The organism is Vreelandella nanhaiensis, assembly GCF_003990185.1.
Lineage (GTDB): Bacteria > Pseudomonadota > Gammaproteobacteria > Pseudomonadales > Halomonadaceae > Vreelandella > Vreelandella nanhaiensis.
Map to the genome: position 1 here is coordinate 1 of NZ_RZHF01000010.1, position 56,383 is coordinate 56,383.

At 54.3% G+C, this 56,383-nt stretch carries 60 protein-coding genes and 3 pseudogenes (1 of these 63 cut by a window edge); 18 read left to right on the forward strand and 45 right to left on the reverse strand.

The window, feature by feature from the left end; translation table 11 throughout:
• From ELY38_RS19170 to ELY38_RS19645, 4 genes and pseudogenes are all read right to left on the reverse strand, one after another.
• A partial coding sequence (locus ELY38_RS19170) for a hypothetical protein (RefSeq protein ID WP_222845124.1) occupies window positions 1-364 on the reverse strand: 364 nt, incomplete at its 3' end.
• A 372-nt stretch (window positions 365-736) separates the two neighbouring features.
• On the reverse strand, window positions 737-976 hold the full coding sequence (locus ELY38_RS08340; RefSeq protein ID WP_127061329.1) for a hypothetical protein: 240 nt from the start codon (window positions 974-976) through the stop codon (window positions 737-739).
• 77 nt (window positions 977-1,053) lie between these two features.
• Window positions 1,054-1,299, reverse strand: a complete 246-nt coding sequence (locus ELY38_RS08345) for a hypothetical protein (RefSeq protein WP_113270605.1) — start codon at window positions 1,297-1,299, stop codon at window positions 1,054-1,056.
• Window positions 1,300-2,202: 903 nt separating this feature from the next.
• A pseudogene (locus ELY38_RS19645) lies at window positions 2,203-2,346 on the reverse strand (IS3 family transposase); the annotation flags it as partial.
• Between the two features lie 229 nt (window positions 2,347-2,575).
• Here ELY38_RS19645 and ELY38_RS08350 point away from each other — a divergent pair.
• The gene (locus ELY38_RS08350) at window positions 2,576-2,929 is read left to right on the forward strand and encodes a hypothetical protein (RefSeq protein ID WP_127061331.1); all 354 of its coding nucleotides are present in this window, start codon (window positions 2,576-2,578) and stop codon (window positions 2,927-2,929) included.
• A 145-nt stretch (window positions 2,930-3,074) separates the two neighbouring features.
• Here ELY38_RS08350 and ELY38_RS08355 read toward each other — a convergent pair whose 3' ends face one another.
• From ELY38_RS08355 to ELY38_RS08395, 10 genes and pseudogenes are all read right to left on the reverse strand, one after another.
• Entirely contained in the window at window positions 3,075-3,566 is a 492-nt protein-coding gene (locus ELY38_RS08355) for a hypothetical protein (RefSeq protein WP_127061333.1), read from the reverse strand.
• Complete coding sequence (locus ELY38_RS08360; protein ID WP_127061335.1) at window positions 3,563-3,967, reverse strand: hypothetical protein; 405 nt, start codon at window positions 3,965-3,967, stop codon at window positions 3,563-3,565. The genes ELY38_RS08355 and ELY38_RS08360 overlap by 4 nt, the downstream gene beginning before the upstream one ends.
• Window positions 3,954-4,235, reverse strand: a complete 282-nt coding sequence (locus ELY38_RS08365) for a hypothetical protein (RefSeq protein ID WP_127061337.1) — start codon at window positions 4,233-4,235, stop codon at window positions 3,954-3,956. The genes ELY38_RS08360 and ELY38_RS08365 overlap by 14 nt, the downstream gene beginning before the upstream one ends.
• Window positions 4,236-4,244: 9 nt before the next feature.
• Entirely contained in the window at window positions 4,245-4,625 is a 381-nt protein-coding gene (locus ELY38_RS08370; RefSeq protein WP_113270609.1) for a hypothetical protein, read from the reverse strand.
• Between the two features lie 4 nt (window positions 4,626-4,629).
• Window positions 4,630-5,070, reverse strand: coding sequence for a hypothetical protein (locus ELY38_RS08375; protein ID WP_113270610.1), 441 nt, complete (start codon window positions 5,068-5,070; stop codon window positions 4,630-4,632).
• 60 nt (window positions 5,071-5,130) lie between these two features.
• A complete protein-coding gene (locus ELY38_RS19035; RefSeq protein ID WP_185858944.1) occupies window positions 5,131-5,268 on the reverse strand; it encodes a hypothetical protein in 138 nt (45 codons plus the stop codon).
• Between the two features lie 80 nt (window positions 5,269-5,348).
• Window positions 5,349-5,618, reverse strand: coding sequence for a hypothetical protein (locus ELY38_RS08380; protein WP_127061340.1), 270 nt, complete (start codon window positions 5,616-5,618; stop codon window positions 5,349-5,351).
• Complete coding sequence (locus ELY38_RS19040; protein ID WP_185858945.1) at window positions 5,615-5,764, reverse strand: hypothetical protein; 150 nt, start codon at window positions 5,762-5,764, stop codon at window positions 5,615-5,617. The genes ELY38_RS08380 and ELY38_RS19040 overlap by 4 nt, the downstream gene beginning before the upstream one ends.
• A complete protein-coding gene (locus tag ELY38_RS08385) occupies window positions 5,745-6,182 on the reverse strand; it encodes an ATP-dependent DNA helicase (RefSeq protein WP_176304209.1) in 438 nt (145 codons plus the stop codon). Before ELY38_RS08385 ends, ELY38_RS19040 begins: the two co-directional genes overlap by 20 nt.
• Window positions 6,166-7,929: pseudogene (locus ELY38_RS08395) on the reverse strand (AAA family ATPase). The gene ELY38_RS08385 and the pseudogene ELY38_RS08395 overlap by 17 nt, the downstream one beginning before the upstream one ends.
• Window positions 7,930-8,387: 458 nt before the next feature.
• On the opposite strand from ELY38_RS08395, the gene ELY38_RS08400 reads away from it, so the two are divergent.
• Together ELY38_RS08400 and ELY38_RS08405 are read left to right on the forward strand one after the other, a co-directional pair.
• Window positions 8,388-10,742, forward strand: a complete 2,355-nt coding sequence (locus ELY38_RS08400; RefSeq protein WP_127061345.1) for a DNA topoisomerase — start codon at window positions 8,388-8,390, stop codon at window positions 10,740-10,742.
• 195 nt (window positions 10,743-10,937) lie between these two features.
• Window positions 10,938-11,474, forward strand: coding sequence for a hypothetical protein (locus ELY38_RS08405; protein ID WP_035561874.1), 537 nt, complete (start codon window positions 10,938-10,940; stop codon window positions 11,472-11,474).
• A 1,215-nt stretch (window positions 11,475-12,689) separates the two neighbouring features.
• Here ELY38_RS08405 and ELY38_RS08410 read toward each other — a convergent pair.
• Entirely contained in the window at window positions 12,690-13,307 is a 618-nt protein-coding gene (locus ELY38_RS08410) for a helix-turn-helix domain-containing protein (protein WP_127061347.1), read from the reverse strand.
• A 142-nt stretch (window positions 13,308-13,449) separates the two neighbouring features.
• Here ELY38_RS08410 and ELY38_RS08415 point away from each other — a divergent pair, with 142 nt between their 5' ends.
• A complete protein-coding gene (locus tag ELY38_RS08415) occupies window positions 13,450-13,782 on the forward strand; it encodes a DUF2274 domain-containing protein (protein ID WP_113270617.1) in 333 nt (110 codons plus the stop codon).
• 5 nt (window positions 13,783-13,787) lie between these two features.
• On the opposite strand, the gene ELY38_RS08420 is transcribed toward ELY38_RS08415, so the two are convergent.
• Window positions 13,788-14,330 (reverse strand): hypothetical protein, encoded by a 543-nt coding sequence (locus tag ELY38_RS08420; protein ID WP_035561865.1) that lies wholly within the window; start codon window positions 14,328-14,330, stop codon window positions 13,788-13,790.
• Here ELY38_RS08420 and ELY38_RS08425 point away from each other — a divergent pair.
• The 9 genes from ELY38_RS08425 (at window position 14,329) to ELY38_RS08465 (ending at window position 24,489) form a co-directional block, all read left to right on the forward strand.
• The gene (locus ELY38_RS08425) at window positions 14,329-14,904 is read left to right on the forward strand and encodes a helix-turn-helix domain-containing protein (RefSeq protein ID WP_035561861.1); all 576 of its coding nucleotides are present in this window, start codon (window positions 14,329-14,331) and stop codon (window positions 14,902-14,904) included. The genes ELY38_RS08420 and ELY38_RS08425 overlap by 2 nt on opposite strands.
• Window positions 14,882-15,583, forward strand: coding sequence for a hypothetical protein (locus tag ELY38_RS08430; protein ID WP_127061349.1), 702 nt, complete (start codon window positions 14,882-14,884; stop codon window positions 15,581-15,583). The genes ELY38_RS08425 and ELY38_RS08430 overlap by 23 nt, the downstream gene beginning before the upstream one ends.
• A 134-nt stretch (window positions 15,584-15,717) precedes the next feature.
• Entirely contained in the window at window positions 15,718-16,587 is an 870-nt protein-coding gene (locus tag ELY38_RS08435) for a TraU family protein (RefSeq protein ID WP_246009098.1), read from the forward strand.
• The gene (locus tag ELY38_RS08440; RefSeq protein WP_113270621.1) at window positions 16,572-17,549 is read left to right on the forward strand and encodes a type-F conjugative transfer system pilin assembly protein TrbC; all 978 of its coding nucleotides are present in this window, start codon (window positions 16,572-16,574) and stop codon (window positions 17,547-17,549) included. The genes ELY38_RS08435 and ELY38_RS08440 overlap by 16 nt, the downstream gene beginning before the upstream one ends.
• A gap of 1 nt (window position 17,550) precedes the next feature.
• Window positions 17,551-18,918: a hypothetical protein gene (locus ELY38_RS08445; protein ID WP_127061352.1), complete on the forward strand. Its 1,368-nt coding sequence runs from the start codon at window positions 17,551-17,553 to the stop codon at window positions 18,916-18,918.
• 135 nt (window positions 18,919-19,053) lie between these two features.
• The gene (locus ELY38_RS08450; RefSeq protein WP_185858946.1) at window positions 19,054-21,141 is read left to right on the forward strand and encodes a conjugal transfer protein TraN; all 2,088 of its coding nucleotides are present in this window, start codon (window positions 19,054-19,056) and stop codon (window positions 21,139-21,141) included.
• A 577-nt stretch (window positions 21,142-21,718) separates the two neighbouring features.
• Entirely contained in the window at window positions 21,719-22,132 is a 414-nt protein-coding gene (locus ELY38_RS08455) for a hypothetical protein (protein ID WP_035561844.1), read from the forward strand.
• On the forward strand, window positions 22,129-23,799 hold the full coding sequence (locus ELY38_RS08460) for a type IV secretory system conjugative DNA transfer family protein (protein ID WP_101146467.1): 1,671 nt from the start codon (window positions 22,129-22,131) through the stop codon (window positions 23,797-23,799). Before ELY38_RS08455 ends, ELY38_RS08460 begins: the two co-directional genes overlap by 4 nt.
• A 345-nt stretch (window positions 23,800-24,144) precedes the next feature.
• Window positions 24,145-24,489: a hypothetical protein gene (locus ELY38_RS08465; RefSeq protein ID WP_113270628.1), complete on the forward strand. Its 345-nt coding sequence runs from the start codon at window positions 24,145-24,147 to the stop codon at window positions 24,487-24,489.
• 29 nt (window positions 24,490-24,518) lie between these two features.
• On the opposite strand, the gene ELY38_RS08470 is transcribed toward ELY38_RS08465, so the two are convergent.
• From ELY38_RS08470 to ELY38_RS08540, 14 genes and pseudogenes are all read right to left on the reverse strand, one after another.
• A complete protein-coding gene (locus ELY38_RS08470) occupies window positions 24,519-27,623 on the reverse strand; it encodes a conjugal transfer protein TraG N-terminal domain-containing protein (protein ID WP_127061355.1) in 3,105 nt (1,034 codons plus the stop codon).
• Window positions 27,623-29,182, reverse strand: coding sequence for a conjugal transfer protein TraH (locus ELY38_RS08475; RefSeq protein ID WP_127061357.1), 1,560 nt, complete (start codon window positions 29,180-29,182; stop codon window positions 27,623-27,625). Before ELY38_RS08475 ends, ELY38_RS08470 begins: the two co-directional genes overlap by 1 nt.
• On the reverse strand, window positions 29,182-30,201 hold the full coding sequence (gene traF / locus ELY38_RS08480; protein WP_127061359.1) for a conjugal transfer protein TraF: 1,020 nt from the start codon (window positions 30,199-30,201) through the stop codon (window positions 29,182-29,184). The genes ELY38_RS08475 and traF overlap by 1 nt, the downstream gene beginning before the upstream one ends.
• Window positions 30,198-30,653, reverse strand: a complete 456-nt coding sequence (locus ELY38_RS08485; protein ID WP_127061361.1) for a metal-dependent hydrolase — start codon at window positions 30,651-30,653, stop codon at window positions 30,198-30,200. Before ELY38_RS08485 ends, traF begins: the two co-directional genes overlap by 4 nt.
• Window positions 30,654-30,724: 71 nt before the next feature.
• Window positions 30,725-31,378 carry an ERF family protein gene (locus tag ELY38_RS08490; protein WP_185858947.1) on the reverse strand — a complete coding sequence of 218 codons (654 nt, stop codon included), beginning with the start codon at window positions 31,376-31,378 and terminating at the stop codon, window positions 30,725-30,727.
• 550 nt (window positions 31,379-31,928) lie between these two features.
• Window positions 31,929-33,020, reverse strand: a complete 1,092-nt coding sequence (locus ELY38_RS08495) for a DUF7146 domain-containing protein (RefSeq protein ID WP_185858948.1) — start codon at window positions 33,018-33,020, stop codon at window positions 31,929-31,931.
• 209 nt (window positions 33,021-33,229) lie between these two features.
• On the reverse strand, window positions 33,230-34,630 hold the full coding sequence (locus ELY38_RS08500) for a DNA cytosine methyltransferase (RefSeq protein ID WP_127061366.1): 1,401 nt from the start codon (window positions 34,628-34,630) through the stop codon (window positions 33,230-33,232).
• Between the two features lie 322 nt (window positions 34,631-34,952).
• Complete coding sequence (locus ELY38_RS08505) at window positions 34,953-37,199, reverse strand: hypothetical protein (RefSeq protein WP_127061367.1); 2,247 nt, start codon at window positions 37,197-37,199, stop codon at window positions 34,953-34,955.
• Between the two features lie 157 nt (window positions 37,200-37,356).
• Entirely contained in the window at window positions 37,357-37,668 is a 312-nt protein-coding gene (locus tag ELY38_RS19350) for a hypothetical protein (RefSeq protein ID WP_246009099.1), read from the reverse strand.
• Between the two features lie 245 nt (window positions 37,669-37,913).
• Entirely contained in the window at window positions 37,914-38,216 is a 303-nt protein-coding gene (locus ELY38_RS08520; RefSeq protein WP_127061369.1) for a hypothetical protein, read from the reverse strand.
• Window positions 38,216-38,629 (reverse strand): MerR family transcriptional regulator, encoded by a 414-nt coding sequence (locus ELY38_RS08525; RefSeq protein WP_127061370.1) that lies wholly within the window; start codon window positions 38,627-38,629, stop codon window positions 38,216-38,218. The genes ELY38_RS08520 and ELY38_RS08525 overlap by 1 nt, the downstream gene beginning before the upstream one ends.
• 150 nt (window positions 38,630-38,779) lie before the next feature.
• The gene (locus tag ELY38_RS08530; RefSeq protein WP_127061372.1) at window positions 38,780-40,045 is read right to left on the reverse strand and encodes a CYP152 family fatty-acid peroxygenase CypC; all 1,266 of its coding nucleotides are present in this window, start codon (window positions 40,043-40,045) and stop codon (window positions 38,780-38,782) included.
• A 145-nt stretch (window positions 40,046-40,190) separates the two neighbouring features.
• Complete coding sequence (locus ELY38_RS08535) at window positions 40,191-40,451, reverse strand: hypothetical protein (protein WP_127061374.1); 261 nt, start codon at window positions 40,449-40,451, stop codon at window positions 40,191-40,193.
• 360 nt (window positions 40,452-40,811) lie between these two features.
• Window positions 40,812-41,030: pseudogene (locus ELY38_RS08540) on the reverse strand (cation transporter); the annotation flags it as partial.
• 684 nt (window positions 41,031-41,714) lie between these two features.
• Between ELY38_RS08540 and ELY38_RS19180 the strand changes: the two are divergent.
• The 4 genes from ELY38_RS19180 (at window position 41,715) to ELY38_RS08550 (ending at window position 43,366) form a co-directional block, all read left to right on the forward strand.
• The gene (locus ELY38_RS19180; RefSeq protein ID WP_222845132.1) at window positions 41,715-41,972 is read left to right on the forward strand and encodes a hypothetical protein; all 258 of its coding nucleotides are present in this window, start codon (window positions 41,715-41,717) and stop codon (window positions 41,970-41,972) included.
• Between the two features lie 97 nt (window positions 41,973-42,069).
• Window positions 42,070-42,186 (forward strand): sterol desaturase family protein, encoded by a 117-nt coding sequence (locus tag ELY38_RS19650; RefSeq protein ID WP_422822321.1) that lies wholly within the window; start codon window positions 42,070-42,072, stop codon window positions 42,184-42,186.
• Window positions 42,187-42,375: 189 nt separating this feature from the next.
• Entirely contained in the window at window positions 42,376-42,582 is a 207-nt protein-coding gene (locus tag ELY38_RS19360; protein WP_246009100.1) for a hypothetical protein, read from the forward strand.
• 70 nt (window positions 42,583-42,652) lie between these two features.
• Window positions 42,653-43,366: a ZIP family metal transporter gene (locus ELY38_RS08550; protein WP_127061376.1), complete on the forward strand. Its 714-nt coding sequence runs from the start codon at window positions 42,653-42,655 to the stop codon at window positions 43,364-43,366.
• A gap of 700 nt (window positions 43,367-44,066) precedes the next feature.
• On the opposite strand, the gene ELY38_RS08555 is transcribed toward ELY38_RS08550, so the two are convergent.
• From ELY38_RS08555 to ELY38_RS08590, 8 genes are all read right to left on the reverse strand, one after another.
• Window positions 44,067-44,381, reverse strand: coding sequence for a helix-turn-helix domain-containing protein (locus tag ELY38_RS08555; protein WP_281274326.1), 315 nt, complete (start codon window positions 44,379-44,381; stop codon window positions 44,067-44,069).
• A gap of 17 nt (window positions 44,382-44,398) precedes the next feature.
• Window positions 44,399-45,289, reverse strand: coding sequence for a c-type cytochrome biogenesis protein CcmI (gene ccmI / locus ELY38_RS08560; RefSeq protein WP_127061379.1), 891 nt, complete (start codon window positions 45,287-45,289; stop codon window positions 44,399-44,401).
• Window positions 45,286-45,774: a cytochrome c-type biogenesis protein gene (locus ELY38_RS08565; protein ID WP_127061381.1), complete on the reverse strand. Its 489-nt coding sequence runs from the start codon at window positions 45,772-45,774 to the stop codon at window positions 45,286-45,288. The genes ccmI and ELY38_RS08565 overlap by 4 nt, the downstream gene beginning before the upstream one ends.
• Window positions 45,765-46,289 carry a DsbE family thiol:disulfide interchange protein gene (locus ELY38_RS08570; protein ID WP_127061383.1) on the reverse strand — a complete coding sequence of 175 codons (525 nt, stop codon included), beginning with the start codon at window positions 46,287-46,289 and terminating at the stop codon, window positions 45,765-45,767. Before ELY38_RS08570 ends, ELY38_RS08565 begins: the two co-directional genes overlap by 10 nt.
• On the reverse strand, window positions 46,286-48,283 hold the full coding sequence (locus ELY38_RS08575) for a heme lyase CcmF/NrfE family subunit (protein ID WP_127061414.1): 1,998 nt from the start codon (window positions 48,281-48,283) through the stop codon (window positions 46,286-46,288). The genes ELY38_RS08570 and ELY38_RS08575 overlap by 4 nt, the downstream gene beginning before the upstream one ends.
• Window positions 48,284-48,391: 108 nt before the next feature.
• A complete protein-coding gene (locus ELY38_RS08580) occupies window positions 48,392-49,030 on the reverse strand; it encodes a peroxiredoxin (protein WP_127061385.1) in 639 nt (212 codons plus the stop codon).
• 99 nt (window positions 49,031-49,129) lie between these two features.
• Window positions 49,130-49,642 carry a signal peptidase II gene (gene lspA, locus ELY38_RS08585; RefSeq protein ID WP_127061387.1) on the reverse strand — a complete coding sequence of 171 codons (513 nt, stop codon included), beginning with the start codon at window positions 49,640-49,642 and terminating at the stop codon, window positions 49,130-49,132.
• A 3-nt stretch (window positions 49,643-49,645) separates the two neighbouring features.
• Window positions 49,646-50,542 carry a cation efflux transmembrane domain-containing protein gene (locus ELY38_RS08590; RefSeq protein WP_127061389.1) on the reverse strand — a complete coding sequence of 299 codons (897 nt, stop codon included), beginning with the start codon at window positions 50,540-50,542 and terminating at the stop codon, window positions 49,646-49,648.
• Between the two features lie 97 nt (window positions 50,543-50,639).
• Between ELY38_RS08590 and cadR the strand changes: the two genes are divergently transcribed.
• On the forward strand, window positions 50,640-51,044 hold the full coding sequence (cadR, locus tag ELY38_RS08595) for a Cd(II)/Pb(II)-responsive transcriptional regulator (RefSeq protein ID WP_127061391.1): 405 nt from the start codon (window positions 50,640-50,642) through the stop codon (window positions 51,042-51,044).
• Window positions 51,045-51,268: 224 nt separating this feature from the next.
• Here cadR and ELY38_RS08600 read toward each other — a convergent pair whose 3' ends face one another.
• The 7 genes from ELY38_RS08600 to dsbG form a co-directional block, all read right to left on the reverse strand.
• Window positions 51,269-52,222 (reverse strand): bile acid:sodium symporter family protein, encoded by a 954-nt coding sequence (locus ELY38_RS08600; protein ID WP_127061392.1) that lies wholly within the window; start codon window positions 52,220-52,222, stop codon window positions 51,269-51,271.
• The gene (locus ELY38_RS19655; RefSeq protein WP_127061394.1) at window positions 52,219-52,593 is read right to left on the reverse strand and encodes an ArsR/SmtB family transcription factor; all 375 of its coding nucleotides are present in this window, start codon (window positions 52,591-52,593) and stop codon (window positions 52,219-52,221) included. Before ELY38_RS19655 ends, ELY38_RS08600 begins: the two co-directional genes overlap by 4 nt.
• A 71-nt stretch (window positions 52,594-52,664) precedes the next feature.
• The gene (locus ELY38_RS08610; protein WP_246009101.1) at window positions 52,665-53,159 is read right to left on the reverse strand and encodes a TlpA family protein disulfide reductase; all 495 of its coding nucleotides are present in this window, start codon (window positions 53,157-53,159) and stop codon (window positions 52,665-52,667) included.
• 137 nt (window positions 53,160-53,296) lie between these two features.
• Complete coding sequence (locus ELY38_RS08615; RefSeq protein WP_127061397.1) at window positions 53,297-54,001, reverse strand: SCO family protein; 705 nt, start codon at window positions 53,999-54,001, stop codon at window positions 53,297-53,299.
• 42 nt (window positions 54,002-54,043) lie between these two features.
• Entirely contained in the window at window positions 54,044-54,634 is a 591-nt protein-coding gene (locus ELY38_RS08620; RefSeq protein ID WP_127061398.1) for a protein-disulfide reductase DsbD domain-containing protein, read from the reverse strand.
• Between the two features lie 16 nt (window positions 54,635-54,650).
• Window positions 54,651-55,907 (reverse strand): protein-disulfide reductase DsbD family protein, encoded by a 1,257-nt coding sequence (locus ELY38_RS08625; RefSeq protein WP_222845128.1) that lies wholly within the window; start codon window positions 55,905-55,907, stop codon window positions 54,651-54,653.
• Window positions 55,841-56,383, reverse strand: the 3' portion of a protein-coding gene (dsbG, locus tag ELY38_RS08630) for a thiol:disulfide interchange protein DsbG (protein WP_246009102.1). 279 nt of this gene lie beyond the right edge of the window; 543 of the gene's 822 nt are visible here — the last part of the coding sequence; the start codon falls outside the window, past its right edge; its stop codon occupies window positions 55,841-55,843. The genes ELY38_RS08625 and dsbG overlap by 67 nt, the downstream gene beginning before the upstream one ends.

Below are 56,383 nucleotides of genomic sequence, written 5' to 3' on the forward strand. Positions count from 1 at the left end.
ACTTTTGAAACCCTCTGAAAATGGGGGGATTACCACTCCAATCTTGTCGGTCGGTACCGCGGTATGCACTTATGTCTAGCGTTTGAAGATAAGTATCATCTAGGTCTATTCTGATCTTTGTTTTATCCATTGAGTATAACGTTTTACTAGATACACCCTCACGTTGACGGACTAAATCTAAATCACCCTTACCCGTTATTAAACTTCCCTCTGGCAGTCCATGATTCTTCCAACTTGGGCTCGTGGTTAACCAGACTACAGGAGCAAGGTCATTACCTAGCTCCATTCGATATACACCATAAGATAAACCAGAATGAAAAATGTCACAGGCCTGAAGCACTGACGTGTAGTGGTATAATTTCAAAAGGCTTTCCTTTCTATATTTTTATATTTGCTCAAGCAAACTTCAACATAGTGCCTGTGATAAAAATTTATAAACTTTCAGACTGAATGGCTTTTCTGCAATATGTTGCGTTGCATCGGTTCGTAAAATCATTTGGCATGTACTAGCGGTTATGGTGTTGGAGTAAAATTATTATCACAATTGCAGCCAGCAGCCCAGGAAAAATGTTCATGGCATTCTCCAAACCACGTTGAGGCCCACAGAAATGCCGATGATGGCGCCTAAGATTGATAACACGATCAACACACCTAAAGCGGGAGCATCTTTGCAACGAAGTAGACATTTTATGAGCTATTTCCTCTTTTCCTCTTTTCCTCTTTTCCTCTTTTCCTCTTATTCGACATTAGTCTGCCTAGCGGCGTGGTTTTCATTAAGACTTTGCTGCACGTCGTCGGCCATCCCGTCGAAGAGGCCTGGCTGGGCATCCACATTTGGGCCGGGGTTGTTGCCATTTGCCTGCCTAGCGGCGTGGTTTTCGTCAAGACGGCGTTGCATGTCTTCGGCCATGCCGTCGAAAAGGCCTGGCTGTGGCTCTTTTGTCCCAAGGTCATCTGCGAGCGTGGTAGATGACATTATTCCTGCAAGAACCAACACTGCCACTCTTGTTATCAACATAATCAATATATTTCCTTGGCTTGGTGTTGCTCTTACTACTTCACCCTGGGAATCTTCACTCCCTCCAGAGTGTAGTGCTCTCCTAGCTCTATAGCGCGGCGCACCGATTCCAACACCGGCTTACGCACTGCGCGGTAGCGGGTAGAATCAGGCGAGGCGAACCAGCCCTTCACCGTCTCCACGCTATACCCAGTCAAGGTGGCCACATGACTCTGGTTCAAGCCATGCCGCTCCATCAGCTGTCGGAGAGCTTCATTCGTCGGTTTCTCTGAAGTGCTCATTAATATCTCTCTATATATCGCCACTGTGCCTACCAGCAACGCTCTTTCATGTATGGCGCCTTAAAGCGCATTCAGGTGAAGACTACGCCTCAAAGCCCCAGCAGCGCCTAGCGCGACACTTGGCACTCTTCTGTGTATGCGCTTCTGCAAGACCAGGGGAGTGTAGTGCGCCACACAGCGTGGACTCTCATAAGTCAAGGTCGATTTCCACTAGCAAATCGACTGCTTGGTGAATATCTATGGCAGACCAAGGCTCCAACTCAGCAACGAACTCATTGTCGCGAATCAGACGCTGGATCTCAGGGTCCTATTTGATCGTCTCGATCTGCACGGTTGATGCCATGAGGTTCACCATTTGGCATCTATTTTAATAGGTGCTGCAAATAGTTTAATGTGCAATGCACACATCTGCAATGCTTGGAAATATTTAGGCATTAAAACCCATCCACGATAAACACTTGGCTTTTAAGCTTCCGCAGTTCGGTAAGTCAGCTCAATAGTAACTAATAAAAAGTGTGCGCCTTAATTATAAAGTGTGCACTGTACTCTATTACAAAGGCCATCAGTATCACGACTTTAAGGCATTCCATGAACCTAGCGATCAACCTCGACACCGCTATGCTGGTTACATTCGAGCCTGCTCCTACCTCTCTGCCCGAGTGCGTTCGCTAGGACGTCCTCAATAGCCAGTCTGGGGTATGAGCCGCTAGGGTGAACGGCTCTCATGCGGCACAAGCGCCATATCGGATATTGTCTCGTATGCTTTTGAATAAACGCGTGCCCCCCGTGGGACTCTATGGAGAAGTCCTGAGCGTCATGCCGACGGTAGCCTTTTATATTATATTCTCGCTCTTCTGATACACGATTGGATTCAGCCTTCTTACAACGGTTCTAAGCTTGGAGCTAATCATCTTCTTGCCGCTGATCTACCGGCTTATCGTAACGCTTGATCAAATAGTACAAGCTGTGGCCTGACACTTCTAAATGCTCATCGACCTCGGCAAAACGATGGCCGCACTCTACCACTTGATTGACGGCTTCGATTTTAAATTCTTCAGTTCAACGAGGATGGCTCATGGTTCCTCCTAGATGACTTAGGTATAAGGCCTGGAGGTCTCTACGAAACCTGGGTGATTCATTTGTAGTAGCCTCACTTATGCGTTGTTTTGTCTATGCATAGCGTCATACCGCATGGGCGCGGCGAAGAGAATAGTATTAAAGTTTCCTGATATTCAGCCGTAATAAATTAGTTCTGACATACAGTAACGGTCTTTGAATGCATAAAATCGGACTTATAGCCCTATTCAGCTTGTTAGTATCAGCGAACACTTATGCAGACTCACCAACATTGGGCGAGTTCTTTGATGGGGCACAAGAATGCTCTAATGAAGTTGTCATAACTTCACAGCCTTTGCGTGAGCAAAATGGTGGAATGATCACCCTAAAATCTGTTCCTTTCGATGAAATCGATATCAGTCAGTATGATATCGCTACTTCACAGCATTCTATTATTCAACTAATCCCAGTTGCTGAGTCAACATATCTTGATGGTTCGTCTGCAGGGTCAGCATGGCGCAACTGTATGGCTGGTAAAGGTCTGCCAGTTCCTACCGGTACTCAAACAAACTAGCTCCGACTTGAGGCCTGCGCCGGTGCGGGTAAGACTTACTCGCTGGTCGAGGCACCCTTGAAGGCTTACATGTCTCGCTAGGTAGCCTATTTTCGAACCCGCAAATGAATATGCATTGGTCACTCTTTGCAACAGCGCGGTGACATCAGTCCTCGTCACACTGAGCCTGAAGTAAGTCAGCTATTTCCCGCTCGACAGACGCGACTGCTGGTTGCAATGTTTCGTCTACTTCGTCACGACCCAGGCGGGCGATCTCTTTCCACCGCACCAGTGAGTCGCGGGAGACAAGATAGGTACGCCCACAATCCCCCTCTGAGGCTTCCTTCTGAAGCGACTCCAACAGCTCCAAGTCACGCATCGAAAAGACCTGAATGGCCGGTACAAGCAGCCCTGCCTCTTCTGCTTGTCGACCGAGTGAAGCCTTGTCCCAGTCACGTTCGGCCGCTTCGTAGGAAGAATGTGTGGTGGTCTGGTAACCACACCGCTGGCACACCAGCCAGTGCGCATGAAACCAGTCGGTGTTTCTTTTCAGATAGTCTCGGCTGTCCTGACAGGCACAGACTGGGCATGAGGCTCGCTCGGTCATAGTGCTATCTGGCATATCAATGTGAATTGGGGGCGGGGCGATGGCATTCATGCATGGCCACCCGAAAGCTGGCTCAGCGTCTGTGCACGAGCATTGGCTGATTCCCGCACAAGGTTGGGAGAAAAGCCGGCACCACAGTGAACTTCATTGATCATCACAAGTTGTAAGTAGCAGCGATGAATCAAGTATTGGCCAAAGCCTAGATCCGAGATGTCCCGATGCGCATAGGCACCGGAAGCCTCCATCGCATTAATGTCGTCAATGGTTACGATGCCCTTATTGAGACTATCTAGTGTCGCTTCGCGATAAGGGGCCTGCAGGCAATACTGTTCGGCAAGCTCGCCCAGGTTGAAGTCAACAAGTGCTCGATATAGCCCGCTGCACTGGTAATGGGTCGCCCCACCGCTAGAGAGTGCTACCAGCTCGCCCTTGCAATGACTAGGTTTCGCCATCGCTTTGTCTCCTGTGATTGTGTTCGCTCCCCTTGGCAATACCGGCATGAGTCAGCTTGTGGGCGCTGAGCATGCAGGCATAGGCTGAGTGCATCGCATCGGCAATGATGCGATCGGCCAATTCAAGAGGGGTGGTATCAGTGATGCCAACACGCCGCAGATCCTGCTCAATAACGGCACGATGACGCTGGTAATCATGAAGTTCACTCACAAGCGCGTTGCCTGCGAGCAAATCCTGCTTGTTCGTTTCATGGAGTGCAGAGCCCATGTCTACCCCCTACGTTGCAGCACAGCTGGCTGTCTGGCGCCGAAGAAGCTCGGCCAGCCGATCTAAGGCTGTGATGGAGATCGTCCGCTCTCCCGCTGCACAGCGCGCCTCATGTCGGCGCAGCAGCGAAAGATCCCTTGGCGAGAAATCGTGTTCACAACAAAACTCTGCCTGTGTCATTTCTCTGTCCTTGAGCAGTTGCTCCAGGGCATCACGAAGTACGACAATATCGGCATACGCGAACCCTCCCTTTCCCAGCTCACTGTCATTATTCGCTTCACTCATACTGGGCACACCCAGCTCCGGTTCGAGGTTGCATGTACCGGCCTCGGTGTGTAGCGCACCTGCTACAACCAAGTTCTGCCCAATTTCGGGCGGTTCCTCGTGCAACCTGTCACCAGAGGAGGTAGGGCGCGGGGTGACACCCTCGGCGATTGCTTGCTGGCGCAGTTTGGATAGAGATGTGATAGCGAGCACCGCGGCCAGCTGGAAGATCAGCAGCGCCACCGCTTGCATCCCGATCAAGGCCTGCTGGCGCCAGGTCGAGCACTCGGCAGGGGGGCGCCGCCACGAGAGTTGCCAATTGGTTGTCGACCTCGGCGAGACGAGCCTGTGCTACCTGTATGGGTTCGAGCCAGCCCGCCCGGGCCTCACTATTTGCCCAGAAAGTATCGATGCTCTCCTCAAGACGCGAGGCCTCTAGGGCCAGCCGCTCGAGCTGCAGCTCCCGGCCAGCGTCGACGTGAGATGCCGACAGCCATTCCTCTACCAGAGGCTCACAAACCATATAGATGGGGCCGGTAAGCGTAAGCACGCTGGCGACCATGGCCAGCATTCGCCGCGCCAGCTGGCGCTGATACCAGAGCCACAATGCAACGACTTCTAGGAGAACAGCCTAGGCCCAGCCCATTGGACCTACAAACTCCGTCCAAAACTGAATCGCATGCACCTGCAGCAGCGCGATCGCGCCGGCAAGCACCAGCAAAGGTGGCACCATCTCAATGAAGCGTGTTGTCGGTGACTGATTGCCCATTACGTTGACTCTCCACAAAGCTCACACACTGCCGACTCTCCCTAGCCCCCTCACCAAGAGGGCAGGGGTAAACAGCTTTTCTAGTCCGTCTCCGGTTCGGATTCACCGCCTGCCGAGGTGACCACGGCCATCGGCGTTCCCAACTGCGGCGCAGAGGGAGGCGGCTGGTCAGGCTCCGCCGCAGCCATTCGTATACCGATCGTCAGCGCCAGCAGCGCCGACCAAGCGACCATCCAGTGAGTTAGAAAGCGACGATCTTTGAGATTGCCCCGTCCGAGAATGAGCAACACAGCGAGGAAGACGGCATACGCGAGAGCGCCGACCCAGAGAATGGCGATGAAGCCGCTCATGCCACACCTCCGGTCAAAGTCGCCTCTGCGTTCCCGGGTTGGGAGTTGCGGTTTAGCCAGCCTTGAATGCAGGCGGTATTTGGCTCGCCGCGATCCTGGGGAACACGTCTCTTCTGTTGTGCGACTTCAAGCGCTCGTTTGGCCATAGCTCTCTCCTTTATGGGTTGGTGATACTGTTAGGGCTGGCTGGCGCAACCAAATCGGTAGTGAGGTGAGCCGGCGCTGGCCGGTGACATGGTTGACGGCTCGCTTGATAGCAGAAGGGTGGCCAACCAGTACGACACGGCGCTTTCCACGAGTGAGGCTTGTATAAAGCCACTGTCGCTCAAGCATGTGCCAGTGCGATCGCACTAGAGGAATGACCACGGCCGGGAATTCGGACCCTTGCGCCTTGTGGCCGGTCATTGCATAGGCCAGTTGCAGCTTGCCGAGCGCGTCACTGGTGAACAGCACTTCTCTATCCTCAAACCGCGCCAGCACGGTTTTGTCTTCAGCGTCTGCCGACACTACATAGCCGAGATCACCATTAAAGACATCACGGTTGTAGTCATTCTCGGTCTGCACGATCTTGTCTCCTGGCGCCCATTGGCGCCCATTGGCGCCCATGGATCGTCACCGAGCCCCGATCGCCCGGGACGTGATAGCTTCGAAACGCTTCATTGAGAGCACGGGTTCCGACCGGACCACCGTGCATGGGTGTCAACACCTGCACCTCATAAAGAGGATCGAAGCCACGCGCCAGCATGTCTTCAGTGGCCACCCGCAATGCCACACGACACATCAGCTCGGGGTCACCGCCTTCCGGCACTTCGACAATCTCAAAGTCGCTATCTGGCACCGATTGAGGAGTATTGCCCTGGTTGACGGCGTGCGCCTGGACAGTAATTTGCGAGCCTGGCCCCTGTCGCCGGATCTGTTGAAGACGTGCCACTGGGATAGCACCCGAAGCGATCACATCGCGAAGAATGTTTCCCGGCCCAACCGAGGCCAATTGATCCTGATCACCGATGATGAACAGTCGTCAGTGGTCAGGCAGCGCCACCACCAGAGCCAGAAACAACGGCACATCGACCATCGATGCTTCATCAATGATCACTACATCCGCTTCGATCGGGTTGCTAGCATTAAACTCAAAGCCGCTGGCGCCAGCGCCCAGGAGACGATGAATAGTAGACGCCGGCCTCCCGGTTGCCTCCGACATTCGCCGAGAGGCACGGCCAGTTGGCGCACACAGCGCCAGCTCAAGGCCAGCATCATCCAGTGTCTGCGCCAGCACCTCAGTCACCGTGGTTTTCCCCACCCCCGGCCCACCCGTAAGCACAGCCACCCCATACGCAAGGCAGGTCTCCAATGCTTGGCGCTGCTCATCACTGAGCACCCGGCCATCCGACAGCTCGCCATCAACACGCACTTGGTTGCAGCCATTCCAATGCACCGCACGCGTTAGCAACGCGGTGGCGATGGTTCTCTCGGCTTCCACCAGCGAAGGCAGGCCAACTAGCCCGCCCTCAACACTTATAAGTTTTTCATGCGCCAGCAGCAGTTCAACAACCGAGGCCATGCGTGCCACGTCGACCCCGAGGAGCTGCGCGCCTTCCGAGGCCAATTCATCCGAGGTTGCCAGGGTATGCCCCGAGGCTGATCGTGCATCAACGACATGGCGAAGCCCCGCAATGAGTCGATCGCGGTGGGTCAACTCGCAGCCAAGAGATTGAGCCATAGTATCGGCTATACGAAACCCTATACCTCGAGTCTTCAATAAGGTGCGGTAGGGGTTGGCGGATACTTTCGCAATGGTCTCCTGGCCCAACTGGCGAAAGACCGACATTGCACGTGAAGCGCCCAGACCATGCCCCTGCAGGAAGATCAATGCATCACGCGCTTCTTGGTACTCATTCCAGCTCGCCGCTATCCCCACTGCCTTCTTCTTACCGATGCCTGACACAGCCCGTAAGGCCTTTTCGTCACCGAGTACGTCGCGCAGCCCATCACCGAAATGGGCGACCAACCGCGCAGCGAACTTGGGGCCAATGCCGGCCACCTTGCCACTCGCAAGGTATGCACCCAGCGCTTTGGACTCCTGAGGTATTTGCGTGATGAGCCGATCGGCTTTGAACTGCTTGCCGAACTTAGGATGCGTGCCCCAAGTGCCGCGGGCCTGCACAGACTCCCCCTCGTTGAGCGGCTGACATACAGCCACCAGCGTTACCTCCTGTTCCTGAGCATCGCGCACAGTCAGGATCTGAAATCTCTCATCACCTACGAAACGAACGGCACTGATCACGCCGATCAATTCCTCAAGGTTGTCCATGGATCGCCCTCGCAAATAAAAAAAACCCGGCTGGGGAGGCCGGGTGAGGTACAGGGAAACAGGCTCTTACTGGGGAGCGTGGATTGTCAGCACGCCCGGGCCGCGCCCGACTTCAAACTCTGGATCTGCTACTGGGGAGCCCTCTGAGTTGAGAGTGAGAGAGAAGCCGGATCAGGGCTAACTCAGAGGGCTCTCCGGTAGCCCCGTTACCGAGACGACCAGACGGCTAATGCGCATCCCCGAAGCCGTGTCAGGGGAGAGAGGAGATAGCGGACGCAATCCGCTTAATTCGTTCGGCGATGGGTTGTTAAGCTGTTTCTGCTTACTATGTGTTACTATACTAGACGACATTTTTTAAGAATACAACACACTTTAGAGATGAAAGACATCGTATTGTCGGTTGCTTCTGAGCGGTGCTTATTCCGCTTACTTTCCTCTACCGAAGGACGACCTTCAGGATGACATCACGAGCACTCATTCTGTGTGAGAAACACTCCGACCAGGCCGACAAAATAGCCCCTGCTTTAGGTCTTACGCGCAGCGGCAACGCCTACACCGGCACCTGGAATGGCATCACACTTACCTTAGTTTGGGCCGCTGGGCATTTGCTGGCGCCTGTTGAGCCTTCCGAGGTGAGCCCAGAGGCCAATTGGCGCGATCCCCGCAGTCTTCTGCCCCTACCTACCGCCTTTCCTCAGACGCCTACCGACCGCGGTAAGAAATACCTGGGAAACCTTAAAAAAGAACTCTCTCAAGCAACAGAAGTATGGTTGGCCACCGATCCAGACCGCGAAGGCGAAGCCATCGGGTACGAGATCCTGCAATACGCTAAGTACCGCGGTTCGGTGAAGCGGATGTGGCTGACCGGCTCTATGGAAGCGGCCGATGTTCAGGCCGCGGCCAAGCGCCTCAGGAACGCCGGAGAAACCATATCTTTCTGGCGGGCTCAGCAGGCCCGCGCCAACGCGGATGGCTTCTGGCAGTACCTTGTCCGTGCATACACGGCAACCGCACGCATGGGCCTTATGGGTAGCGATTTAGCCAAAGGCAAGGGCAAGGCTGGGCTCGTGTCGGCCGGCCGCGTACAGTCCGCCACCCTTGGGCTAGTTGTTACCCGCGATCGCACAATCGAAGCCTTTATTCCAGTCGATCACTACCAGGCAAAGATTACCCTGGGCGGGGGCGAGCTGACCTATTCTCCAGCCACCCCAATAGCTGGCGCCAGCAGCATCCAACTGCAGGATGAAGGCAAGCCAATGTTCCTGGACAGGGCAGCCATGTTGGCCTTCACCAAGCGCTTAGAGACCGTCGATAACGCCGCCATTCTGGAGGCCGAGACAAAGCAAACAGCCAAACATCCACCGCTGCCATACAGCCTCACAGCGCTTCAGCGAGACATGTCAAAAAAGTACGGCCTCACGGCCACACAGACGCTGAAAGCAGCCGATTCAATGCGAAGCGATGGTTACCTGACCTACCCCCGAACAGAGCATGGCGAATTGCCCGCAAGCCTCTATAACCGGACCGATCTGTTGGCCATTTTGGGGGGCGCAGCAAAGGCTGATGACACGCTCATGACGCCAGCTCGGCAAGCTGGACGCCGGCATTGCATGGAGGGTGCCGAGGCGCCACGTCCACGCTGTTTTACCGACAAGCCCATGAACCACCACGGGATCATCCCAACGCGCAAGACACCGAACCTGTCAGAACGCACTGAGGCCGAGCAAAAGGTTTATCTGGCCTGCGCAAAACAATTCATCCAGGCCCTCCTACCAGCCGCTACCGTCGAGTCCCTGAGTGTCCGCGCCAGCATAGATGTTGAGGACGTGATTGAGCGACAGCCAGCGCTGTTTGCTGGCACCTTCAAACGCATCATTGACCCCGGCTGGATGACTGCTTTCGAGGACCACAAAGAGCAGAAAGACCTGCCGCCACTGGTAACCGGCGCTAACACTCCCGTCGAGGCAGTAAGGCTTCATGAGGCACGCACACAGCCGCCCAAACACTTCACGCTGCACGACTTACTGAGCGCAATGCTCAATGCAGGCCGGCACGTCGATGGTGAAGATGCAGAAGCACTCCGAAAAGCTGAAGGGATAGGCACTCCAGCCACTCGGGATACCGTTTTGCAGACGTTGTTTGATCGTGAATACATAACCACCAAGCGTAAGGGCAAACAGCTGCTTATTGTCTCCACCCCGCGAGGCCGCGCATTCATCGATAACACCCCCTCCGAACTCTCCGATGTGCGTGTGACAGCCGCCTGGGAGCGCCAGCTCGATGCGATCCAGAATGCACCCAACGACACAGCGGCAAAGCATGCCCGTGACACTTTTATAACCGCTCAACGCGACTTCATCACCACCCGTATCAAAGAGGCAATCGACATCATGGACAATGCACCCGAGGCTGTTTTGGCAACGGCCAATGGCCCCACAGAGAACATGGTTTCTGCTGCACGAAAGCTAGCTGCAGCTCGCAGTCTCACGCTACCAGAAGGCATCGAAAAGAGCTTCGAGCTGTGTCGCTCATTTCTGGACGAAGTAATGCAGCAAACACCGCCACCCACTGACAAGATGAAGGCCTTGGCGATGCGCTTAGCGGATGAGAATGAGGTGACATTGAATGGAGAGCTGACCTCCTTCAGGGAGTGTAAAACATTCATCGACAAGTACATGCAGATCCAGGCACCGACCGCGAGAATGATAGCTGCTGCTGAGTCTGCAGCGAAGCGCTACAAAGTAACGCTACCCGAGGCTGCCCGCACCTCAATACAAGAGTGCCGCGTGTTCCTCAACGAGCACCCACGCTAGCCGCGCCGAGAGGTAGGCCGGGCACCCCTTGGGCGGGGCAAGGGCACAAGTACGATCACATCAAAAGCTACCGAACAAGACAATCCCTCGCCAAGGAAGGCGTTCAATTTAACACCTGCCAGACGTACCCGCTCACCACCTTTAAAGCACACAGAAAATATCCTTTAAGATTGATAGGAGACGATAGGAACCGTTATGCATGAAGCCCACCAAGACGACGATGAACTACTGGTTGAAAGCACTAATCAACGTCGCTCACGCCGTACAGTTGATAGAGAGGTACTAGCTCACGAGGCCGAGCTAATGGTCGGCGCACTGACGGCAGATATAGATGCAATTATGGGGGAGTACACAAGGCAGCTACTGGACATCGTTGAACGCATCAGAGAAGCCCAACCACGCACCCATGGTGCGGTACTTTTAGATGTTAGTCGGTGTGGTTATGGATGCCTCGGTTGCCCTCACCCGGTATGGCGTAAATGGGTCAACCGACAACAGCATAGCCGGCATTCTCCATCAACCTGGCATGCTGTGAGAATACAGCGACCAGGGGTAGCAGCAAGAGCGAAATCTGTACCTCAAGAGGCACGGGAACTGATAGCAGAAGCTCTCGTGCTGATCGAACGTAGGGCACGCTTCATCGACCATTTGAAGCGCATCAATAAGGCCATTGGTACTGCACGTCACTATCGACCAGAGCTAGGCCAACATGGCGGCAAAGAGGACAGCTAGACGCTCTTTTTTTTGCGCACCAACTGATTCCTCTATGGCTGGGAGTGTCACTCTACAAGCCGTTTTTGAGACGCTGAACTGGCCTCAAGCGGGCTTAGATGTTCACCGTAATGGTGAACGCACCATGATGCATCTCACCCATTATATGTGTACTCGCTATGCGCGTTACTCCTTCCTACGGAGAGCTATACCCATGGGCAACCACCCTTTGGGTATCCTTGTACGGGGGATGGATGACAGTTACTAAATGACCGCGCTGGTAGGTATGAGAGGGTGGGGGAGAGGTAATACCCCATACGGGAATCAACCTCCATGAAAGCACCTCCTAATACAATATGTATTCCCTTATATATGAGATCCCAAGCGCGCCATTGCTGACCAAGCTGGCGCCTTCGGTGCGTGAGCAACAACGGTGAAAACGTCCTTGTCGGGGTGTGGGAAGGCCACGCCACCGCGCTCTATGCTGGCGCCTTCGATGCGTGAGCAGCAACGGTGAAAACGTCCTTGTCGGGGTGTGGGAAGGCCACGCCACCGCGCTCTATGCTGGCGCCTTCGATGCGTGAGCATGAGGAGACAATAGCGGGCTAGAACGAAGTTGAATCGGGGCGGTTTAAGGAATTAGAAATCGCAAATATTAGGCGTTTCGAGGCTTGCCTCGTGATAGGCCGCGAAGCGGCCCATGTGCTTTTCGTGGACAGCAGAAGAAAGATCGCTTGCTCTCCCACAGCAGTCCTGCTTGCTCTAACAAAACGAAGTGACTTGGGGCGTTTTTCCGGCTTTAACTATAGCAAATCTAGGCGTGTCGTGGCCTGGCTCTTATTCAGCCGCGTAGCGGCTCATGTGCTCTCGTTGACTCAACGAATAACTGCAACGGTGAACACAACAAGAAAGCACACCAGGCCGCACATAAAACCATTCAAAAAGTTGTAGAAAAACCTTCTAAAATAGATACGCGCTAACACAGAATACCGCCTAAAATTAGTCGTTTATATGCAATTCCAGAGATGCTCGTAAACTATCTTTTATTGAGATGGGCGAAGATAGCCGGAGCGACCGCGCCGTATAACTCGAACGATTCACGGACTTATAATCAAATCAGGGTAGTTCGGGGGATGTTCCCTGTCCCTGGCCTAAGGCATGCCTAGTCACCGCGGTTTCAAAGCTACGCTCACCACTGCCACGGCAACTGCATCATTTTCTTGGAAAGGGAAGACCCTATTCCTGACTGGGATATTCCCCCCTGAATTCATCCATGCTCTTGAGCAGGTCCAGGTAATCTACCCCACCCGTAATAAGGCGGGTCTTTGTAGCGCGTTCATACATCCACACACTCCATAACTTCATATGCGTTGAGGCGCCTTCAAGGTCCTTGGGCATCATCCCTCCCCACTCTGGATCGTCAGCCATAAACTGGAGTGCCCGATCAATGGCACGATCCAGATCATTTCGGGGCGAGTAAAAGTCAGACAGATGTACCTGCTCGGCCAGGATCAAAACCGCAAGCACCGGATAGTTCAGAAACTCTGCAAACTTTTCAATCACATCCCGGCCCAGGCTACTGGCAAGCCTACGTCCAGTTTTCAAGTGGCTTAGAGTGCTCGGCGCAATGCCAAGGTGGTCGGCTAGGTCTGTGGAAGCCAGCCCTTCGCCAACAGCTCTCTCGAAGATAACCTGAACCAACTTATAGCCAGGCGTTTCGGGCTCGATTTGCAGGTAGTCAGTTCTTGGTCCTTTGGGCTTTCCCCTCTGTCCATCCTTAGGGCCTGAACCCCCTTTACGGATTCCTGCGTCGATGACCTTCTGTAGGTCTTTATCATTTTTTCCCTGATCCAAGTTTTTCTCCCCATATGACGTCAGCATGTCATCTAGTCAAATAGAACTATACCGGATAACAAATTCTAATACTTATTGCCTATCCAGCGCCGCACGCTCAGCGGCAAGATTGCATCGCTACATCTTAACCCAGGAGTAAGCAATGCTCATCGGCCGTATTGAACACGATCCCAAAAAACACTTTCCGCTGCAGTTGCCGGAGTCAACGCTTGGCCGCCTTGAACTGTACAAAGAACTTTATCAGCAGACATTCGGCGAGAAAGTTGCAAATAACGATCTCGTGGACCTAATGCTCACGAATGTCATGGATAGAGACCGTGAATTCAAGCGGTTCTTGAGAGAGGAGGAACGAAAGAAAAAACTGGAAGCAAAACAACAGGAACGAGGCACAGGAACTATCCCCTCAGCTGGTGAAGCTGAAACCGAATCTCACGCTGAGGCACAAAGCCATCAGCGTGAGCAGCACCAGGCATAAGGGTACTAGGTCTCGATATGCTGCGCTTGGATGATCTCACACATCTGTTCTACCTGGGGAACAACACGTCTCCACTTGGTACGCAGAACACGGTGATTGCCTGTAGCCCAACTGCGCACAGAGGTAACAGCCTCGTCAGCAGCCACGGCTATCTGGCGTGGGGTCATTACTTCCATCCAGCGCTCTACAGTAGCTTTGATCTCTTTGGAATCGACCCAAGCACCGCCTTCGATAGCGACGTGCTCGGACATGATTTCATTAAGAGCATTGAGCACTTTGTCATATCCGACCTTTCGAGGGACCGCTCCCCCTGTCCAGGTATGAATGGATGCCACGGAAATAGAGCATCCAAGTTTCCCCGTCAGGTGCTCTGCGATCTTGGCCAGAGTCATGCCGTAATCGTCTCGCAGAGTAGCAATATGTCGAGCCAAGTCACTGTCGGTCTTGCTGCGTTCAGCACGCCCACGGGTTGTCGGAATGCTGATCTTGATTTCGCAGCCATGCCTCTCGAGCGTGTTGATCAGGTCGTTCAGGAGTGCGTCACGCATGACTAACCTCTATGAATATTTGGCAAGTCACCCGCCTTCTGAAATGCAGCGACTTGTTGGTTGGACGGCAGCCCGTTTGCATATCCCCAGGCAATGGCAGGAGGACATGAAGCAGGAAATATACGTTGCCTGGTTTTCTAAGGAATATGACCCTTCGTATTCCCATGATGCGATCATGAAATATGCTGGTGAGGCGGCTTTCCTCGCGGTCAGCACATGGCGCCGCCATACCATCCTACCAGTGACCGTTCATAAAGCCGGTCAGGCTGATAGCGAACCCAGGGCTGAGCAGTTTGATCTGATGGCTGAACAGATCCCTGGTTTCACTGAAGAGTTCAACGACGAAATCGACATTGACCCTGAGGCTTTCGTTGAGACCACTTCGATGGCTTCAGCGCACCTCATCGACCTACCCAAACGCTCAGCTCGAACTGAGCTGTCTCATGAAAACTTGTTGGCCCTTCACTGCGAAGGCCTTTCGCCCGCTGAGATCGCAGCTGCAGCGAACATGACCGAGCGCAGCGTATACCGCAGATTGGAACGCCTTAAACATGGAAACCGTAGTACAGTATAGTAAAATTGCAGCGTTATCGGTAGCACTCTTAGGAGCTGCTTTATCCACTACCGCACTTGCCTCTGATCAGGACCTAGGTGTACTTGGCCCTACTTGGGAAATCGTAGAGCCCGACATGCGGCTGGCGATCGTGGCAGAGGCGCATGGTGTCGACTGGGACTCCGTAAATGAGCACCTAGCAGGGCAAGCTCAAAATCATACGAGAGACATCCCCGATTGGTTCGTCCCGATTGCCGAGCATACCGAAACTCACTTCGTAGATCCGTCCTATACGCTAGGTGAAGACATCGAAGCCTTGAAGCGGCAATCCGATGGTACATACCAGTGGGGAGTCATCTATGAGGCCGGCACCAAGGTCAACCCCCTCAAGCACATACAGCCAGAGAACTGGCTCCTCGTTGTTGATCTTCGAGCCGATGATCAGCGTGAACTGGCCATGACGTTAAAGGCCCGACACCCAGCCAACCTAACAGTAATCGTCACAGCAGGAGACCCAGGTAGTTTGGCGTCTGATCTTGGCCAAGCCGTGTACTTCGCAGAGGAATGGCATTTCGATCGGCTGGGCATTACGCATACCCCCTCTTTAGCTGGCGTTCGGGACAGTCATCCTGACGTAATCGAAGTGACCCATTTCGCCTATCCCTACGATGTCACCACCCTGGAGGAACACCTGCCATGAAGAGGTTACTACTCTCTGTTCTGACTGTTGCAGCTCTCACAACGGGGAGCGCCTATAGCGCATCCCCGTTATCGGGTTCTGCCGCATGTCGGGGAGAGATTTTCAATCCCATCAACGACGCGAACTGGAACAACATGTTTCCGGTAACGGTAGCTGGAATTTCCATGGGGGGTGGGTCTAATCCTTCCCTTATGCACATGGACTCAATCTGTTTGTGTCCTGGGCCCTATGGCATCGACATGCCAGGGATCGGCATGACGTTCTGGGAACCAACGTTCCTCGCTGAAGTGGCGCGAACACCTGGCTGTATGTCGACGCTCGGTGGCACGCAGGTACTAACCGGATACGACTCCCTGACTTCTAACCAAACGTATGGCTCGGGACGTGGAGATAGCAGCGTTACCAGGATGCAAATCCACTGGTATATCTACCCTCTGTTCAGTGTACTCAACATGATGAGTTCGCTGGGGTGCATGAATACCTCCGGATTTAACCTTGCAGACCTCACTGAGGTCGACGCCACTTGGCAGGATGACACTTGGACATCCATCGCATTTCCAGAGTCAGCTCTCTTCGCCAATCCAGTTGGTGCTCTCTCGTGCATCCCTGACGCCGTAGCTTCTGCAGCGGGTCGCCCCCTAGACATGATGTTCTGGTGTCAGGGCTCTCAGGGCGTCGTGTATCCCCTCACTGGCTCAAGCACCACTCACAGCTCCCCCCAAGGTGGGAATCTCCACGTCCTTGGCAAGTACATGCAGCGTAAGACACGCATGGCGGGCCTGTTATCAACGACCGGCCCTTGGGCTGAATGCCAATCCGTTTACCTGCCGAACATGATTCGCAGCCAATACCGTATTGACCCGGTGGCCCCTGTTGCCAGCAACCAAACTGCTGTTCTTGGAATGTCCGAGTTCCGCTGGGGGATGCTGCCTCCCGCCAACACCGCTGTTCGTACTGATTCCGCATTCTTGATCTGGGTAGGTAAGCAATGCTGCGCACTCTGACCGCTATTACTTTGACGCTATTCAGCACATCGGCGTTAAGCCAACAAACACCCGTACAAGCCGCTCAAGACGCTTTCTCTGCTCTTCAAGGGTCACAGGCACCTAGTGGCCTATTCGCTGGCCAGAAGAGCCCTGAGGCAATCCTGGAGGCGATGGGCGCGAACACAAGCGGATCAACCGCAGGCCAAGCAGCCGGCTCTGAGATGCTAGGAAACGTCCGGGCCCAAGGTCAGACCGGGGGGATCGCAGACCCTGAAATGGCCGCTGAATGGCAAGCACTGAGGGATTCGTTAGACCTAGGTGAACAGGATCGACTGTATTTCTTCATCTCATTTTCAATGCCCGAAAGCTTGATTCGTGGCTATGCACTTGATGCAGCCAGAGCAGGAGGCGAGCTGGTTCTGCGCGGAGTGGAGCCGGGTATAACGCTCCGTGACTTCACCATGGAGCGCTTGCTGAAGGTACTACGCCCGGGAGGCATGACAGCACCGATCCAGATCGACCCGCGACTGTTCGATACCTACGAGATCGAGACCGTACCCACGATTGTCCTTGCCAAGGAAGATCCCATGGGCGTGTGTCAGACCGCCAAGCGCCAAATAGGCGAAATCGATGGTCAGCAGCTCGAGTACCAGGGATGCCCTAAGGGCAACCCAGACAATTACTGGAAGGCTGAAGGGTCAGTAACTGCCCTATATGCCTTAGAGCAATTCAACAAAGGCGGTGCCGGCAATGCCGAGGTCTACATCAATGCGCTCAAGGGCGAGGGCGCCGAAAGCGCTCCTGAGCAGGGAGGCGTTGCGTCAGCACAGTGGGAGTCGATGAGCGACGAGCTAGCTGAGCGCAACGCACAACGACTCCGTGAGCGCTATCAAGGCACTGATCGCGAAGTTTACGACACGCCAATGGGGCCGGCCGTTGGTCCCGCGGGACAGAATATTGATCATCTCTGGGAGGAGTGACATGCCGAAGGGCTCTTGCTTAAAACTGTTTGCCATGGGGGCCGCTTTTGCGGCCCTCGTGCCCTTGAGCGACGTGGCGATGGCCACCCCTAACCAAGCTGGAATGAATGCTGGGGGAGCCTGGGCCAGGGATTTCAACCCAAACAACGCCTTCCGATCAGCTACATCGAGCCTGGGTCTTGAGGATACGAAAACCTCTGGTGAGCTTGGAGGGGAGGTGGGGCTTCAAGTTAAACAGAAACAGCAGCGAAACTTTAGATGCCGCGACGGGGCTCGCCTCACTGCAGGCGGCATTCGAGTTTTGGTCGAAGAGTGTGAACAAAGCGACAATGGTGAGCTTGAGCGGATCAGTGTGTCCGTATGTGACGCACTAACTCAGGGGATACGGTGTAGCGAGGACCGCTACACGGTCACAAGAGAAATACCGACCGGGGGAGAAGCCGCCTTCAGCGGAGGCAACCTGTACGGAGCATATCGAGTCGAGGCTGAATGTTCTTCATCGTCTTGCACCATGACTATGCACCAACTTCACGGGGATGCATGGGGCGGCAACGATATGCGTCAGAAAGGGAATGATAGAGTCAATCAAGATCCCAATCACCCGTCAAATACAATTAGTGATGTTCGCGACAACCCTACTTTTGAACGTGGCAGCAACTTTGCTGATGATCGTTCAAAGTGTCTCGGCAATCAAATAAACCAACTTTTCAGTGAAGGTGATATTCCAGTTTCATGTGACCCCAACGACCCAAGGACAATTGATTTTCTTGACATCAATGCTGGTGGAGAATGCAAGCCGGATAAAATCACAACCGATTCCTGCGTGGTCGATATACCAACAAGACTCGTTACTTGTGAGCCTGAATCTCGGGAGTGTGAGGTAAGAAGAGACTCCGCAGAGTTTAGCTGCGCTAGAAAACTTGAGGTGACGGGAATAAAAATACCGACATGTAATAATGGCGATCACCTTTTAACTATAACGAGCGACCCCTGCCCTAGCTGCGTCGATTACCTCAGATATAACTTTTACTGCCAAGACCAAGGCTACCGAGTTGTCTATGACACGGTAAAGAAGTCAGATGGTTCACGTCATACAGGCCCTCACTCAAATGTTGTCAGTGGCGGCTTGAACACTACTGTACCTAAAACAACTGTTATAGAGGACTTTAGCGGTAGTAAATGTTTTCGAGTAGCTTACGAGCAGAACTGTAATGGCACTACCTGCAATGTCACAGCTTACTTTGAAAACCCTTGCAAGAACATAAGCTATGCAGGTTCAAATAGCTTCCCTATACCAATGAGAATCGAATTCACAGATAGAGTGATCGATGAATGTACTGGTTTAGAAAGCAGACGGCCTGAGTTATAAACTATGAAATATATTCATTTAGTAGCTTTATTAATCTACCTAATAATACCCCAGGTTACCTTTGGGGCTTTAAGCGACTACCAAGAGTGCTACAAGGTCGGAGAGACATGTATTGATTCTGCCCCCAGAACGATAATGGGTAAAACAGTCCGACGAGAGTGCTGGGAATATGCCGTTACTTATAGATGTTACGGCGATCCATATAGCCACACTTGCAATCTCGAAGCACTACAGAACGATGATGACTGGAAGTTGGTAAACACGTTTGGAGAAACATATCCAGCGACCTATTCGCAATATTCACGCATTCTTCCTGACAGTTGGATCGAAGAATGGCAAAAGAGCGAGTCTACATGTAGTGCCGACACTTCGTATGGCTGTGGCCCAGATATAAGCAGGACAGATATAAAAGATGCTTCTGGAAATATTGTCGGCCAGAAAGTAACTAAGCGCTGTTACATCGGCGAGACACCACGTTGCAATAACGACCCGAACTGCAACATAACGAGCTACGACTGCACCAGAAAGCAAGACGGTTTATGCGTTCGGCAGGAACAGACATATACATGTCGCGAAGATGGGAAATGCGATCCTAGTTCCTACGAAATTATGCCTGAAGTTAGCGATGATGAAGGCGCCTTCTCAGACGCTATTGCAGCGGCAGGTGTCATGGACATGATCGCTGCCGAGGGTGGGTTAGATGAAAACATGCGGATCTTTTCTGGCATGGAGCGCGAGTGCAAAGCGATTACAAGCGATTTCCGCCGCATGATGGAATTTAACGCAACCGTATCAACCGTTTTGGCAACGTATTTTGGAGGACCGCTTGGAGCTGTCTTGGCTGGCACTGCTTCGGCAGACATTCTAAATGCTATTGAGCACATGCAATGCTGTCAGGAAGACCCAGAAGATGTCGTTTTGACCAGCTCATTTATCTCTATGGCTACAGGAATCGGTGCTGACTACTGTGACCTCGAAGATGTAGAGCTTGCTGCTGCTCGCATGGCGAAACGAGCCGTCCAAGTTACACCCGGCTTTGTTCCCACCAATAATACGCTATGCACGTTCGCAAATTATATTTACAACGCGCCTGCGAAAGGTGACATGTCCTACGCGAAGCAAATATGCGCACATTGGACAAGGCCATGGTCGATTGCGAACACCCAAACTCAGGTGGATAGATACCAACGCTGGTGCGAGTTTGACTCGATGCTTGCCAGAATAATTCAAGAACAGGGTCGAGAACAGCTTGCCGAGTTGGCTTCGCAAAACGCAGGTGGAGCTGTTACCAAGCGCATTGAGTTTCCTTTTTACAATTCTGCCGGAGGATGGTCGAACGAGCTAAATGCCAACAGCAATCGAGTGCGGTTCTGGCAGTGGAAAGAGGAATGCTCTACCGATGAAGGCTTTACCAATTCGATGTTATCTGGATACGATTGCCCTTCAAGCCCAGACATTTATGCAGCGGTCTGCTCTGAATCGTCATGCGGGGCACCGCCTGATCACCCTGTTTATGGCTTTAGCCCAGGCTGGGAAACCCATCGCTTAGCAGCAGAGGATCATCACACCCGTGCGATCAACCGATATTCGGTTGTAGAAGGTGGGTGTTTTGAAGATGGCAGCTGTGAATACAAAGTTCACGCTTGGAAAGCTGGCGCTGGTGGTCAGATGCGCATTCCCTTAGATATGAAGTGGCCAATCAATTTTCCTAATGATGGCTGGGGCGAGTTTTCTTGGGCGCATAACAATGTTCACTTCGAGGCATATACAAACCCTCTAGGTTCAGAATCCCCTTCCAGAGGGCTGCGCATGTGTATCGGTTCATCATATGAATGCTATGACAATGCGGCGTGGAATGAAGTCAACATCCAAAATGACATTACTAATTTGAATAACTATGTCAGCAACAGTCCACCAGTGACTCTCACTGGTGGATGTTCCGTTGAGGAATGTGAGTTTAGAGCTTCAATTGAAGTCAATCTTACAGCTAAGCCTTGGTACACCTACTCAGAAAAGAAATACGAGCCGTGCATGCTAAAGGTTTTGGGTAGCTGTGTGACAAAGGCCTCCACAACTTACGATCGTCAGTACAAGCCAGACTGCACCGGGTTCACTATTGACGAGTTCCTTGCACTTGATCTCGGCGATATGGATTTCTCGGAGTACGTGGAAACGTTGTCGGAAAAAGCACAATCGGAGTTCAACCAGACATGGGCAAGATAGCTTTAATTCAAGCTACTTGTGTGGTGATGGTATTGGCATCTACTGGCTCCTTCGGGAGCCCAGTAGACCGAATCACTGCCCAAGCTGAAGCGCTGGCATCGGGTGCAGCCGGTTCAGAGGAAGTTGTGCAGAACGCGGGGCAGAGGCCTTTCATGTTCACGCCCAATAATGGGTATGTAGGCCTAGAAACCCAGCTAGATGTATCGCTCACTTATACGTCCTTTGAGAACGGTGGACAGAACGTTAGAAGAGTTGAAAAAGCAGTTGTCGACTGGGGTGACGGCTCAAGTCCGACCACAGTGCCCCCTGGCACACCCGCCTACCATACGTATGGCCACCGCAATAAGGAGGGTGCCATTACACCTCATGGAAGTATTGTCTATACCGGCAGGATTACGTTCGTGACTACTTCAGGCAATGCATATACCGAGCAATTTCAATATAGCATGTGGCATTCCTTTCTTGACTCGCTTGTTCCAGGAGGAAGATCGCTACCCAACAACATGCTACCGAGCGTTAGTGGGGCTGGTGGCAGGGATCGTTTGCCCAGTGGCTTCTTTGATAGGAACAACAAATAATGCAAACTCTTTTCAAGGCTGCGCTGATCATGGTGGCAACAACCATGCCTTTGTTTGCCAATGCTCAGGAAGGCGCCAATGAACCCGCGCATCAGCTTTACGGCGGTCATGATGCTGGCGCGCTACTTAGCAAGTCGCTTATGGTGACCAGCCAGCTAGATTGGCTCAATGCCTGGTCGCTGAACCTTGGAGGCAATCCACCAGAAGATTTGCCCCAAGGCTATATCGGAGTTCTAGTCTTCGCGTCCTACCCAGGACATCTCATAAGCCTTCATCCTCTGGACGACAGCTCATCTTTGATGATTCGCTGCCATCAGGCACCGCTGCCCGACAGCCGTAGCTACATCGCCCCCTCTGCATGGGCAGCCGGGATGTTCCGTGCTGATAGCGTGACGCTGGAGGATTGCCCATGATAGCCGGCAGAATGGATGCGCTGGCACTTACCGCCATTGCAGCCGGCGTTGCGGCCGCTACACCTTGGGCTGTCGGCACCTTCCCAGCATGGCCTGCTGGCGTCCTGGGTTCGCTGGGGATGGCGCAGCTCACATGGAGCCAGGCTATGGCCAAGCTGCGCCAGTACGACGAGGATTCCCGAGAGGGCTTCGTGCTGCCTTCAGACGAGCCAGTAGATGATAAGGGGCCTTCCTTACATATCGGCCTGACCACCGACAAAAATACTCGAATCAACATGCCCGACATCCTCGGGCAGCGACACACTGCGATCGTGGGTCAGTCTGGTGTGGGTAAGACTACTCTTGGTGAATATATCCTCTGGCAGCAAACTGCGCGTGGGCGCGGATGGCTATTCATTGACGCCAAGATCGATCGGGACACTCGGGATCACCTAGCGTACATGGCCAAGGTGACAGGCCGCGAAGATGAACTCTACATTATCGACGTGTCAGACCCCGATAACGCCAATACCTATAACCCTGTTCTCCACGGCGATCCTGATGAGGTGGCATCGCGGCTGATGAACCTCATTCCTTCTGCGGAGAACAATCCAGGCGCCGATCACTACAGGCAATCCGCCAATCATGCACTCACTGTCATCATTGCCGCTCTGCAAGCCTCCGGTCAGTTATATCACTTCGGAGATCTATCAATTCTATTGCAGTCCGATAGAGCCCTTGAAAACTTGGAGAGAATGACTCCTCAAGGGCCTGAGAAGAGGGCGCTATCGATCTTCCTCGATCAGTTCCGTACCCGTACCAAGGAAGGGACAAAAATCGACCTCAACCGCATGAAGCAAACGCTGGGCGGGATGGCAGGCCGGATTGCACTGTTCGCCCAGGGTAAGTTTGGAAAGGTCTTCAACGTTTATGCCCCGGAAATCGTGCTTACCGAGATTATTCGTAAGGGCCACATGCTTTATGTCTCGCTTCCGACGATGGGAAAGGACACCGCAGCCCTCAACCTAGGGAAAATGATCGTCTCGGACATTCGCTCTGCTGTTGCCTACATTCAGGATTTACCCAAGGGCGAAAGGCCAGAGCATTTCATCGCACTTCTGGATGAAATGGGTGCTTACGTAATGGAAGGGGTAGGGCGTCTCTTCGAGCAGGCGCGATCGGCCAATATCGCACTGATTCCAGCCTTCCAGTCCTTCAGCCAGCTTAATCGAGTCTCGCCAGACTTTGCAGACATCGTGATACAGAACACTTGGAACAAAATATTCTTCAAGTTCGGTGCGAAAGACAGCCCTGAAGAGGCCGCAGAAATACTAGGTAAAACCAAGCGTTTTCAACGTACTGTCTCAGTCTCGGCTAACCAGGGAGAGAGTGCGCAGTATTTGAGAACCACCCCACAATCCAGCATGTCCGATGGCGGCGGCATGGGTGAAAGCTGGCGCGAAGTTGAGGAGTTCAGGGTAACACCGGATCAATTGAGAGCCATGGATATGGGGCAAGCGGTCATGATGATGGGCGCTCGCATGTATCATTTGAGAACGCCAATGATCAACTACCCCAAACACATTCCTTCATTTAAGGTAATAAAACGCAAGATGAAGATGCCTGCCGACAAACAGGCGCTTAACTTCGAGGAACGGCTAAACGAGTTTCTTACAGCAACTGTTTAGGGGGTAGTTATGATTACAGTGTTATTTTGGGCGACAATCGCCATTTTCGCTATGTTGCTCTTAGGAATTCTTCCGGGAGTAAAAGAAGTCTTTAGGCCGCTCATGGACATTATATCCAAGGGAACCGGCGAGGTATTGAAATTCGCTGGGGGATATATTCTTTGGCTTGCCAAGACGATAATTCATGCCCATATCGACCTTGTTATCCACTTATGTCATAAGCGCTCATACTTTGACCCAGCAGAAAAGATGAGAAAATAGCCGCTTCATGCTGTACGATTGAAATCGTCGTATGGTATTATTACACAACAGTAAGGTAATTGCGTCGATCGCTGGGAGGTCGAAATGGCTAACAATAATCGCAAAGCTCGCCGCCAACGTGCGATCGCAGCCCGCCAAAGTGCCGCCCGGAAACCCAAGGGTTCTTTCGTAGTCAATGAGCTTCAACACTTGATCGGTGCAGAAGAAGAAGATGTTGTACGTGCCGCTAGGTGGAGAGCCAAACAGAACATATACGTATTTCTGATGGTGAACTTAGTAATAATTCCAAGCCTATTAATATTTACCTATTTCACATGGGATAGTGCCCCTGGCAAAGTGCTTCCCTTTATTTGGGCAGGGTATGCTCTGGTTCTTATATTCCAGACCAGGGCGATGTTGAGGTTCAAACGGATCATTAAAAATGCATGAAGAAAGGCCCCTCGCAAGGGGCCTTTTTCTTATGGGCGGGTGCCCATTAATTCTCGCGGATCAATATCTGACCCTTGGTTAGGGGAAGGCTCTTCCGTTGATTCAGAACCTCGACGCACCTGGCCGCGATTGATCGTAGCGGCCGTAGCATTCTGGGTTGAGCCATTATTGGCCTGAGAATCGATTTGCTCTTGAGTAGACGGCATAGGAGAGCTGGCCGACTCAAATTCGCCATCCCCTCCATACGTGTAATATGCATGCCCTCCTTCACGCTCAACAGCATAAACTGCCTGATTGTTCTCGTAGTAGGTTGGAACGAAGGTGTCATCTCCGATCTGTATATTGGATCGTTCGCCTCCGGTAATGAGAGCATCCGCATTTTGTTGGTCAGCGGCATCGATCGCCCTACGATCAGCGACAGAAAAGCTACCTCCTGTATCGATCACATGATAAGCATCTGGCCTTTCAACGTCCGCTTGCGCATTACCTTGGATCGTCCCTAGCCGTTCGCTGGAATCAACCGATAGTGAACTTACACCGCCTCTCTCTATCGGTGTGGTGACTTCAGTTGCCGTTGCTGCTCGTGCGCCCACATCGCTTGTATTTGCGCCGACACTGCCACTTACAGCATTCTCACGCCCGGCAACTTCAGCACGATCGGTATTCTGTCGCTGTTCAACCTCACCTCGTAGATCATTGGCATCGCTACGCATAGCCGAAATAGTCTGTGGGCTGGCGGGAGTAGGGATCGAGCCACTGCGACTTGCAACATATTCCTCGCGTGCTTGCTGTTGAACCTGGACAGCTTCCTGATAATCGTTTGAGGCCGCATAGAGCATAGAGGCGCGGTCTTCACCGACCCGCCCCTCAAGTACCTGTCGAGATTCGCTCTGGGATACTTTTTCTGAATATCGGCTGCCGTCTTGACCTACAACTTGAACTGCACCATTTTCAGAGAAAGATAGCTTCCCAGTATCTGATTGGCTCAGGCTCATAGATTCTTCGGTCGTGTCTTGGCTAGTGTCTGAACCACGGACCCCGACTTCGCCCTGTACAGATGTCCTTGCATAAGCGCTAGCACCCGCATTAAGTGAAAGACCAACCTCTGTTTTACCCCCAGCTTCGATTGAGGCCTTTCCGGCCGCATGCGAAGTAACATCATTAATTTCCCTTTCCGATAATCCGGCCTGCTCCATAACTTGCCTAGTAGCAGACAGCTCAGACATATATTGTTGCCCTTGCTGATCCTGAGACATCCTTGACCAGTCAACCGAGCCGTCAGCTACAAACCCTTGGTCTTGGGCGTATTGGGTAGCCGATCTGAAGGTATCAGTCATCATATTCTGGGATTGTTGGCTAAATGACTGTTTCGCTTCTTCTGTTCTCTGGGTCGCTTCACTAAATGCCTGCGACTTAGATAGGCTCTCCCTCATGTCTGCCGCTCTTAGGCCTACGTTCGTATCCTGCCCGCTCATATTCGTAACTTGAGATGCCCCAACGCCGACATGGTGTGCCGATACCTCTTCCCCAGAGCTGTAGCGGTGAGAGGTTTGGTGAGCATTCATGTTCGCGTTGTTCATGCTTACCTGGCCAGCCGAGGCTGCACCTGTAGACATGTTGTTCGCTGCTGTCGCCGCTTGTTGACTACCAGATGCCCTGTCCAGGACAGAAGTGAAGGCGTAACCGCTACCAGATACTAACCCCCACATGATGGCGGGTACTAAGGTGGACATAAAACCTGAGGCCATTACCATCTTGTCCGACATATCGCTAACTGCGCTCATATTGGCCATGGTGAGACCATCAGCGAGGTATCCCGCTGTCTGACCCTGGAAATAGAGCATCATGATGTAGTTCACGATTGCGAGCCCTGGCCACCATAAAATGAGCCAGGTCATCACCTGGGCATACGAGGTGCCCATCTTCTTGCCTAAGCCGGGGACCAGCACCGCAGCAAACACAATCGGCGCCAGCCCAATCACGAATGCCTGAAGGATAGCGAAGAAATAGCCCGCCATATCCCGGAAGAGAATAGCTGTGCTATACCATCCAGATTGCTGGGCACGTCGAGCCTGCTCCATATTCAAGGCTGAGATCAGCTCGTTGGAGCCTGTGGCCATTGCTGCGTATTCATAGGTGCCAGAGTACATTTCTGCGATTGCGGCTTGTGTGGCAAGCCCTGTGGCGTCCTGAACGGCACTCCCACCTGAAGCCCAGCGAAACGAATCATCCAAAGCGGCTTGTGCGAGCGCTGTTGATCCTGCTGCCTGCTGAAGCCAGAAAGGGGATGCTTCCCTCATGCCGTTCAATAACGCGGGAGCTGCAGTCTGCAAACGGTTGTCAATGCTCGCGTAGGCCTCGTCACAAGCCTGCATGCCACCATTTAGATCGGTCGAGTCATAAACGACGGTATAAACTGCCCGGTTCAGGTTATTGCCTAAAACCCCCCATGCATTTTGTGAGGTAATTAGCGTCACCGGGGAGATTTTGCCGCTAAAAATATTCGGCAACGCACAGTCATTCATGAAACTTTGAATGCTTGATCGCAGGTACGGATCAGTCAGGCGAATCTTCTTCATGTCATTCAGCATGCTTGCCGCCATGCCAACGGGAGCCCCCTTTGAAATACGTAGATTCTCGAAGTTTGGCGTCGTGAAGTTAGTTTCAATGCCGTTTGTAGCCCACATCCCTATCTCTGAGATGACAACAGCAGGAAGACCGATGGCTGCCGGAACGCCTTCAATTCGTTGAATGAATTGGGGCGACCCAACGCCATCCCACACCATGTCTTCAATAAGAATATCGACCTTCAAAGAGAACAGCATGTAGACAGTAAGAATCATGCCGGCAAAATACATGGCCACCTTTTGCAGACTTCCACCCAGGATTCCCGTAAAGCACATCGCAAGGAAGCCGGCCATCGCCAAGAACAGCGCCAAGTTCCTGAACCCAGGGTTTGAGTCAGGGTCAGTCAGGCGTTTAATCGCCTCCAGTATTTGCGCCAGCGCATAACCATTGCCATAGCCATAAAATGTCCAAGTGTCACCACTTGCAGGCGTCATGGTCTCTGCGATTGCTAGCCCCGGAACAGCGACCAATCCAATAGCTACAAGGGCAGGAACAAGCCATTTCATCAGTCCACCTCCCGAGCCATATCACGAGCGAAATCCATGCCGGATAGACCCATGGCATGAAGATTTCGCAACGTGGCGCGGTTGATCTTGTCAACCTGGCTCATTATGTTTTCCTGAGTCTCAGCCATAAGGTTAATTTGCTGAGCCTTCTGGGAGGTCATGACAACTAGCTCATTCTGGGCCTCGCGGAATTCGCGCAAGATCTCACCCGGCAAGGATGATGTCATCGATGTCTTAGCCGTTGCCTGGACGGCATAGCGAATGTACTCAATGGAGATCATGTAAGACAGAATGGTCGAGTTACCAACTACTAGGTCGTAGGCAAGGTCCGGGTAGGTCGCTGCAACATTAACTGCTTGATAGAGCGGGAAGGGCGCTGCAGCAATAATGGCCTTTTGAGAAGCGGTCAGCGGGGTGCCACTGGCAACGTTCTTAACCGCACCTTCCAATTCCATAATCACCGTGGTCAAAAAGCCGTGGCCTAGTGATATATCCTCAACCTTTGCTTTGTTCGGGTTCCAACAGTCTCTCAGATCACTGTTGCTACAAGTATAAATCTCGGCGGCCTGGCCTGAGGCGCCTGACCATACCTTGTCCTCGCAAAAGCTGTTCACGAAGTCAGCGTATTCAATGACGGTCGGCGAGGCTTTATCACTTCCGCACAGGAATATGTCCAGCATCGCATCGGCAGTTTCGATGGTTGGCGAAAAGGTGTTCGAGTCGCCACTACCCCCTTTGTTGCGAACCTCAGTACCAATCCAACTCATCAATAGCTCGGCAAATATCTTGTTCTCTGCCCCCATGTTGTTGCTGCCATCTCGCCCAGGGGCAATACCTGCTTCTTGAAGGCCTAGCCATGTGCGGTTGCCATCAAGCTCTAAGGCCAGTGCGCGATCCCCGGGATTGTTGCTGAGGTGGTCTCGCACTTCGCGGCCCGAATCCGATTTGCTATCACAAGTGTCCTGCTGGGCTGCCAGCCAGTCACTTTCCACGCCCTCAAACATCCCTACCGAACTACACCATAGATTCCCTAATTCGCCGGAGTAGTCAGGGAACCCCTCAACCAGTGCGGTAGCAGCCTCACAGCTGTCCTGGGATAGTTTCGCCGCCGCCTGTGCCATGCGTTGTGCGAACTCAAGCACATCCCCACAAATAGGGCAGAGCTGTTTGAGCGCGAGCTGGAAGGAGAGGGCTACAACCCCTTGGGCGATTTGCTCCAACATCTGCTGGATCTGCTCACTGTCGATATAGGAGAAGCCACCAAAATGCGCGTCGATGCCATTGCAGCCTACGTCTAGCCGCGGCGGGTCCATGTTGACTAGCGAGTAGCGGTTCTGAGAAAACCGCATGGTCAACCCCCCGGCCGTGTATCCATGCCGTGTCCTGGTCTCAAACGACGCCGCGCTGTTTGAGCTACTGAAGCCGCCTCCGGCACTGGATAGCCGGTCAAACGCATTTTCGAGTGCGTTGGCTTCAGCCAGGCTTGTGGTAGCCGTTATCGACATTCCGCTGATCACGGCTGTTGCCACCATGGTTACCAATTTGTTTCTGGAGAACATTACTCAACTCCTTGGGGAATGCCGGCGCCGAGGCCACCGGATGACCGTTCCAGCATGTCGGGGACGCTGAAATCAACGGGAGGACTCGTGCCATCACCAACCGCCTCGAGGCCCTTTTCTGCTGCTCGTTGGATAGCACCAAAGAAGACCTCAATCCTCGAGGTAATCCGCTGCGCTGCTTCAACACCACTGGAGACGCGGAACCAAAGATCATCCTGTGGCAGGTAAAGCCAGAGGTCCGGTACCGCTTCGACGGCAAGGTGGCCAGCAGCCTCTACTGAGCGTCCTGTGGTATCGCAGCTGTTCGAGAACTCTGGCATGCACCCCCCATCAAGTGGGGCGTTGTAAATGGTGAGCCCAGTACGTCGTTCGAGCTGCCTCATAACTGGTTGCATGTCATGACAGAATTGGCAGCTAGACCGGGTAAACCAGACGAGAAACCCATTCTGGTCATCTATCTCTTCCATGACCGCGTTGCGCTTGCCATCGCGTGCTCGTGACGCTGCACGAAGCCCAAAGGAGGAGACGGGGCTATGTACGAGGGGGTTGAGGTCCTGGTTTTGGATCTGATTCCACTCCCACATCCTCGACATTGTGATGGCTTGGTCGACGGCCCATCGCATATACCGCTGAAAGGCCTCGACTGTCTCTGGATTGTTGGGGTTCATCACAGACTGGTTAAGCAGCATGTCGCGCTGCTTGGCTTGAAACTCGAAGCTCCCCTCTGGGTCGACAAAACCACAAGAGGGCTCCCACTGTTCTGGGTCCGTACAATCCAGCTCCTCTTCAGACGCCTTGGCCATCGGTATCTCGACTGGGGGCTCTTCGGGCTCTTCTTCCTCATCATCATCTAAGTGCCCCCAGAACCAACCGCATTCGCGAGCATTATTGCTATCAAGACAGGCTTGCCCTCGGTCCCCACCAGGCTGGGCTATAGCGGTCCAACTCAGCGTTAGCAAAAGCGCCAGCATTAGCTGCAGAAATGGCGCCGGCAAAGGGCCAGCGGTCATGTGTTTCATAGCACAAGGCTCCGTATCAATATCGCGGCAATGGCCCAGGCCAACAGCACGGGCCAAAATTCTGAAGTGCCGCCATCCCACAGCTTCAGGGAATGGCGTTTGGCGGGGTGCCACACAGGCACTCCCAAAGGGGTGCCAGCATCTCCAATGACGTGAGAGAGCCCACCAACCGAGAAACCAAAGAGAAGGGCGGCAAGCAATGGCGCATCAGGTAGCCAAACGGCTGATGCCACTGCCAGCCCTAGCCAAGGGAGCAACCAGTGGGTCACAGTCCTATGGGGTATGAGCGTGGCTGGACCAATGCGGATCTCCAGCCAGTCAGGTGCCGTTGATCCAGGCAGCGCCATCGCCGCCACTGCCAGCGCAGACATCCCACCATAAAAGGGGGTCATAATCGCACCAGCCGATGCGCCAAGCGCCAGGCCGAATAATCGATGAGCGTTCCCGGTCAAGCTGCCTCCAAATACCTGTGTCATGCACGCGAAAAAGCCCCAACACCACAAAGGGATGGGGCTATGGAAGGTTAAGCATGTTGGGATTGCTGTCGCTGGATAATTCGGCGTCGCTGTGCGATCGCTCCCTTGAGCCGAGCTGACAGGTGTGCATCCAGTTGAGCGCTATTGACCCAGCGTTCGGCCGAAACCAATCGCTCAACATCTGAGTTTTCAATCTCCGCTAGAATCGCTTCGGGCGATGCCAAACGGTGACCGTTCGATACCCGCTGCTCTGATGGCTCAGGCTCTCCTTGGGAGAGAAGCACTGAGGATTCCACAGCGGCGTTATTGGCAGCATTTCCATCATCGTCCGGGCCTTGAGCAAGGCCTAGAAGAGCCATCAACCCATAGCGACGTGCATACGTCTGGGCTGACGCCACACCATGGCTATCAAGGGTCTCAACGGGCATCTCACAGTAAGAGCCAATGTACTCCCCAGAAGGGCCATGAATGAGCATGGTCTCCATCACCACAGCCCCCACTGTTCCGGGCACAGGTGCCTGAACCAGTGCAATTTCAAACTTATTCAAGACTGCACGAATGCTGCCGATTATAATTGCGAGGCTTGCATAGCGGTTGTCGTACATCGGATTCGTAGAATCCGGTGCGATCAGACCACCAAGCTCAGCCTGCACTGAAGCCAGGGCTTTGCCGATTCTGGCGATCGAGTCACTGCGATTCATAACGTGCTCTCCTCTCATCCCCCAGGTATCGGGGTCTCATGAGAGGTAGGGGCGCTACTGACAGACAAACGGGAGGTGGTATTGAGATTACCGAGAGGAGTGGCAACCCCGCGGAAGTGACACGATCCAGCGGATAGATCAAACAAACGTTTAATTTAAAAGAAAGTAGGGAGAAGTGATGCACCACGCAAGGGAACTAGAATCATTCCCTAGGCCCCATATAACCTTGGTCTCAGAACGAATAACAGATAATAAAAGCAAGGCTGGTTATGGAATGACAGATAGGGCGGTAACTTTGGACTCTGTGCTCAGAGCCTTGAGCACAGAATCACCGCCCGGAGGCATGCTATCCACGCTAAAAAGCGCCAATGCCACAGGAATGCGCTTCAAGCGAGGTAGAGTGAAATGACCTAAGTGATCAGTAGCTGCTTGACCCAAACAGATTCAGCGAATATATAAAAATGCATCCTTCCTCCCGAATCCCATCATGCTGAAAATGAAAAAACCCTCCTGATAATGGATGTCAGAAGGGTTTGAAGGGTTTGAAGGGTTAAGCAGCTTTGCTCTTCCGGGGAAATCCCGTGAGCCCACTACTGGTGTACACATCAGCCCAATCAACGCTCACATCAGTTGAGCTGGGTGCATCAGGGATCTTTATCGAAGCTCGAATCCCTTTCTCTAAAAGCCGAGCCTGGAGCACTTCCGCTGCGTCCTGACCAGCCTTACGTCCTTTCCTGTCGGGTAGGTCACGATCAGCCCAAATAACCACTTCCGTGACACCCTCAGGCGGCTCGAACGACCTCATTAGGGAAGCTGACAGTACCGGCCAGACAGGCATTCCCGTAGCAGCCCGAATAGCTAGCGAGGTCTCAATGCCCTCAGCCACACCGATAACGCCGGCTGTAGCTGTGCCTAGTCGAATAGCACCACCGTGGACATCACCATTCTTCACCACAGGGAACAGCTTTTTAGCCTTGCTCACAGGCGCCTTCTCAACCACACCATTTTCTGTGCGGTTGAGATACGTCCTATGCATCGTGACAGGCTTTCCAGCCGCATCCCTGACAATGGTTATCAGTGCAGGGTAGTAGCTAACCACTTTGCCTTTCTCGATGTAGGCCATCCTAGGGTGGAGGCGTGCCTCCGTCTCGAGAACGCTAAGCATCGGCTTTACAGGCAATCCGCGGAACTGCAAGTAGCTCGCCAGCATGAAGCGACCTTCGCCCCTTCCCAGGGGTAGAGCTTCTTCCCAGCGCTTGCGCAGCGTTGGCCGTATGTCCTGCTTTTCCTCAACCGTCCGTGGGGGCGGCCGAGATACTGTAGGCGCTAGCGGCTCAACGGATTGTTCACCGAGAGCCCCCATGACCTGTTCCAGTATTTCGGGAAGAGACCAGCCTTTCAGCTCTTTGAGCAGGCTAAAACCATCCCAGTTACCGCAAGTGCAAATGGCCGTACCGCGTTGCTTGAAACCGCGATCGAGACGGAAATCTTCCTTACCACCATGTATCGGGCAATCGATGTGATGTCCCGGGTGGGCAAGTGCATGCTCCAGCTCGGGGCACAGTGCCTGAAAGACAGTATCCCATTGACCTTCCGCAATACGCTTCACATCAGCAATTTCGTACTTGTTACTATTCCTCATGATCTGCTCCTCTCTCATTTCCGGTCACCCGGATCTCACAAGTAGATAGGGCGACCAGTGACGGCTATGGAGAGGTAGGGGAGACACTGCCACCAAATATAAATGTTCCGCATGCGAAACAATGGCAGTTAGTAGTCTTAAACAGAGAAAAGCCCCACTCCAATTAATCGGAGTGGGGCTTGAAGGATGCCTAGTAGTTCAGTGTGTGGCTAAGCCGCGGAATGCGTCTTGTGCCACTTCTGTTGCCAGGCATATTTGTCCTGCTCACCAATACTATGCAAGCAGTTGCCAATGAGGCGGCCCACTGCGCGAAATGCACAATGAACCACTCCTTGGCCCAGTAGTTCGTGGCTGACAGTCTCAGACAGCCCTTGAACAAGCATCTCAGGGACAGTTTTGACTCGGGCATGCTCTGCCTTGGTCAATAGTCGCGACTGGTCAGAATCGTCTGGGTGTCGGAGAAACGGCTCAGTTGAGCGCGCCTTCGAGTAACCACGCCCTATGGTGCCGAGGCTTCCCTCTGAACCATCGAGCAGCTGACGACGAAAGCCCTTACCCGCGGCCAGATCCCTGGCTTCCTTGTCGGCAAGGTAGCTGTAAGGCTTGAAGCGATCCTGGACTGCCTGAAACGGCTCCAATACCTCAGCGATTAATGTTTCACGCTGACGTACAGGCTCCAGTGCTTCGAGATCGACCTCAATGCCTTTACTCACTGCGAGCATGCAAAGCCGATTGCGCCGCTCCAGTGACCCCATCGCGTACCCATCCAGAATGGTCTCATGCACGTCATAACCAATGCTCGACAACACGCTGCGAATGACCGTCATGCTGGCGGTCGTCTGGTACTGCGGGACATTCTCCAGTAGCACCATAGCAGGGCGCAAAGTCTGGATTGTATTCATGAAAGCGATGAAGAGACTACCTGCTGTCTCATGCGCTTCTGCCCGATCCAGCTTGTTCTTCGCACGTCCTGACAGGCTAGCCCCGGTACACGGCAAACCCGCGCAAAGGAGGTGAATGAACGGCAGCTTGTGCCACTCCACTTCCTCCATCGGGCCTTGGATCGCAATGCTATCCTCGTCCCACACAGGATTGTTCGCCAATGATGCCTCCAGATAAGCACCTTCCAGCTCATTAGCGAAGGCTAGGCGCGAGGGCATTCCGACATCAACAAGGCCAGTATGTATCGCGTGATCAAGCACTCCAGCACCGTGTGCAATCGAACCAATTTCAAGCGGCTCACCCTTGGTCAGGGACTGCAGTAGCCGACCCATACGATCAGATTCAGCAAGATCATGGTGATGAATCGTGATGTCGACACGATTCCCCCTGACGACGACACGCACCCTCTCTACCTTGCCCAACGCTTGCGCCAGCTCAGCTGCCGTAATGTCTATGACTGGCAACTCGACCTCACCACGCTTTCTGCGCGACACCTTGTAAGCACCATCTTCTGTAAATTGCAGGGTCAGGCTCTTACGGCCGGCAACGAGGTTGAAGCGCTGCCCTGGTGTGATCCCAGTACGCGCCAGCCGATTACCTTCTAGCCACAGACGCTGCTTACCACGGTGCTCACCAATCTTGGTATAAATCACAGTGCTCTTGCCCATGATCAATCTCCTCTCTCATTCCTGCGGAATACAGGTCTCGAAAGGAGGTAGGGGACCAGGTGACCCAAAACTGGGCCGGTGGGAATACTGCACACAAAGAAAACTGGCGCCTGGTATCAGGCCCAGGGCAAGAGGGGGGGATGTTGCACAGATAGTCCTGATGCCTTGCCATTGTCATCAACGCACTAAGGGGGACACTGCATAGATAACCCTAGAAATCCGCTTACCGGATGTCCGTGAAAGAGGGGGGATGTTGCACAGCAGTGATCGGTTCAGCCTGAATGTGAAAGACCCTTCACAAGTAAAGGGTCTGTTGAATGTACTACGCAGCGGTCTTGATCTGTTCAACAATCTCTATTCCACGCTCAAGAGCATCTTGAGCAAGTGCACGAGCCTGAACGTCAAGGTGAGCATTATTTCCGGTCTTATTGACCTCAATACCCCCCAGTACAGCTGCCACATCGTCCAAAAGAACAGATTGGCTACCTACCTTCAGTTCTTCAGGAAGCGGTCGAAGGGCATGTGCCTCAAGAAACCGATCCAACTCACTCATGCTGTTAAAGTCCGTCGCATCGAGCAGAAAAGGAGAGTCCTTCATGGCGTAGACAATCACCGCGTTTTGGAAAATCCTGACCCACCGCTCCTGGAAAAACTGCATGATGGTAGGCGGCAGATAATGGTTCATGGCAACCCGTTTCGAGTTGCCTAGCGACTCTGCCATTTTCTCGATGCTCAGCGACTTGAGGTAGACGAGAACACCTGCGGTAGCCCTTATCCGGGCCAGCGACAATACGGTGACCAGGTCCCCTAACTCGGCGCTATGAGCTTGTACAAAGGCTTTTTGTCGGAGGGTCTTGGCGAAGCTGGTCTGGCTCGTGAAGGTGTAGGGTTCCTGAAAACCCTGGCCGCCCGCGACGATGAACAATCGTCGCCAGGCATCATCTCCTTTCTCCTTGAGATAACTCCTGACAGGGGCTGTGATCTGGATAAGAAGTTCTACCACAGAGGCTGCGTCGTCGCTCAGTACAACCTCCTGTTGCTTCCCTTTCCGATTTTTCTTCACTACAAGCACAGCCCCTGAGTCGGTGCGGACAAACCCGGTTCGCTTACCATTTCGGTCGAATAGTTCGCATGCCAACAGGGACGCATCGGTCAGCACGGGTTGCTGCGCCACCAGCCAAATAGCGATGGGAGCAATCGCATACTTCGTCGGCATTGCCAGGTTCGCGGCTAACTCCGCCGTTGAAAAAGAAATCCCCGTTGCGCTCACCAAGTGGCCGCGCATGGCATGGTCGAGGATTGTAAATCCGTTGTGGGTTTCTTTTACTGTCCTGATAAGGCTATTCATCGCCATCACAGGCTGGCCATATGCCCGAGAAGATATTCGAGAACCTAGCGTTATCAGATCCCCTTGATCGCAGGCTTGATCGATAGCGTTCAGACGATGAGCTATGCGATCAATCTGTCGCCGAGCCCATAGAACGACTTGGTTGAAGTCGCCTTCGATTTGCTTGAATAGAAGCTCCGTTGCCTCCTTGTCAGTGACCGACAGCGGAATCTGGGTCAAAAGCTTTTGGGATACAAGAGCTTTACCATCAGCATACCGGTGGTGGCCTACTTCATGGAGGGATCGAGTGAGCTTCTTGCTCCCTTCGGGCCACACATCACCGAGCGGGGAGGACATAAGCCCGCCTCTAACCAGAACAGCCTTTGCCCAACAGATGATTCTGATCCATTGACGCTGAAGGTTTGCCAACACCCGTTTCGGCGGTTGGGTCTGGCTCCGCTCGGAGTACCCTTCGAAATGCCAGCGCTGAAAGCTCCAGAAAAGCTGATAAACAAAGATTGGGACTTGGAGCACTTCAGGGCTTAAGGGTTGTCTGTCTATCGGATCATTGTCATACCAGCGCACGAAATCATCGAATCGCGAGACCACATTAACGTAGTTACCATAGTGACTATGGGCCAAAGCGTGCTTCTTACTCTCCTTGTGTAGGTCCCTAGTAAAATCAGGCCCCAGAACCTCGAAGACAGCTCCCATCTTTAATCGAAATGAGCCCGCGTTTCTGTCCGAGACATGCCACCCCGTGAGCTTGGCTACGCGCACAGGGTCAATCCGAATGGATTCAAATTGAGCGATGCATTCCCGGACCTGGCTATCTGTAAAGTGTGAATGCACAAGAATCTTGATAGGAGTCGTTTTAGACAACCCAGCTAGGAGCTTAAAGAAGTACAGGACAAGCCTCTGTCTGCCTGAGTACTTTACTTCAGCAGCCAGAAAACAGTTCGAGTAAAGTGCGCCATAGAAAAGGCGCTGAATGCTCAGAAAGGCGTTGGTTCGGAGGTCCAGAGCGCTTGTGATAGGGGGATGTTTGATTAGCCACAGGAGACATTCGAAGTAAAACAGTGCCCGACTTGCGCTTCGCCGCTGGGACGTGGGTAAGTCGGCAAGCTGAGATTGAATTAGAGCCAAAGCACTACCCGACAGAACCAGGAACTGGAAATTCTTCTCTGTGTGGCCCTTCGCGATGATTCCTTGAGGAAAACTGTTTGGGGAAACCTGACTCATCAAGAGATCTCACTCAGCCTGATTCTGGGGCGACCGTCCGTCTTGGGATGTTCACAACCCGTGGGTCATGGCAAGGGTGAGCTGGCAACTCACCCTTGCTCTACAACAGAACCCTAGCAGAAAACTGTACGTTTATACAGTATTATCGCGTAAAGTGTCAGCTCTTCGGCAATAGTCCTTCCAGACCCGCTGACACCAGAACGAAAAGGACAAATCCTCCCACAAAGGCCATGATCGAGATGTGTGAGTCCTCACCACTTTCATGAGACTCGGATAGCATTTCTTCGACGGCAGCGACTGTGAGAAGACCAGCGGTGAAGGTGAGTGCCGCTGAATAGATTGAGAGCAAGACCAGGCCGAAGGCGATTACATAGCCGTCGTCCACCCAGGTGATGATCTCTCGGTGTACCATCAACAACCGTACCACGGCGGAAGCGCTGCCCCCCAACGCGGTAAAGACGGTCGCCAAGCCCAGCGGAAATCACAGTGTTTGCCAGGGGATCGTGCGGCTCTTGGACTCCGTCGCCTCGCCTTCCGGCAGCGAGCTGCCACCGATGCATGACAAATAGGCCGGAACCAGGGGCAGGACGCAAGGCGATAACAGGGACACGACGCCGGCTAAGAACGCGCTCACCAACCCAGTCGGGAAAGATCGATCATCTGCGCACGGCCCGGTCGCGAGGGGGACATAATCGGCCACGACCGAGATGGTACTTATTCATATTCGCGCGTGCTCGCCCATTCCAACTGGTTTTGTAACTCCTGGTGATACGCGCTATAGAGGCTCCAGGCCTTGTGGCTGGCGTCGGTCAGCAAGGCGTCGACGGCGTGGCCTTCCACGGCATCGGCGTGCGAAGTTCTAGGGTCCGCATACTGCTGACGCAGCGCTCCCAGCTCCTCGTAGAGGGCATAGGCGGCATCCCGCCGGCTGCGGGTATCGCCCTGGGCCAGCCGGATTTGCAGTTGCGAAAAACGGGCTTCGATCTGGTGTTTAAGGGCCTGCATGGTGGCTTGCATCACTCGTGGTCTCCACAGGATTGGGTTTCGCCGAGGTTTTTCAAGATTCGGCAGTCGTCGGCTTGTTGCGGATCGCCGCATTGCCGGCGTAGCGCGATCAACTGCTGCTCCAGACTCTGCAGGGTAGCCATCTGCTGTTGAATTCGGTTGATTTGCCGGTCCAGCAGTTCTTTGCCACCGCCACAGTCCCGCGTCGGATGAGCGCGAAACGCCAACAAAACCCGCACCTGGACCAACCCCATACCCAGGATGCGGCAATGGCGAATGAACAGTAGCTGCTCAACGTGCAACGCTTGATAACGGCGGTAGCCGGACGTGCTCCGCGCAGGCGCGGCCAGTAGGCTTTCCTTCTCGTAGAACCGGATGGTTTCAATCTCACAGCCGGTGCGCTGGGCTACTTCGCCGAGCCGCATGATCGTCACCTGAACTAATGCTTAACTCTGGAGTCGCTTTAGGGTTTTTAATGTAGCCTAAATCGATAGAACCGGCACTGCAAAACTGCCTTCTTTAGGCGTGGGGCAACACGCGCGGTTCCAGAGATTTTCGGCTGACTCACATCTCGCTTAAACCCGCGACGCCCTTGGTTTCGCCCGCACGTTGCCGATGATAAAGCGGCTTTTGGGAAGGGCAGGAACCTGCGACAGACTGAACCGCAAATCCTGGGACGGAACCGCATACTCCATCTCCTGCGTCAGTGCCCGCAAAGCCACCTTCATCAGTTCGATGGTGATCCACTCACCCGCACAACGGTGGTGCTGGTGGTGATTACCGCCTCCTTGCGGAATAAAGTCGAAGGCGCTGCCTTTCCAAGACCGAAACCGTTCCGGTTGGAATGCCTCCGGCTGCTCCCATAACCGGGGGTCGTGATCCGTGCCGTAAAGATCCAAGAGAACCCAGCGTCCCTGAGGGAAACGGTACCCCTGCCAGACAAACTCCTGTTTGACCACGGCGGCGACGGCAGGAAAAAAAGGATAGAACCGACGAACTTCCTGAACGAACCAGGTCAGTTCTTCCTCCGAGCCTGCTTGAAGCATTTGCCGGTACCGAGGATATTCATGCAGCGCCAAGGCCATAAAGACGATGAAACGGCCAATGGCCACAATCGGTCGTATGATATTGAGCAGTTCGACCGCAATTACCTTGCGATCCAGCAGTTCCCCATCCTGGTCCCGCTGCCACGCCATGACATGCGCCGCGCTGGTTTCGAGGGCCGGACACACTCGGGCGCGAACGTCATCGACTCCTTGTGCCAACCATCGTTCCGCGCGGTTGCGGGCGAGTCGGCCCTGCCAATGGCGCAATCCCAGCGCGGCGGGTGCCTCGACCATGGCGACCAAATCCTTGGTTAATTGTTGCACATGCGATTCAGGCAGAGGCACGCCAGCCCATTGGCAGCTGGCACGGCACAGAATGTCGTTCACAGCCTCGAAAAACACCACCGTATCCCGATTTTCCCACGTCATTATCGCGGCGCACCAATGCTCGGCGGTCAAGGCGGCTATGTCCTGGATCCCCTCCGGCGTCATCAGCGACATAAACATCTGTTTGCGCCTGCGATGGGCTTCGCCGTCCAGTCCCTGGACACCGCCCTGGCCCAAGAGGGTTTTGATCACGCGTTGTGGCATGGCTCCCTGGCGTTGAAAGCGGTCGTTGTCGTAAAAGAGTTGAGCGGCGGCTTCCCCTTGCATGCAGATCACCTTTTGCAGCAGGAGCCGGGTTTCAAACAAATCGGAATCGTAACGTCGACAGCGCTTCGAAATGAATTCGTATCCGTCCGACAGCAGCGCCAGTGTGCTGTCTGGCCATGGGGAGCTTGGGATGTTTGACATGAGTGCCTCCAATCCGTGGTATTCCTGTGGGAGGGGGATTCGACTGTGGGACAGTCGCGAACGCGTCACGGCTCTCTGTCTGGAAGTTGCCTCACCCGATCCTAGGCCAAGTGAAGTTCAACTTCTTGTGTACGTTTTAACGAGGTCACTGCCGTATAGGCCTTCGCCAGAGTGAAAATTTCCTTGCCGTGTGCGCCAGTGTGTCCTTTGGTAGCGATGCAATCGCCGCGAGCATCACCTCATAGAGCTGCTGCTCCACTTGCTCCTGCAATGATTGACCAATCTTCTCCGGAGACGCCGTCAGCAGAGCATCGAACACGTTCTTGATCCATTGTTGTACCTCCTGAACGATCGACTGCAGTGCCTCGCCTTCAGGCACACCGGCCAGAACTTCCGGATCCAACACGCCGACGCGGCTCCCCGCTCGCTCTCGCGCACCATGTAGGTCGTGGTCAGTAATAATTCGGCCTCAGGTGCCACCGCTAGCCCACGCTCGGCAAGTCGAGTATTCAGGTCAGACGCTAACACGTATGCTCCTTCGTGCCCATTGCTTTCTATGGTCTCTTTGACTACTTGAATGTCAACTGTCTGCTAAAAACCCTGCTGTTTGAGGACCTGCTTAAGGTGGCAGATCGCCGTTTTAAAGGGCATCTCAAGATTTTGTACACGGATAAAGTCCATCTTTAATATCCTTGCTTGATCAGTGATGCGCATCGACGCCGAACCCGCGCCATGGCGGAGCAGGAAGTACTGGTTAGTCACTGACTCACGTCCCTCGCCATTGAACGCGGCCATACACCAAGTCTGGATAACCCGATCCGGTCCAGGCAACCAGTGCTCCCGCCACAATGACACCGCTGTTGGCAAGCACGTCGTTTGCTGAGGAGATCCGACTGGCCTTCATATGAAGGCCACTCTCACGATTACGAGAGATGAGTAGCAGATAACCGACCTTGGCGATCAATTCCTCCACAGCCACAGCCATTCGGCGAACGTACTAAGCGCGAGCAAGAGCTGCAGCCAGCCGTCTAGGCGTACCGAAACGAACCATTCATTCTTCGGATGGGCAAGCCATTTTAGGTATGTTGGAAACGCTAGCCCGCGTTGCTTCGCCTTCCGTCGCCCCGCGGGCCGCAGATGTGACTGGAGTCGGCGTTTCAGCACTGCAGTGACCGTCACAGCCAGCTTTCATGGCGACACCTCCCTCCGGTTTTGTGGAACATTCCGCTTCATTAATAACTGTGGAATAGCTCCAGGGTCAAGCGTGCATACTAATGGGATCCAATCTGGTCATTCTCATGCAGGCGGCGTAGTCTTTTTTGACGCCGTCGCACTCAGACGAGCCCGACTACGCTGATACTGGCCGCGTCACTGGCCAGTCGAGCCAGCGCACGTAAGGGGTCGCTCCAGTTCGCCAAACACCGGTTGAGGTCAGAGTGCCCGTTTGGTATGGAGGCAATTGATTCATCACGCGCACCTTGTAATCGACTGCGTCCGTCATACCCGTATTCGTTGCCCGCATGCGGGCCATTTGGAAATGCTGGTATGATCCGATCGAATTGCCGAACCAAGCGTCGTTGCTGATATTCACAAGGACGGCCGCTTCGAGTTGCAGCTCAGCCACTCCCGCGCCGATTGTATCCCCGTCCGTCTACTGTAGGCGAGGCTCGTGACCTGCGTTCAACTTGGCAGACGTGGGCATCTGCCTCGGTGCGGTGTTGCTGCTCGTTACTACTTTTCGGGGCACACGATCGTCCCGGGTACCAGCGGGTCGGTAATTGGTGTCGCCCATTCTCAGCGTTCGTTGGTGCGGCTCGGCCTGGATCTCGCCGGGCTTGCGCCTCTTTCTGGGGCGGGCCGGTTACCTGGACTGACACCGACACGGCGCCCACCAGATCACCACCACAATGCGGGCGCGCCTCGGTGATGCCATTCCCCGTGCCTATCGCCTCTTTGCCGTCGAAATCCCACTCTGGCTTCAGCTTCTATTCGTCGCCACGGGGTCGGACCTCAGCCTGTATGGGATGCATCGTGCCAGCCACCGCATCGGCTGGCTCTGGCGACTGCACGCCCCGCACCACAGCGCCGAGCGGCTGTATTGGCTCAATGGCAAGCGCCGTCACCCCTTCATGCAGCGCTGATGGCCGGGCTCGGCCTCATCTCGCTGCTCCTGCTGGGTGCGCCCTCGGCTGTGGTCGCGACCTGGCTCGGCATCCTGACGGTTCATCTGGCATTCCAGCACTCGAATCTGGGCTATCGGCTGGAGCCGCTACGCTTTATGATCGGGGTGGCAGAAACGCACCGCCGATATCACAAGCGGGAGTTCGAGGATGCCCAGGTCAATTTCGGCGAGTTTTTCCTGCTGGGATCATCTGCTCGACACCTTCTACGACAGTGCCGGCAAGCTCGGAGCGGCGGAAGTTAGCCTGCAGAACCGTGACTATCCTAGAGACTATTGGGGTCAGCTGTTAAGGCCATTTCGTCAACTGGCGCCGTCACGGCTCCGCGGCCAAGAGGTCGAACCTCACCGCCACTGAGAGCGGTCTCACCGCTGTGGGAAGGGTGGGTCTTTATAGTACATTCGCAGGAATACAGGGAGAGAGGAGTATGGGCTTTTTGCAAATGCTGGGTCTCGCGGTGTTGCCAGGTCTCGGCATTCTCATTGGGACTTTAATCTCGGAGAAAAAGAACCTTTCGGATCGCGTATCCGCAGCAGCATTGCATTGGATCGCCGGAACGATGCTTGCCGTGGTCGGTGTCGAAATACTCCCAGAGGTTCTGAAGGCCCAGCCTTCCTGGCCTATTCTCATTGCCGTTCTCATCGGAGGGTTTCTCGCGATCGGATCGGATAGACTTATTGATCGATTCACGTCAGAAAATGGCAAGTGGACGATTCTCTTCGCGGTCGCGGTTGACATGTTTGCAGACGGAATCACGATCGGCGTAAGCGCCAATATCTCTCCAAACTTTGCGCTTCTGGTCGTTCTCGGCCTTTTTATTGGTGACACTCCGGAGGGGCTGATCAATACCTCCTCCTTCAAAAAGCAAGACACCAGCCGAAAGTTCCGGGTGCTCGTAGCCGTTCTGTTAGGTTTCCTATGCTTAGCGGGAGCAGTTACATCCTATTGGCTGACCAAGAATCAATCAGATCTGGTCAAGTACCTATTTCTCGCGTTAACCACAGGCATGTACATTCAGGCTGCTGTGGAAGACTTGATTGAACGGAGCCATGCTAAAGCCGGGAAAAACACCTTGAATCAATCCTTACTCATTGTTGGCTTCACCGTCTATATGGCGGGATCGCTGTTCCTGAAACAATGAGGAACGTTGATTGAGGGGAGTATGCATGCCCTATAATCACGAATCTTCAAGTGCATCCGGCGACTGTTTTACCATCAGGTGATCACGGTACTAGCTTGGCTGAACGCCCAACTGACAGCCTGAAGAAGATCCGCGACTTGGCTCTGGTGCAGCCTCTTGCCCGGTTAGCTGTTTGCAGTCCAAATCGAAGACTGGCATGGGAATCAGATGGGCTGATTGTCCAGCTGCTGCGCTTAAAGACCGATCAGTAAGCGGGCGCTACCACTACCGAACGGCACCGGCCACATCTGTCCAGTTTGTATGCTCAAGATCCGGTTATCCGCCGCGTTGAGCAAACTAAACCCTGGGCCCAGCGACAACAGACGCTTCGCGACTGTTACAGCGTCGCTTGGGCGACCAGGGCGCCGCGCTGGACCCGGCAGCCTGCCTGTAAGGGGGAAGGCCCGCCGTAGCAGTCCTTCCCTAGCCCTAGGGTGGAGCTCCCTCCAGGGCGTCAAGGGGCCGCTTCCTCGCAAGCTGCAGGCCGCACCAATTCCTTAACTCCCTTCCGGACAAAACAGTTCACACGAGTTCTCAGACCTGGTACGGATCCTGTTACTTCCAAAGGTCACATCCTGCAGTGCCTCAAGGCCCAGCCGCGTCATCTCCAAAAGTCACATCTCCGGCACCACGCCGGCAGGTCCTGTGACCCTGGGTGACGCTAGGCGGCGACGTCGGAAACCCGGCCTGGCGTTGTAGGGTGGTTATCAGCACCGATCACAATCTGTACATCGAGCCCGATGCGGGTCAGGCATTCGAGCATCTTGGCTTCGCTGATGCCTCGGAATTGGCCCCGAAGCATCTTGGGTACCTTGGACTGAGGCATGCCAAGCACTTCTGCCGCTTGACCCTGTTTCCATTTGCGGGTCTTGATGATTTCGCCGATCTGGGAGGCCAGTTGGGCCTTTACCTGCATTTCATCAGCATTAGGAATGCCGAGGTCGGCATAAACATTGGCCGTCCTGACTCTGTTTATGAAAGTGTGTCCGGGTTTTAATCAACAACAAGGCCAGCTTCATTGGCAGACTGTTCCAGCCGCTGCTCAGCAACAGCGATACCTTTACGAATGGCCTCTGCGGAGGCGGAATCCTCGAAGCCAGCCAACGCTCGGCGCCAGTAACCGATCGCCTGTTCATAGCGGCCATCGTCGAAAGCCTCAACCCCCAGCATGCCCAACACTGTCGGCTGACGCGGATCCTTATCGAGTGTTTCATCTACCAGCGCCTGAACTTCATAGGTCAGGCTGCCTCCGGCCACATAGAATTTCAACTGAGCCAGTTGAGCCAGAAGATCGGCTCGGCGGCCTTCCAGTTCGATCAATCGCTCCAGGGCGCGAATCGACCGATCTGGCTGACCGACCTTCTGGTACAGCGGGAACAACAAAGCCCAGACCTTGGGATTATCCGGCTGACTCTCGGCCTGCTCTTCGAGCCGGACAATCAGGTTCTCCGGTGAGGCACCGGGAGAGTTAAGAACCTCCTGCACCACGGCATACAGAGCCAGATCGCCATTGGCGCCCACCCATCGATAGCCGGTTACGGTGGCGGCAATCAATGCCGTTATCACCAGAGGGATTACAAAACGTCCTGCCAGCGGGTTCCTGAGAGGCACGCGACGACGGGCCTCGGTGTCCTCCAGAAGATTGCGTTCAAGCTCGTGACGGCTTTCTTCAAAGCGTGCGACGTCAACCTCGCCGCGCTCGCAGGCGCTTTCCAGTGCCGCAAGCCGACGCTCATACACGGCCAGATTCTGCTCCTCCGCGCGGTCATCCGTTTCAAACCCTTGCTGCCAGTCATGGATCGCCCTTGCTCGCCGTAACGGTAGACTCAGGAACCACAGCGCTATAAGCAACAGTGTGCCGATACTTAACCAGAGCATAGTCATTCCGACCTCTCACGATGACGATGAATCAAAGAGGACAGGCGGGTACGCTCCTCCTCGGATAGCGGCCGAACTCGCCGGTGTCTGCGTGCCTGGACAAACGCAATCACAACCAGGCCACCACCCACTACCAACGCCGCCGGCAACGCCCACAGCAGCCACGTGCGCCCGTCAAGGCGCGGATTGTAAAGAACGAACTCGCCAAAACGATTAGCCATGAAATCGAGGATCTCCTTATCCGCACGCCCCTCATGAAGCATCAGCGCTACCCGCTCCCGCATGTCCGCCGCCACCGGCGAATTGGAACTGTCGATGGCTTGCGCATCACATTTAGGGCACCGCAAAGACGCCGTAAGGTCGCGATAACGCTCCGCCATCACCGGATCCTCGAAATGACGCGCATCGATTGCCGTGTCCGCCATCGACTGGAACGAAGCCAGCAAAAGCACGATGACCACACAGCAACGGCTCTTCAGGGTTAGTGCCATTTTTCTACCTCCGCCATGACTTCATCCACCTGGGCGGGCGTGATATACCCAACGTGCTTGTATCGAACGATACCGTTTGCGTCGACCAAGAAGGTTTCGGGCACGCCATACACGCCAAGCTCGAAACCCAGGTCACCGGCAGGATCGAAGATGTTGACCTCGAAAGGTTTTCCAAACTCTTCAAGAAACTGTCGTCCCAGGTCGCGGGCGTCTTTATAGTTGATGCCTACCATCTGAACGCCGCGCTCAGAGAGCGCCAGCAACTGGGGCATCTCCTCCTTGCAAGTCGGGCACCAGGAGGCCCAGACATTGACCAGAGACATCCGGCCACGAAGCAGGGATTCATCCACCTCGGCGCCGGGGTCCTCCAGCGTTGAGAGCGTGAACGACGGAAACGCCTGACCCCGCAAGGCCGACTCGCGAGCACTGGGATCCAGCGAAAGCCCTCGGTACAAAAAGAAGGCCAGGCCAACGAATACCAGAAAAGGAAGCAGCAGCAACAGTCGGCGTATCATGCGCGGACCTCGCGCGTCGGCCTCATCGATTCCCCATTAGCGGCGACTGCACGGCGACGACGGTAGCGGCGGTCTGCTACGGCCAGGACGCCCCCGAAGGCCATCAACAGCGCACCCAGCCATAGCCAACGTATGAAGGGCTTGACCTGTATGCGCATTGCCCAGCTACCGTCGTCCAGCTCCTCACCCATGGCCACATAAAGGTCCCGAAGCAGGCCAGGATGCAACGCGACATCGGTCATCGGCTGGCCCCGGGCGATATACAGGCGCTTCTCAGGATTCATGATGGTGACTACCCGGCCATCACGGGTAACCTCGATGGTTGCCGTGTCAGCCAGGAAATTGGGTCCCCGACGCTCGCCCAGTTCGGTCAGTGTAAAAGCGTACCCGCCCAGATCAACCTGCTCACCGATACCAAGTCGCACATTACGCTCCATGGCGTAGTTCGACACCATCACCACGCCCACGATGGTGACGGCCAAGCCCACATGGCCGGCTACCATGCCCCAGTATGAAAGGGTCAACTTGCGCAACCCGGCCGGCGCCGAGGATGCATTTTGGACTTTATCAAACAGGTCGCGCACCACCCCCAGTACCACCCACAGGGCCGCCACCATCCCCAGCGCCACGGCGACATTCCACTGGCCGTTGTAAAGAAACGGTATCGATACCGCAATCGCCAGTGCGGCCAGGCCCGCCCCCAGTAGTCGCCGGAACAGCTCCCGACCGGGCATCTGCTTCCAGCGTGAGACCGGCCCCAGCCCCATAAAGGCACAAAGCATGACGGTCAGCGGCACGAACAGGCTATTAAAGTAAGGCGCGCCGATACTGATTTTGCCCAGCCCGAGTGCATCCAGGATCAAGGGGTACAGGGTGCCCATCAGGACCGTGATCGTCATGATGACCAGCAAAATATTGTTGATCAGCAACAGTGCATCCCGGGAAAGCCAGCTAAAGCCCGCGTTGGCGCTCATTCGCGGCGCCCGTAGCGCAAAGATCAACAGCGAGACGCCGACCGTTATTCCCAGCAACGCCAGAATGAAGAGCCCCCGTGACGGATCATTGGCAAAGGCATGAACCGAGGTCAGTACCCCTGAGCGCACCAGGAAGGTGCCCAGTAACGAGAGTGAGAACGTGAAAATCGCCAGCAGCGCCGTCCAGCTCTTGAACGTGCCGCGTTTTTCCGTGACCGCCAGTGAATGTATCAGCGCTGTCCCGCTCAGCCAGGGCAGGAGCGATGCATTTTCCACCGGGTCCCAGAACCACCAGCCTCCCCAACCCAGTTCATAGTAGGCCCACCAGCTACCCAGAGCGATGCCGAGGGTCAGAAAGGCCCAGGCAATGTTGGTCCACGGCCGAACCCAGCGCGTCCAGGCCGCATCGAGACGCCCCTCGATCAGCGCAGCGATGGCAAAAGCAAAGACCACAGAGAAACCCACGTACCCCATGTAAAGCATCGGCGGATGGATGATCAGGCCAACATCCTGCAACAACGGATTCAGATCGGCACCATCGGCTGGCATGCCCGGCAACAGGCGATCAAAGGGGCTGGACGTAACGACGATGAAAAGCAGGAACCCTGCGCTGACGACACCCAGAACTCCCAGAACCCGTGCCAGCATATCCCGTGGCAACTGGCGGGAAAACAGACTGACGGCAAAGCCCCAGCCACTGAGAATCAGACTCCATAACAGCACCGAGCCTTCATGAGAGCCCCAGACGGCGGTGAACTTGTAGTACCAGGGCAGCATCGAGTTCGAATTACGGGCCACATAATCCACGCTGAAATCATCCAGAAGAAAACTGGCGGTCAGGCTGGCATAAGAAACCAGTAGAAAAACAAATTGCCCCCATGCCATAGGCTCTGCAAATGCCATCCACAACGGGCGCCGGGTGGCGGCTCCCAGCAAGGGCACGGTCGCCTGAAGCAGCGACAGGCAAAGTGCAATCAATAACGCGAAGAGACCAACTTCAGGGATTGTCAGGGTAAGCATTTCGGGGCCGTGTTCGGTTAAGGGTTCGGCGATGACCGAACCTATCGGTGAGGGGTTCTCAGGTATCGCTTCGTCAGCCAGCCGCACGGCTGGCTGACGAATCCCCTGTTACTTCCGACCAGGTTGGCGGGTAACGCGCAGGTACGGTGTCTGCTCATCCCACCCCTCGGGGAAGCGCTCTTTGGCCTCTTCGTTGGAGAGCGACGGAACGATGATCACATCCTCGCCATTCTTCCAGTCCACCGGCGTGGCCACTTTGTGGTTGTCGGTCAGCTGGAGCGAATCAATGACGCGCAGGATCTCGTCCAGATTGCGCCCGGTGCTGGGGGGATACGTCAGCATCAGACGGATTTTCTTCGCGGAATCGATAATGAATACCGTTCGAACAGTCACCTTGGGGTCGGCTTTTGGATGGATCATTCCGTACAGGTCGGCAACCACCTGATCCTTGTCTGCCAGAAGAGGAAAATTGAGCCCGGTGCCCTGGGTTTTCTCGATATCCTTCACCCAGTCGTTATGGGAGTCGAGCGGGTCGACGGAGACCCCGATCAGCTTCACGCCTCGACTGGCGAACTCGTCCTTACGCTTGGCGAAGGCACCGAGCTCAGTGGTACAGACAGGTGTGTAGTCGGCGGGGTGTGAAAACAGCACGGCCCAGTCGTCTCCCAGCCACTCATGAAACTGAATGTTTCCCTCGGTGGATGCGACGGTGAAATCGGGAGCGGTTTCTCCAAGTTGCAATGTCATCGTTTCATTCTCCTTTGCTTTGGCTGTCGTTCTCGGTTTGTCAGTACAGACGGTATCTTTAAAGTCAACTTTAAGGTCAAGGCGTTTGTCAGATGTTTTTTAGCCTGATCCATCGAGCTCGACGTTCGTGCCCGATCTTTCGGGTATAAAACTGACATAGAGGAAAAGCACGGTGCCCAGCACAATGGCGATATCGGCAAGGTTAAAGGCTGGCCAGTGCCAGGATTGCCAATAGACATCAAAGGAATCCACAACATAGCCACGAAATATCCGGTCAATCAGGTTGCCCATGGCACCGCCAAGAATAAGGCTGTACGCGATGGCTTCTCCCCTGCGGCGGCACTGAAGAATCAGCCCGATCAGTACAATCGAGACAACTACCGCGACTGTGATAAGAAAGTATCGCTGCCAACCTCCGCCATCGGCAAACAGGCTGAATGCGGCGCCGGTGTTCCAGACATGAACCCAGTTAAAGAACGGGGTCACCGGAATCGATTCGCCATACGCCATTGACTGCTGGACCAGCCATTTTACAACCTGATCAGACGCCGCAATCAGGCCCGAAATCGCCAGCAGGCTATACGGCAAGAGTTTTTTGGTAACGATGGACATTGTTTAACCCTTAAGCGCCAGGATGCGCCTGGCACCGTTGAGTACGATAATCCCCGCGATGCTGCCGATGATCAGGTCCGGATAATTGGAGCCAGTCCATGCGACCAGGGCGCCAGCGGTAATGACCCCCAGATTGATGACCACATCGTTGGCTGAGAATATCCAGCTCGCCTTCATGTGGGCACCGCCCTCCCGATGTTTGGATATCAGCAGCAGACAGGTGGTATTGGCGATCAATGCGATGAACGCAATCCCCATCATTACCAGCGACTCAGGCTCACTGCCGAAGACAAAGCGCCTGACTACCTCTGCGAGTACGCCCACAGCCAGAATCAGTTGAAGTACGCCTGCAATGTGTGCGGCACGCACCTGCATTTTCACGCTATGCCCAACCGCATACAGCGCGAGCCCATACACGGCCGCGTCGGCAAAATTGTCCAGGGATTCTGCAATCAAACCGGTGGAGTGCGCGATCAGGCCGGCTGTCATTTCCACCACAAACAGGACGGCATTGATACCGAGCAACCAACGCAGGGTGCCGGACTCCTGCTCGGCAGAGATAGCCGTATCCCCGACCGCCTTAATTGACTCAGGGTCGGCAGCGGCCGTTTCCTGAAGCGAAGCTCCCAGCCCGAGGGTCGCCAGCTTCGCGGTGATAGGCTCAGCCTCGCCATCGTGCACAACCTTCAACCGCCGATCAGACAGCTCAAAGGACAGCCCGCGAATGTCTTCAAAACCATTCAGGGCCAGTCGAATCATCCGTTCCTCCGAAGGACAATCCATCTTCGGTACGGTATACACACTGATCCAGTTGCCGGACGCTTCAGAGGCCTCCGACCCGGTATTACCCTCGGCGGGTGTTGCGTCGCAGCCACAGGCGTCTTCACAGGATTTACTCATGGTACGGCTCCACTTGAGTATTGTCGGATTATGATTTAAAACTATATAGCCACTATAAGGTCAATAGAACAGATACCATTTGTTGAGGAGAAACCCGATGCGCATTGGTCAGTTGGCACGGTCCGTAGGGGTCGACACCCAGACCATCCGTTTCTATGAGCGAGAGGGCTTGTTACCGCCGCCGGAGCGGCAGGACAACGGCTACCGTATTTACACCGAACGGCATGTTGAGCGACTGGCTTTTATCCGGCGCTGCAGAATACTTGAGCTGTCACTCGCTGAAATTCACGAGTTACAGCGTTATCAGGGCGCGCCCCATCAGCCTTGCAGGGCCATCAACACCTTGCTTGATGATCACATCGCTCAAGTACGGTCTCAGATAACCGATCTGCAGGTACTGGAGAAACAACTTGTGTCGCTGCGAGCGAGTTGTAACGATGATCGGGACATTGGAGCCTGTAGGGTTCTCGAAGGGCTCAGTGAAGAAAGCATGCAGCAGTAGCCTGAGGCATTTATGCCAAGTATTGGGGTGACCAGTGTGGGCGAATCAATATACTTGCGCAGATGTTGAAAATCCGCTTCCTGGCAGATCTTTTCGACAACACAGAGCCTGAGTAGTCGGCAGATGGAGCAAGCACCTCATCATCTCCTGTTTCGTTGAAAAGGCTGCATCAACTGTTGCCAGTAGTTCGTTGGTAATTCGGCGCTGAAGCAATACCGAGATCCTTAGTGCCGATTGTTCGCTCGGAATCGTAGTAAGCCGTGCCGTGCAAGGATCTTAGCGGCAATGGGTGAAGTGATCATTTGTATCACTGCAAAGAATGCGGCAGGAATCGCAATTTCTGAAGGTAAGCCAGATGCGGCGACAAAAGCAGCAGCAATGCTAAATTCTTTTTTGCTCACGGTGAAGAGATAGGTAATCACTTCTTTCCGGTCAGAGGTTAGCAACCGTGAGGACATTCCTATCAGGTAGCCAATCAGATTAAGACTCAGGGCTGCTCCAGCAATCAAAAAAGCGTACCAGCCATAACCAATGATAGTTTCTGCGTTTGGGCCTACTACAGCCAGTAGTATCAGAAGATATATGATTGATCCAATTCCCGCGTACGTTGAATCATGGCGTGCAAAAAAATCTGGAAATCCTGTGCGTAAGCTCACTCCAACAACAGTGGGAACGAGAACGATCAAGGCTAATTCAAAGATGATTGCCCCGAGAGGAACTTCCAGCTGTATTCCAGTCAGCCATAAAAAAAGGAATGGAACAATGAATGGCGATAGTGCTGTATTGACCGCATTAAAAACGGCTGCTAAGGCAACATTCCCCCGCGCCATTAATACCAGCAGCGGAGACGAAACATCTGTCGGCAATGTGCCAAGCAACGTTTGACCTGCTGCAAGAGGTCCGTTCCCGAAAAATAAACGGCCAGTCAGAAAACCGGCAATCGACATCGGACCATAGACCAGACCTAGTGCTAAAAATTGCCTTGAAGGTTTGCGAAAGACCACTCGAACGGCATGTGCGTCGAAGGTAAGACTGATGACAAGCATCAGCAGCGCGAGCAGTGGACCGATAAAGGGCTCTAGGTGCGTTCCTAACCCTGGGAATACTAAGACCAAACCAGCTAAAGTGATAACAAACCAAACAAGATTAGACTCCACAAAATAGATGAATCTGATCATATCTTGGAGTCCACCGTGCCCGGTGAGGTTGGGCGACCTTCACACTGCGCGAACAACTCGATGGCTTTGTCGCAATAAGCACAGTGCCCATCGCAGCAGTCGTGCATCAGAAACGCTACGAGATCAGCAAGTACAGGAAAAATAGCACTGTAAATTATTGAACGACCCTGGCGTCGTTTTTCTAAAAGGCCTGCGTGTTCTAGATGGTTGAGATGAAAAGAGAGTCGCGATGATGAGACACCACCTAGCGCGTCTCCTATCTCACCAGCCGGTAATCCATTGGCTCCTTTCACCACCAGTAGCCTAACGATGCGAAGTCGTGTTTCTTGAGACATCGCCCCAAACGCCCTAACAGCTTCTGCTTCTTTCATTTCAATATCTCAATACCTATTGCTATATTGAAATATTAGGTGACCCCTGGTCCAGTCGGCGTGGCCCGCGGTCAGTCCGGAACCTCGGAGATCGCACGGGTCATCAAATCCACCATGGCCGGGCTGTCCCATTCTGCGGCACCGACCAGACGGCCAATTTCGCGACCGTCGTGATCAATCAGAAGCGTTGTAGGAACACCTTCTATGCCCAGTGTTGAGGTCGCCAGTGTGGACGGATCAATATAGCGGCGAAGATGTTGGATGCCGGTTTTCCGGTAGAATTTTTCAACAACGCTGATGCCTGAGTGGTCAACGGACAGCGCGACCACTTCAAATTGCTCGCCGCCCAGTTGAGCCTGAAGTGAGTCCAGCGTCGGCATTTCCTCACGGCAAGGCAGGCACCAGGTGGCCCAGATATTGAGCAATATCGCCTTACCCTTAAAGTCAGCCAGTGTCAGCGGCCTGCCGTCTTCATCTTCAAAAGCCAGCTCGGGCAGAGTGCGAGGGGGCTCCCAGATCAGGAACCCCTGGGGCCCCACGGACTTCGGAACTTTCCCTGCAGCCATAACTGGAGCGGCTATGGAAATAGCAAGCGCGAAAAGGACTACGGCGATTCTCCGGGCGGCGGATATGCGCTGGTGACTCATTAGACATTTCTTCTGATTACAGTGGTCGGTTTGCTGCCGGCATGGTGCCCCACGCGTTACTCGCTCTGTAACAGCTCTTCAATTCGCCTGTGCAGTCGGCCCCAGAACCCATCATCGGCTGCCGCGTTGGGGCCTTTGGCAATGGCTTTCAGGTAGGTCACCAGGTGTTCAGGCTTGAATTTCAATCCATGGAACCGGGCCCGCATCTGACCTTCCGGGTCAATCACGTGGGTTACCACGCCATGGACCTGTACACCCTCACCCGTATCCCTGAACTGAACGCCGTAGGCCTTGGCGAGCTCTGACGTCAACCCGGACGGTTCACCTTCGCCCCGGTACAGAAAGTGCCAATTATCGGGGTTCAGGTCGAAATTGTCGCCATACGCGCGCATGTTGTCCCGGGTCCCGGCAATATCCTCGCGATCAGTGGCAATGGTGATGAACACCACCTCTTCACTCAGTCCTTCTTCTTCAACCCCGGTTTGCAACTGCCGTATCAGGTTCATATGCAAAGGGCAGGCGTCGGTACAGCGCGTGTAGAGAAAATTGAGCACGACGGTTTTGCCGTTTAAGTAGTCGAGGGAAAGGGTATTGCCATCAACGCCTGTAAGATCAAACGCAGGGGCCGGCTGATCCACGAACTGGGCATATCGCTCTTTCTCGTTCAATGAGGCCTCCACATCTTCCATGGAGTGGGCCATGGCATTGGTGCTGACCAGGGCAACCATGGCAATCAGCAATACTCTGAATACACTGTTCACAGTCATTCTCCATTTGAGTTGTTTTCCGAAGGGAGTCCCGGTTTATTGTGGCTTGGTTTCGTCCAGATTCAGTGCAACGGGCAGGTCAGCTGGTGCCAGGCAAACGCCCTCGTCACTGCAGGCCTGTACCCGTACCGTCATGTCTAGCTTGCCTGCCTCTTTCAGCGCGGCGGTCTGTTTTTCGTCTGGCAGCAGCCGGATACTCGCACCGTCGTCGTACACCTCCAGGGCGGTGTCACCCAGTGTGATGTCACTGACCCTGCCGCGGGGGTACTGGGTCGGGATGTCAAGCGACTGGCCGTTGACCGAGGAACTGGCGACGGTGGGAATCAGGAACTCCATGGAGGCCGGATTGGCGTTCACGTGCCAGCCCGGTTCAATGTCCAGTGTCAGAACAATTTCACCGGTCTCCCCTACCAGGGCTTTGCCGCCTTCCGCAAGATTGAGGCGGACCTTATCGGAAGAATCTGCCAACCCCGTGCGGGCAACTGGCGCCTGGGGGTCAGAACTGGCTTGTTCAGGCTGGGCTGAGCCAGGAGCGTTTCCGGAATTGGTACCGATCAACATGAACGCCGCGATCGCGATCAGAAAAACCGCTACGCCGGTCAGCAATACTTTGGGTCGGGTTGTCATGGTTCATCTCCAGTATCTAGGGTTGTGAATTCTCGGTGCGGTTGATCGCCTCGACCAGGCTATCGGTGTCAAAGAGTCCCGTGAAACGGGCGACAACGGCGCCGTCACCGGCAAAAACCGCTGCAAAGGGCAAGGCCTGCCCACCCGTCGCGGTTAACAATGCGTCTTTTTCGGGATCGCTTGCTGTCACGTCCACCTGAATCGGCACCATGCCGGCCCGCTCCACGGCTTCGGCCACAGCGGGCTCTTTATACACGGTGCGCTCCAGGACCTTGCAGTTGATGCACCAGTCGGCAGTGAACTCCAGCAAATACGGCGTGCCACGGGCTTTTGTTTCTGCCAGGAGTTCTGCTGAGTAGGGTTGCCAGACAAGTTCGTCTTCGCCGCTGCCCAACGGAGATGCGAATACCACTGTCACGGCAAGGGCAAGGCCTGTCGTAGTTGCAGTGATCACGCGCACGGCACCGTTCCCCTGAACGAAACGGCGGAGACCCCAGACCAGCACCAGCGCCAGCCAGGCCCACCACAGCCAGGGGTATACCGCTTTGGGCACCAGGCTCGCACTGAAAAACACGGCGGCGGCCAGCAATATCAGCGCGAGCACTTCACGAATGGCTACGGTCCAGGGGCCCGCCTTGGGCAAACGGCTCAGCCACTCGGGCCTGAGCATCAATACCGCGTAGGGTAGTGACAGCCCCAGCCCGATACTGCCAAATATCCCCATGATGACCGGCGCCGGCTGGGTAACGGCAAAGGCCAGTACGCCCCCCAGGAAAGGGCCTGCGCAGGGCGCGGCCAGGATCGCACTCAACAGCCCGGATACATAGGCTTCAAAGTAACGCCGGCCATGCGCCGAGGCGGCGAATGTCGGGACGGGGATGGGCAGATCGAGCCAGGTAATCACCGCAAACCCGACCATTAACGCAACCAGGACGGCCACGAATAGCGTTGACTGGAACAACGTGCCCCAGCTCCACTGCAGCAGTGCGGTCAGGCCGCCCAGCGTCAGGAAAAAGGTGAGTGTTCCGGCCGTGAATGCCAACGCGGCCAGCACCCGATGGGACCTCTGGCCGCCCGCCTCCCGCAGGATGATCCGGACCTTGATGGGGATCGCGGGCAGCACGCAGGGCGTCAGGTTCAGCAGTAGACCTGCCATAACCGCCATCATGATCTGGCCGGCAATGAGTAATGAGGGCAGCTGATCCATTACGCCGTGACTCCCAGCATCCTGCCAAGCGTTTCCTGACTGGGCACACCAGCCTGGCCCCGCCATTGTCCGCTCGTGTCCTTGAACAGCAGCCCTGGCGTCCCGCTGAAACCCGCCTCGGCCATCCACTGACCGTGTTGTTCGAGGGCCTGTTGAAGGTCGGCCGGGATCGGAGTGAGTTCAGAAATGCCGCGGCCGTCACCGCTTTTTCCGAAGTTTTCCTCAAACACCTGGAGCGCCGCGGCTCGATCCTCTGCGTTCATGATTGCTGCAGAAAGCCCCAGGCTGGACGGTTTGAGAAACCCGACCATGACCCAGTGCAACCTGACTTTCCCCTCCGCAACCCAATCCCTGGTTTGCTGCCAGAATTTGTGGCAAAAAATGCAGTTGGGATCCGCGAAGATATAGACCTCAGGGGCATCTTTACCGCCCTCGCTCACCAGATGGGGGTCCCGGGAGAGCTGCTCGGCAACCGACGCATACGTCGGCTTCGGTATATAACGGGCGGAATATTCGCGGGTCAGATCGTTGCCATCACTCTC

Excerpts from the sequence above, each read along its gene's own strand:
- ELY38_RS08505 (WP_127061367.1), bottom strand. The coding sequence starts at position 37,199 with ATGAGTCAGGTTTCCCCAAACAGTTTTCCTCAAGGAATCATCGCGAAG.
- ELY38_RS08490 (WP_185858947.1), bottom strand. The coding sequence starts at position 31,378 with ATGAATCGCAGTGACTCGATCGCCAGAATCGGCAAAGCCCTGGCTTCA.
- ELY38_RS08440 (WP_113270621.1), top strand. The coding sequence starts at position 16,572 with ATGCTGCGCACTCTGACCGCTATTACTTTGACGCTATTCAGCACATCG.
- ELY38_RS08405 (WP_035561874.1), top strand. The coding sequence starts at position 10,938 with ATGCATGAAGCCCACCAAGACGACGATGAACTACTGGTTGAAAGCACT.
- ELY38_RS08375 (WP_113270610.1), bottom strand. The coding sequence starts at position 5,070 with ATGCTGGCCATGGTCGCCAGCGTGCTTACGCTTACCGGCCCCATCTAT.
- ELY38_RS08355 (WP_127061333.1), bottom strand. The coding sequence starts at position 3,566 with ATGAATGCCATCGCCCCGCCCCCAATTCACATTGATATGCCAGATAGC.
- ELY38_RS08400 (WP_127061345.1), top strand. The coding sequence starts at position 8,388 with ATGACATCACGAGCACTCATTCTGTGTGAGAAACACTCCGACCAGGCC.
- ELY38_RS19650 (WP_422822321.1), top strand. The coding sequence starts at position 42,070 with ATGCATCGTGCCAGCCACCGCATCGGCTGGCTCTGGCGACTGCACGCC.
- ELY38_RS08415 (WP_113270617.1), top strand. The coding sequence starts at position 13,450 with ATGCTCATCGGCCGTATTGAACACGATCCCAAAAAACACTTTCCGCTG.
- ELY38_RS08455 (WP_035561844.1), top strand. The coding sequence starts at position 21,719 with ATGCAAACTCTTTTCAAGGCTGCGCTGATCATGGTGGCAACAACCATG.
- ELY38_RS08365 (WP_127061337.1), bottom strand. The coding sequence starts at position 4,235 with ATGGGCTCTGCACTCCATGAAACGAACAAGCAGGATTTGCTCGCAGGC.
- ELY38_RS08600 (WP_127061392.1), bottom strand. The coding sequence starts at position 52,222 with ATGATCAGATTCATCTATTTTGTGGAGTCTAATCTTGTTTGGTTTGTT.
- ELY38_RS08500 (WP_127061366.1), bottom strand. The coding sequence starts at position 34,630 with ATGGGCAAGAGCACTGTGATTTATACCAAGATTGGTGAGCACCGTGGT.
- ELY38_RS08475 (WP_127061357.1), bottom strand. The coding sequence starts at position 29,182 with ATGTTCTCCAGAAACAAATTGGTAACCATGGTGGCAACAGCCGTGATC.
- ELY38_RS19655 (WP_127061394.1), bottom strand. The coding sequence starts at position 52,593 with ATGAAAGAAGCAGAAGCTGTTAGGGCGTTTGGGGCGATGTCTCAAGAA.
- ELY38_RS08465 (WP_113270628.1), top strand. The coding sequence starts at position 24,145 with ATGGCTAACAATAATCGCAAAGCTCGCCGCCAACGTGCGATCGCAGCC.
- ELY38_RS08430 (WP_127061349.1), top strand. The coding sequence starts at position 14,882 with ATGGAAACCGTAGTACAGTATAGTAAAATTGCAGCGTTATCGGTAGCA.
- ELY38_RS08625 (WP_222845128.1), bottom strand. The coding sequence starts at position 55,907 with ATGGCGGGGCCAGGCTGGTGTGCCCAGTCAGGAAACGCTTGGCAGGAT.
- lspA (WP_127061387.1), bottom strand. The coding sequence starts at position 49,642 with ATGTCCATCGTTACCAAAAAACTCTTGCCGTATAGCCTGCTGGCGATT.
- ELY38_RS08340 (WP_127061329.1), bottom strand. The coding sequence starts at position 976 with ATGTCATCTACCACGCTCGCAGATGACCTTGGGACAAAAGAGCCACAG.
- ELY38_RS08495 (WP_185858948.1), bottom strand. The coding sequence starts at position 33,020 with ATGAGGAATAGTAACAAGTACGAAATTGCTGATGTGAAGCGTATTGCG.
- ELY38_RS08350 (WP_127061331.1), top strand. The coding sequence starts at position 2,576 with ATGCATAAAATCGGACTTATAGCCCTATTCAGCTTGTTAGTATCAGCG.
- ELY38_RS08565 (WP_127061381.1), bottom strand. The coding sequence starts at position 45,774 with ATGGCACTAACCCTGAAGAGCCGTTGCTGTGTGGTCATCGTGCTTTTG.
- ELY38_RS08550 (WP_127061376.1), top strand. The coding sequence starts at position 42,653 with ATGGGCTTTTTGCAAATGCTGGGTCTCGCGGTGTTGCCAGGTCTCGGC.
- cadR (WP_127061391.1), top strand. The coding sequence starts at position 50,640 with ATGCGCATTGGTCAGTTGGCACGGTCCGTAGGGGTCGACACCCAGACC.
- ELY38_RS08425 (WP_035561861.1), top strand. The coding sequence starts at position 14,329 with ATGACTAACCTCTATGAATATTTGGCAAGTCACCCGCCTTCTGAAATG.
- ELY38_RS19040 (WP_185858945.1), bottom strand. The coding sequence starts at position 5,764 with ATGGCCAAACGAGCGCTTGAAGTCGCACAACAGAAGAGACGTGTTCCC.
- ELY38_RS08610 (WP_246009101.1), bottom strand. The coding sequence starts at position 53,159 with ATGGCTGCAGGGAAAGTTCCGAAGTCCGTGGGGCCCCAGGGGTTCCTG.
- ELY38_RS08435 (WP_246009098.1), top strand. The coding sequence starts at position 15,718 with ATGTTTCCGGTAACGGTAGCTGGAATTTCCATGGGGGGTGGGTCTAAT.
- ELY38_RS08580 (WP_127061385.1), bottom strand. The coding sequence starts at position 49,030 with ATGACATTGCAACTTGGAGAAACCGCTCCCGATTTCACCGTCGCATCC.
- ELY38_RS08590 (WP_127061389.1), bottom strand. The coding sequence starts at position 50,542 with ATGAGTAAATCCTGTGAAGACGCCTGTGGCTGCGACGCAACACCCGCC.
- ELY38_RS08530 (WP_127061372.1), bottom strand. The coding sequence starts at position 40,045 with ATGTCAAACATCCCAAGCTCCCCATGGCCAGACAGCACACTGGCGCTG.
- ELY38_RS08420 (WP_035561865.1), bottom strand. The coding sequence starts at position 14,330 with ATGCGTGACGCACTCCTGAACGACCTGATCAACACGCTCGAGAGGCAT.
- ELY38_RS08575 (WP_127061414.1), bottom strand. The coding sequence starts at position 48,283 with ATGCTTACCCTGACAATCCCTGAAGTTGGTCTCTTCGCGTTATTGATT.
- ELY38_RS08345 (WP_113270605.1), bottom strand. The coding sequence starts at position 1,299 with ATGAGCACTTCAGAGAAACCGACGAATGAAGCTCTCCGACAGCTGATG.
- ELY38_RS08470 (WP_127061355.1), bottom strand. The coding sequence starts at position 27,623 with ATGAAATGGCTTGTTCCTGCCCTTGTAGCTATTGGATTGGTCGCTGTT.
- ELY38_RS08460 (WP_101146467.1), top strand. The coding sequence starts at position 22,129 with ATGATAGCCGGCAGAATGGATGCGCTGGCACTTACCGCCATTGCAGCC.
- ELY38_RS08450 (WP_185858946.1), top strand. The coding sequence starts at position 19,054 with ATGGGTAAAACAGTCCGACGAGAGTGCTGGGAATATGCCGTTACTTAT.
- traF (WP_127061359.1), bottom strand. The coding sequence starts at position 30,201 with ATGAAACACATGACCGCTGGCCCTTTGCCGGCGCCATTTCTGCAGCTA.
- ccmI (WP_127061379.1), bottom strand. The coding sequence starts at position 45,289 with ATGACTATGCTCTGGTTAAGTATCGGCACACTGTTGCTTATAGCGCTG.
- ELY38_RS19035 (WP_185858944.1), bottom strand. The coding sequence starts at position 5,268 with ATGGGCAATCAGTCACCGACAACACGCTTCATTGAGATGGTGCCACCT.
- ELY38_RS08380 (WP_127061340.1), bottom strand. The coding sequence starts at position 5,618 with ATGAGCGGCTTCATCGCCATTCTCTGGGTCGGCGCTCTCGCGTATGCC.
- ELY38_RS08570 (WP_127061383.1), bottom strand. The coding sequence starts at position 46,289 with ATGATACGCCGACTGTTGCTGCTGCTTCCTTTTCTGGTATTCGTTGGC.
- ELY38_RS08445 (WP_127061352.1), top strand. The coding sequence starts at position 17,551 with ATGCCGAAGGGCTCTTGCTTAAAACTGTTTGCCATGGGGGCCGCTTTT.
- ELY38_RS08360 (WP_127061335.1), bottom strand. The coding sequence starts at position 3,967 with ATGGCGAAACCTAGTCATTGCAAGGGCGAGCTGGTAGCACTCTCTAGC.
- ELY38_RS08620 (WP_127061398.1), bottom strand. The coding sequence starts at position 54,634 with ATGACAACCCGACCCAAAGTATTGCTGACCGGCGTAGCGGTTTTTCTG.
- ELY38_RS08525 (WP_127061370.1), bottom strand. The coding sequence starts at position 38,629 with ATGCGGCTCGGCGAAGTAGCCCAGCGCACCGGCTGTGAGATTGAAACC.
- ELY38_RS19360 (WP_246009100.1), top strand. The coding sequence starts at position 42,376 with ATGCCCAGGTCAATTTCGGCGAGTTTTTCCTGCTGGGATCATCTGCTC.
- ELY38_RS08520 (WP_127061369.1), bottom strand. The coding sequence starts at position 38,216 with ATGCAAGCCACCATGCAGGCCCTTAAACACCAGATCGAAGCCCGTTTT.